We start from the raw sequence: 57671 nt of genomic DNA, 5'->3' as shown, positions 1-57671 counted from the left end.
GGATGATCTCGTCGTCCTGGCGCAGGCCGGAGACGACGGTCGGGGCGTAGAAGTAGCCCTGGTCGCCGACCTGGTGGCCACCGGCCTCGACCTTGGCGTGGGCGGGCAGCCGCTCGATGAAGCCGGCCACCTGCTTGAGCTGGTTGGCGTTGTTCAGCGGGCCGTACAGCACGTCCTCGTCGTCCACGCCGCCGGTCTTGGTCTCAGCCGCGGCCTTGGCCAGCGCCTCGACGAAGGCGTCGTGGATCGACTCGTGCACCAGCACGCGGGTGGCGGCGGTGCAGTCCTGGCCGGCGTTGAAGAAGCCCGCCACCGAGATGCCCTCGACGGCCTCGGCGATGTCGGCGTCCTCGAAGACCACGACCGGGGCCTTGCCGCCCAGCTCCAGGTGGACGCGCTTGACGTCCTTGGCGGCCGACTCGGCGACCTGGATGCCGGCCCGGACCGAACCGGTGATGGAGGCCATCGCCGGGGTCTCGTGCTCGACCATCAGCCGACCGGTCTCGCGGTCGCCGCAGATGACGTTGAAGACGCCGGCCGGCAGCTCCAGGTCCTTGAGGATGCCGCCGATGATCTCCGCGAGCAGCACGGTGGAGGCCGGGGTGGTGTCCGAGGGCTTCAGGACGACGGCGTTGCCCGCGGCGATGGCCGGGGCGAACTTCCAGACCGCCATCATCATCGGGTAGTTCCACGGCGCGACCTGGGCGCAGACACCGACCGGCTCACGGCGGATGATCGAGGTCATCCCGTCCATGTACTCACCGGCGGCCTTGCCCTCCAGCAGGCGGGCGGCGCCGGCGAAGAACCGGATCTGGTCCACCATCGGGCCGACCTCCTCGGAGAGAGTCAGCGCGCGGGGCTTGCCGGTGTTGCGGACCTCCGCGTCGACGATCTCGTCGGCCCGCGCCTCGATCGCGTCGGCGATCTTGAGCAGCAGCTTCTGGCGGGTGCTCGGGGTGGCGTCGCGCCAGATCGGGAACGCCGCGGCGGCCGAGGCCATGGCGGCGTCCACATCGGCGGCACCGGACAGCGGGGACGTCGCGTAGACCTCGCCGGTGGTGGGGTCGACGATGTCGAGGGTGCGGCCGTCCGCCGCGTCGACGAACTCACCGTTGATGTAGTTGCGCAGCGTGCGAAGGTCGCTCACGGGGTCTCTCCTCGGTCTGGGCCTGCGGCGTTGCAGATTCCGGCGCCATGGTACGTCGGCGGGCCCGGCGTACGAAGGGTGCCGAGTGACCGGGCCCTGGACGGCGCGGTCCACTGGTTTGGGGGAACGCGCGCTGCGCTGCGGGGCGGCGCGCGTACCGTGCCAGGGTAGCCGCACGACTGCCGGTATCGACAGACGTAGCACTCACCGACGATGAAATCCGTACACGTTTTCCAAGATCGCGACGAAATCAGCAGATTCCTCGCTTGCGAACAGGGGAACGATCGGGCACAGTGGCGGCGTGGCCAACCGCGACCGAACCGCGAGCGTTCCCCTCGACGCCGCCTCCAAGGCGATCATCGAGCAGCTCCAGGAGGACGGACGCCGCCCGTACGCCGCCATCGGCAAGGCCGTCGGCCTGTCCGAGGCGGCCGTGCGCCAGCGCGTCCAGAAGCTGCTCGACCAGGGCGTGATGCAGATCGTCGCCGTCACGGACCCGCTCACCGTCGGCTTCACCCGCCAGGCGATGGTCGGCATCCGGGTCGAGGGTGATATCGAGCCCGTCGCCGACGCGCTGGCCGCCCTCGACGAGGTCGACTACGTGGTCTGCACCGCAGGCTCGTTCGACCTCCTGGCCGAACTGGTCTGCGAGGACGACGAGCACCTGCTCGAAATGATCAACAAGCGCATCCGCGCGCTTCCCGGCGTGCGGAGCACCGAGAGCTTCGTCTACCTGAAGCTCCGGAAACAGACCTACACCTGGGGCACCCGATGACAGCCGACCCGGCGCAGAAGGACCTTTCCAAGACCGCCTACGACCACCTGTGGATGCACTTCACCCGCATGTCGTCGTACGAGAACTCCCCCGTGCCGACGATCGTCAGGGGCGAAGGCACCTACGTCTGGGACGACAAGGGGCGCAAGTACCTCGACGGCCTCGCCGGCCTGTTCGTCGTCCAGGCCGGCCACGGCCGCGAGGAGCTCGCCGAGGCCGCCGCCAAGCAGGCCAAGGAGCTCGCCTTCTTCCCGGTGTGGAGCTACGCCCACCCGAAGGCCGTCGAGCTGGCCGAGCGCCTGGCCAACTACGCCCCGGGCGACCTGAACAAGGTCTTCTTCTCCACCGGTGGCGGCGAGGCCGTCGAGACCGCCTGGAAGCTCGCCAAGCAGTACTTCAAGCTGACCGGCAAGCCGACCAAGTACAAGGTCATCTCGCGCGCCGTCGCCTACCACGGCACCCCGCAGGGTGCCCTGTCCATCACCGGCCTGCCGGGCCTGAAGGCCCCGTTCGAGCCGCTGGTGCCGGGCACCCACAAGGCCCCGAACACCAACATCTACCGCGCCCCGGCCTTCCTCGAAGGCCCGGACGGCACGGTCGACCCCGAGGCCTACGGCCGCTGGTGCGCCGACGAGATCGAGGTGGCCATCCTCAACGAGGGCGCCGAGACCGTCGCCGCCGTCTTCGTCGAGCCGGTGCAGAACGCCGGTGGCTGCTTCCCGCCGCCGCCCGGGTACTTCCAGCGCCTGCGCGAAATCTGCGACCGCCACGACGTGCTGCTGGTCTCGGACGAGGTCATCTGCGCCTTCGGCCGCCTGGGCACCATGTTCGGCGCCGACAAGTTCGGCTACCAGCCCGACATGATCACCTGCGCCAAGGGCATGACCTCGGGCTACTCCCCGATCGGCGCCACGATCATCTCGGACCGCCTCGCCGAGCCGTTCTACAAGGGTGACAACACCTTCCTGCACGGCTACACCTTCGGTGGCCACCCGGTCTCCTCCGCGGTGGCGCTGGCCAACCTCGACATCTTCGAGCGCGAGGGCCTGAACCAGAAGGTGCTGGACAACGAGGGCGCCTTCCTGAGCACCCTGAACAAGCTGCGCGACCTGCCGATCGTCGGCGACGTCCGCGGCAACGGGTACTTCTACGGCATCGAGCTCGTGAAGGACAAGGTCACCAAGGAGTCGTTCAACGACGACGAGGTCGAGCGCGTGCTCTACGGCTTCCTGTCGAAGGCCCTGTTCGACAACGGCCTGTACTGCCGCGCCGACGACCGTGGCGACCCGGTCATCCAGCTGGCCCCGCCGCTGATCTCCGACCAGTCGACCTTCGACGAGATCGAGCAGATCCTGCGGACCAGCCTCACCGACGCGTGGGCGAAGATCTGACCTCCTGATCCTCCTTCCCCACCCTCCGCCGAAGGGCGGTCCCACTTCCCCGGGACCGCCCTTCGGCGCTTTCCAGCACGCTCCACCCGACAAACATGCCTGATTGCGGGTGATTTGCCCGCGATGGACCTGAGCGCCGCAACCGCACCGGGTCCCAGTCGTTCTAATCTGACGACTGTCATATCCCTGCGGCCATCCAGGATGGAACCTCATGTCAGCGGCACCGCCTGACAACGACGTGCTGTGGGCCCGGGGGATCGTCAAGTCCCATCACGGCACCCCCGCTCTGCGCGGCATCTCGATCGGCGTCCGCGAGGGCGAGGTGCTCGCCGTCACCGGACCGCGCGGCTCCGGAAAGAGCACCCTGCTCGGATGCCTCTCCGCCCTCCTCCCGGTCGACAAGGGCGAGGTCTGGTTCAACAGCGCGCCCGTCCACACCCTCGGCCGGGCCGGCCGCGAACGGCTGCGCCGCGACCGCTTCGGCTTCGTCGGCTCCGAACCGCACCTGGTGCCCGAACTGACCGCCCGGGAGAACGTCGCGCTGCCGCTGCTGCTCGCCGGCGCCGGCAACAAGGCCGCGTACACCGCCGCCGACGAATGGCTGGAGCGCCTCGACGTCGGCGAGGTCGCCCGGCAGCGCCCCGAGCGGCTGGTCCGGAGCCAGTGCCAGCGGATCGCCGTCGCCCGCGCCCTCGCCCCGCTGCCGCCGGTGGTCTTCGCCGACGACCCCACCGCCCCGCTGCACCGCGAGGCCTCCGACCAGGTCCTGCGGATACTGACCAGCGCGGCCCGCTCGCACCAGCTCACCCTCGTCCTGGCCACTCACGACCCCGAGCTCGTCCGGTTCGCGGACCGCGCCGTCGCCCTCGTCGACGGACGGCTCACCGCCCCCGCCGCCCCCGTCCCGCGCGGCACCGCCGCCCCGGGGACGGCCAGTGCGTCCGCCGTCTCGGCAACCCGCCGCTGACGACGCCGAGCCGCTGAAAGAGTCGACGTGTTCTATCTCCGTCTGGCCCGGGGCTACCGGGTGCCCGACCTCGGCCGCTGGCTGCTCACCACGCTGGCCGCCGCCGTGGTCGCGGCCTTCCTGCTGCGCTCCCTCGGCCGGGCGATGAGCGACCCGCTCGGCGGCGAGGACGCGCTGGAGCGGCTGCTCTGGTGCCTCCCCCCGCTCGCCGCCGTCGCCTGGTTCGCGGCCGTCACCGCCCGCGCGGTGCCCGCCCAGCAGCCCGAACGGATCACCGGCCTGCGCGCCGCCGGAGCCGGCTCCGGCGGGGTCCGCACCCTGATCGCCGGCGAGGTCGCACTCGCCTGCGCCCTCGGCAGCGTGCTCACCCTGCTGGCCTTCCTGGTCCTGCGCAACGACATCGCCGGGCCCACGCTCGCCCCCGACCTCGGCATGGGTGTGCCGCTGCCGGCCGCCGCACCGGTCACCCTGCTCGCCCTGGTGCCGCTCACCGCCGGGATCGCCGCCGCCTGCGCGGTGCCGCTCGACGAGACCCTGCCCGGCGGCCGCACCCGTGCCCACGGCCCGACCGGCTTCGGCGCCTGGCGGATCGCCCTGCCGGTCGGGCTCTCCGTGATCGGCCTCGCCCTCGAACTCATCGCCCTGCGGCCCGGCGCCGCCGTCGACGACCGGCCGATCCACCTGCCCGCCGGGCTCGGCACCACCAGCACCGCCGCGTTCGGCGGCTGGGCCGCCAGCGCACTCGGGCTCGCCCTGCTCACCGGCCCGCTGCTGTCCTGGACCGGACGGCTGCTCGCCCTCGGCCGGCCCACCCCGCTGCGGCTGCTGGCCGGCCGCGGACTCACCGCCCAGGCCCGCCGCCTCGGCCCGCCGCTGGCCGTGCTCACCCTCGCCCTCGCGATGGTGCTCACCACCATCCGCTACTGGATCGGCACGCCCGACAGCGCCGACGCGCTGCCGGCCATCGAGGCCTGTCTGGTGCTCGGGTGCGCGGCGGCGGCCGTGGCCGTCCGGCTGACCGAGGTCCGCACCGACCGCCGGGGCGTCACCGACGCGCTGCTGCGCCTGGGCACCTCGCCCCGGCTGCTGTTCGGCGCGGTCGCGCTGCGCACCCTGGCGGTGGGCACCACGCTGCTGGTGACCGGCGGGGCGACCGCCGCGCTGGCGGCCGCCGGTCTGCGCTGAGGCGGGTCCGGCCACTCCCGCCGGGCGGGCGACGCGAAGGGTCGGACCCGCCTCAGGCCCGTCCTACCGGGTCAGCCCGCCGCGGCGAGCTGACCGCAGGCGCCGTCGATCTCCTGGCCGCGGGTGTCGCGGACGGTCGTCGGCACCCCGTGCGACTGGAGCCGGCGGACGAACTCGCGCTCGTCCTCGGGCCGGGAGGCGGTCCACTTGGAGCCCGGCGTCGGGTTCAGCGGGATCAGGTTGACGTGCACCCGGTGGTTCTTGATCAGCCGGCCGAGCAGGTCCGCCCGCCACGCCTGGTCGTTGATGTCCTTGATCAGCGCGTACTCGATGGAGATCCGCCGGCCGGACTTCTCCGCGTAGTTCCACGCGGCGTCCAGCACCTCGGCGACCTTCCAGCGGGTGTTCACCGGCACCAGCTCGTCGCGCAGCTCGTCGTCCGGGGCGTGCAGCGACAGCGCCAGGCGGCAGCTGAGGCCCTCGTCCGCGAGCCGGTTCATCGCCGGGACCAGGCCGACGGTGGACACCGTGATACCGCGCTGGGACAGGCCGAAGCCGTCCGGCGCCGGGTCGGTCAGGCGGCGGATCGCGGCCAGCACCCGGTTGTAGTTGGCCAGCGGCTCGCCCATGCCCATGAAGACCACATTGGACAGCCGCGCCTCGCCGCCGGGGATCTCGCCGTCCTTGAGCGCGCGCATCCCGGCGGCGATCTGCTCGACGATCTCGGCGGTGGAGAGGTTGCGGGTCAGCCCGGCCTGGCCGGTCGCGCAGAACGGGCAGTTCATGCCGCAGCCCGCCTGCGAGCTGATGCACATGGTGACCCGGTCCGGGTAGCGCATCAGCACCGACTCGACGAGCGTGCCGTCGAAGAGCTTCCACAGCGTCTTGCGCGTGGTGTCGTCGTCGCAGGAGACGTGTCGGACCACCGACATCAGCTCCGGCAGCAGGCTCCCGGTGAGCTTCTCCCGGCTGGCGGCGGGGATGTCCGTCCAGCCCGCCGGGTCGTTCGACATCCGGCCGAAGTAGTGATTGGAGAGCTGCTTCGCGCGGAACGGCTGCTCGCCCAGCTCGGCGACGGCCTCCTTGCGCTCGGCGGGGCTCAGGTCGGCGAGGTGTCGCGGGGGCTTGGCGCCACGCGGCGCGACAAAGGTCAGTTCTCCGGGCTTAGGCATGGTTCATCCAGTGTCGCAGACGCCGGACGCACGCCAGGACGCGCGAGGGCCCCGGACGCGCGGGCGTCCGGGGCCCTTCGACCGCTCGGCGCGTCAGCTGCCGACGAAGGCCGCCAGCAGCAGCCAGACCACCGGGGCGGTCGGCAGGAGCGAGTCCAGCCGGTCCATGATGCCGCCGTGGCCGGGCAGCAGCGTACCCATGTCCTTGATCCCGAGGTCGCGCTTGATCATCGACTCGCCCAGGTCGCCCAGGGTCGCGGTGACCGCCGCGCAACCGCCCAGGATCAGTCCCTGCCACCAGCTGCCGCCGTCGATGATCAGCTGCATCAGGACGGCGCCCGCCAGCATCGACAGGCCGATGCCGCCGGCCAGGCCCTCGCGGGTCTTGCCCGGGCTGATCGTCGGGGCGAGCTTGGTCCTGCCGAACTTGTAGCCCACCGCGTAGGCACCGGTGTCGCTGCAGATCGTGACGATCAGGAACAGCACGATCCGCTGGGGGCCGTCGTCCGCCGCCAGCATCAACGCCACGAAAGTGGCCAGGAACGGCACGTAGAAGGCGGTGAACACACCGGCCGTTATGTCCCGCAGGTAGTTCTCCGGCGGCTCGACCATCCGCCAGACCATCACCGCCAGTCCGGTCAGCACGAGCGAGGCCGCGGCCCACTGCACCCCGGCCCAGTAGCCGGTGGCGAGCATCGCGATGCCGCCCGCGACCAGCGGGACCAGCGGCGCCTTGATCTGCTTGCGCTCGGCGAGTCGGCTGGTCAGCTCCCAGACTCCGACCGACACCGCGGCCATCACGACGAACAGGAACAGCGCCTTCACCACGAACAGCGAGGCGATGATCACCACACCGAGACCGACCCCGACGCCTATGGCGGCCTGGAGGTTACGGCCACCGCGCTGCTTGCGCGGCTGCGGCTGCGGGGTGGACTGGGCGGCCACGGGTGTCTCCTGCCCTGGATGGGACGACGGCACGAAGCGGGGCTGCCCGGCCGCCGGGTGGCTCGGCGGCGGCACGGGAGGCACCGGGGCCCCCGGGTACGGCGGGGCGCCGCGGCCGGGGGCGGGGGTGACGTCATCGGATATCGCGCGCAGCACGACCGTCTCCGTCACGCCGGGCACCGCCGCCTCGGGCTGCTCGTCCCGGAACAGCGGGCCGCTCAGCCGGCCGGCCTCCCGGGACTGGCCGGCGGCGGGATCGGCCGACCGGCCGGGGACCGCCGGGGGTGCCTGGTCCGGCGCGCCGGGGAACGGACCGGGGTCGGCCGGTACGGGAGGCATGACCTGAGTCTCCTCCGCGTCGCCGCCCCAGTACACCGGAGGCTGCTGCGGGTGATCCGAACGGTGACCGGGGGCGGCCGGTGCACCTCCCGGCGCACCCGGGTAGGCGGCCTGGCCGCCCGGGTGGCCGGGGTAGCCCTGGGCCTGCGGCGGCGCCGGGTACTCGCCGTACCCCGGCGCCGGGTGCGCCTGCTGCGGCGGTGCCTGCGGCGCCGGCCGGTAGGGCTGGAACTGCTGGTCGGACGGGCCCCAGTAGCCAGGGGCGTCAGGGGCGTCGTTCATCAGACTTCGAGCAGCTCGGCTTCCTTGTGCTTCAGCAGCTCGTCGACGGCGGCCACGTACTTGGCCGTGGTGTCGTCGAGCTCCTTCTCGGCACGGCGGCCGTCGTCCTCGCCGACCTCGCCGTCCTTGACCAGCTTGTCGATGGCGTCCTTGGCCTTGCGGCGCACCGCGCGGATCGAGACCTTCGCGTCCTCGCCCTTGCCACGGGCGACCTTGATGAACTCCCGGCGGCGCTCCTCGGTCAGCTCGGGCAGCACCACCCGGATGATGGAGCCGTCGTTGGACGGGTTGACGCCCAGGTCGGAGTCCCGGATCGCCTGCTCGATCGCCTTCAGCGCGGTCTTGTCGAACGGCGAGACGACCGCCATCCGGGGCTCCGGCACCGAGAACGAGGCCAGCTGGTTGATCGGCGTCACGGCGCCGTAGTACTCGGCGACGATCTTGGCGAACATCGCCGGGTGGGCACGGCCGGTGCGGATGGCGGCGAAGTCGTCCTTGGCGACGGCAACGGCCTTCTCCATCTTCTCCTCGGCTTCGAGGAGGGTCTCTTCGATCACTGTGATCTCCCTGTCCGGTTCATCTGCGGTTGTCCCGACCGGTATCGGCGTCGAGGCCGGTCACGGCGACGGCGCCGCCCCGTACGGCTGGTTGCTGCTCAGGCCCGGACAGAATCCTGGCTGATGAGTGTGCCGATCTTCTCACTCTTCACCGCACGCGCGATATTGCCCTCCGCCAGCAGCTCGAAGACCAGCATCGGAAGGTTGTTGTCCTTGCACAGCGTGATCGCGGTGAGGTCGGCGACCTTGAGGTCGCGCGCGATGACCTCGGAGTACTCCAGCGCGTCGAACTTCACCGCGTCCGGGTTGGTCCGGGGGTCGGAGTCGTAGACGCCGTCCACGCCGTTCTTGCCCATCAGCAGGACGTCGGCGTGGATCTCCAGGGCCCGCTGGACGGCGGTGGTGTCGGTCGAGAAGTACGGCATGCCCATACCGGCGCCGAAGATCACCACACGGCCCTTCTCCAGGTGCCGGACGGCCCGCAGCGGCAGGTACGGCTCGGCGACCTGACCCATGGTGATGGCGGTCTGGACCCGGGTCTCGATGCCCTCCTTGACCAGGAAGTCCTGCAGTGCCAGGCAGTTCATCACGGTGCCGAGCATGCCCATGTAGTCGGAGCGCGCCCGGTCCATGCCGCGCACCTGCAGCTCGGCGCCCCGGAAGAAGTTGCCGCCGCCGATGACCACCGCGACCTCGGTACCGGCGCGGACGACGGTGGCGATCTCCCGGGCGATCGCGTGCACGACGTCCGGGTCGACGCCGAGTCCGCCACCACCGGCAAAGGCTTCACCGGACAGCTTGAGCAGCACCCGGCGGCGCGAGCCGGCCTTGGGGTCCTGCGCGGTCTCCTGCGTCTCCTGCATGGACTTCTCCTTTTTGCACCTACTGGCTCACAGGCGCGGGTGTGCGGATGCCCGGCCTGCGCGTACGCGAGAGGAGGCCACTGCCGCGGGAACCGGTTCGGTGTCCTGCACGGCAATGGCCTCCTCGTCGTTCATGGTGCCGACGCGGCCCGCCCGTGGACGGCTGGCACTGGGTGAGCCCGTTCGGCGTTCCGCCCGCCCTGGTCAGCGGGCGGGGGCGGTTCCCAGCGTAAGGCTGCCGGGGACCAGGTGGAACGTGGCTCAGGCGCCGACGCGGAAGCGGGCGAAGCGCTTGAGGGCGACGCCGTTCTCCTCGAGGACCTTGGCGACGGACTTCTTGTTGTCCTTCGCGAAGGCCTGCTCCAGAACGGAGTTCTCCTTGACGAAGCCGGTGACGCGACCCTCGACGATCTTCGGCAGGGCGGCCTCGGGCTTGCCCTCCTCGCGAGCGGTGGCCTCGGCGACGCGGCGCTCGTTCTCGATGTCCTCGGCCGGGATGTCCTCGCGGGACAGGTACTTCGGCGCGAAGGCGGCGATGTGCTGCGCGACGTCCTTGGCGACCTCGGCGTTCTCCTTGTCCAGCTCGACCAGGACGCCGACGGCCGGCGGCAGGTCGGGGCTGGTCTTGTGCAGGTAGACCGCGACGAAGCCGTCACCGTCGAACTGAGCGAAACGACGGAAGACGATCTTCTCGCCCAGGGTCGCGTTGGCCTCGTCGACGAACTGCTGGACGGTCTTGCCGGCCTCGATCTCGGACGCCAGGGCGGCGTCCAGGTCGGCCGGGGCGGTCTTGGCCACGTGGGCGGCGATCGCGTCGGCAACCTTGACGAAGTTGTCACCCTTGGCGACGAAGTCGGTCTCGCAGTTCAGCTCGACCAGAACGCCGGACTTCTTGTCCTCGGCGATCAGCGCGGCGACGGCGCCGTTGGAGGCGTCACGGCCCTCGCGCTTGGCAACGCCCTTCTGGCCCTTGATGCGCAGGAGCTCGACGGCCTTCTCGACGTTGCCCTCGGCCTCGTCCAGGGCCTTCTTGCAGTCCATCATGCCGGCGCCGGTGAGCTCACGGAGCTTCTTGACGTCCGCGGCGGTGAAGTTCGCCATGGTGTGAATCTCTTCTCGCGTCTCGCGTGTCTGCGTGGGGAGACGCCGGGACCGATGGTTCGGTCCCGGCGTGGGAGAGAGGGGCACCTACCGGTGTCGTACCGGCGGGTGCCCCTCACCCTTGGTGCGTCAGGCCTGCTCGGCCGGAGCCTCGGTGGCCGGAGCCTCGGTGGCCGGAGCCTCGGCGGCGGGGGCCTCGGCGGCGGGGGCCTCCTCGGCCGGAGCCTCAGCGGCGGCGGGGGCCTCCTCGGCCTTCTTCTCGCCCTCGATGAGGTCCTTCTCCCAGTCGGCCAGCGGCTGGTCGGCACCCGGCTCGGCCTTGACGTCGCCCTTGGCGACACCGGCACGGGCCTTCAGGCCCTCGGCGACGGCGTCGGCGATCACACGGGTCAGCAGGGTGACGGAGCGGATCGCGTCGTCGTTGCCCGGGATCTTGTAGTCGACCTCGTCGGGGTCACAGTTGGTGTCGAGGATGGCGACGACCGGGATGTTGAGCTTCCGGGCCTCGCCGACCGCGATGTGCTCCTTCTTGGTGTCCACGATCCAGACGGCGCTGGGAACGCGCTGCATGTCGCGGATACCGCCGAGGGTCTTCTCCAGCTTGTCGTGCTCGCGCTGGAGGACCAGGAGCTCCTTCTTGGTGAGGCCGGAACCGGCCACGTCCGCGAAGTCCAGCTCGCCGAGCTCCTTCAGGCGCTGCAGGCGCTTGTAGACGGTCGAGAAGTTGGTCAGCATGCCGCCGAGCCAGCGCTGGTTCACGTAGGGCATGCCCACGCGGGTGGCCTGCTCGGCGATGGCCTCCTGGGCCTGCTTCTTCGTGCCGACGAAGAGGACGCTGCCGCCGTGGGCAACGGTCTCCTTGATGAACTCGAAGGCGCGGTCGATGTAGTTCAGCGACTGCAGGAGGTCGATGATGTAGATGCCGTTGCGCTCCGTGATGATGAAGCGCTTCATCTTCGGGTTCCAACGGCGGGTCTGGTGACCGAAGTGGACGCCGCTCTCCAGCAGCTCCCGCATCGTGACGACGGCCATGGCCGTGCTCCTCAGGTGTTACGGCCCGGCGGTCGCGCAGCGGACGGCGGTTCGCGCGGTGGCGCTCCCCGCTCGTGCGGTGCGGTCGGCCGGGTCAGGCTCGGTTTGTCCGTGGCGGCCAGGTGACAGCCACGCCTGACGCCCCGAACGTGCCGAGCCGCTTCCACCCACTCGATCCGGGGACCGGGCGGGCTCGGCGGACCGAGCGGCACTCGCACCTGGCGGAGGCAGCGGCTGAGCCGCGTTCGTCCACCGGTGGCGGGGCGTGCGAAGTCGACCCGGCGGACCGGGTCGCGTGTGAAGTGTACGGGAAGCGCCGAGGGGCGGGCGACTCCGCGGCTGGCGGAGGGCCTGGGGCGGGTGGGTCCGCGGGGGCGGGAGAGGGGGCGGCGGGGCCGTCGGCGCGTCGGTGGTGGGTCGGTGGCCGGCCGGTGGCCGACCGGTGGTGCGTTGCTGGTAGGCCGCTGGTATGCAGCTTGTCCACCGGATGGCGGTGCCCGTACACCCCTTGGAGGGATGGGTGCAGGCCGTGAGGGCGGTTTGTCCACAGGTATCCGGAAGTGGGTGGTGTGGGGGCGGCGACGCAGTGAGCCTCGGGGCATGACTGTTCGCGCCGGGTGCCCGGCTCCGTCCGCCGTCGGGCCGGCCTGGTCAACGCCGGCCGGGTTCGTGCTGGGCCGGTTCACGCCGGGCCGGTTCGGTCAGGCCGGGGTAGGCGGGACGGGCAAGGGGAGGGAGAGGGGGAGGGAGAGGGGTGTGGTGCGAGGGTTGGTCGTCGTGCTGGCGGCGCTGATGCTGCTGGCTTCCGTTCCTGACTATGGCTATGGCTATGGCTATGGCTATGACGGTGCGGTGCGGAGCTCGGCTCTCGGTGGAGCTGCCGGCCCCGGCCCGGGCGGCGAACGGGCCTGGCCGGTGGGCGGGCCCGGCGGGGTGCTCGGTCGGTTCGAGCCGCCGGCCAAGCCCTGGGCCGCCGGGCACCGGGGAGTGGACCTCGCCGGCGCGCCCGGGGCGGAGGTACGAGCGGCGGCCGCGGGAGCGGTCACCTTCTCCGGGCTGGTGGCGGGACGCCCGGTAGTGACCGTCACCCACCAGGGCTCGGGATCCCCTCCGTTGCGGACCACCTACCTGCCCGTCGCCGGCACCGTCCCGGTCGGCACCGCGCTAACCGCCGGGCAGGTGATCGGGCGGCTCGCCCCCGACGGGCGGCACTGCCCCGCGCGGGACTGCCTGCACTGGGGGCTGCTGCGCGGCGGGCGCTATCTCGACCCGCTGGCCCTGTTCGGCGCGGGGGCGGCGCGACTGCTGCCGCTGGGCGGCGCCGGGCACACCAGGCCGGACGAGCCGGGTGGGCCGGGCGGGCTGGTTGGGCTGGTTGGTGGCTCAGGTCCGGTCGAGGCCGTGCAGGGCCATGGCCACGGCGGCGTCCGCAATCAGCTCGGGGCGCTCGGCAGCACACCCGCTGCATTCCCCGGAGGCCAGTTTCTCGGCCCGGCGGACGGCCGCCTCCACGATCCCCTGGAGCAGCGCCGCGGCGAGCCTGGGCTGCGCGTGACCGAGATCCTCCAGGGCCTGGACCACTAGGCCGACCAGCTTGCCGTGCGCCACCCGGATGCGCTCGCGCGCGGCATCGTCGAGTTCCAGCGCGGAGATCGCCACCACCGCCCGGTGGCGCGGATCGGCGGCCAGCGCCAGTTGGCCCCGGACATACGCCTCGATCCGGTCGGCCGCGCTGTCGCAGCTCTCCATCCCGGCCTCGATCTCGGCCGCCCAGAGCGGGAAGTCCACCTCGCAGAGCGCCTCGACCACGGCGGCCCGGGAGCGGAAGTACTCGTAGACCGAGGAGCGCGCCAGAGCGGTGCGCGCCGCGAGCGCGGGGAAGGTCAGCGCCTCCATGCCGCCCTCGGTGAGCAGGGTGCGGGCAGCGTCAAGGAGGGCTGCCCGCTGCAGCTGGCGATGCTCGGCCACCGTGGCCGCTCGGATCTTCGGCACGCTCCCACTGTACGGAGCCCTACGTGCGGCAGATACGGCGCCGCGCATTTGGGTGGGAAGCGCAGGCGCGCGACGCGGCGTACGAGCGGGCGTGCGGTGAGGCGTTCAGCCGGGCTGGAGCCCGTGGTTGAGGCCGGGCGCGCACCCCGGGGATACCTCCCGGGGTAGTGGACAGGCGTGCGACCCGGGGATGCCGCCGCGCCGGGCAGGCCCGGCGCGCGCTACCGAATGTCCGACAGCTTGGCGCGCAACTGGAGGACGGATTTGGTGTGGATCTGGCTCACCCGGCTCTCCGTCACCCCGAGCACCTGGCCGATCTCGGCGAGGGTGAGGCCCTCGTAGTAATAGAGCGTCACCACGGTCTTCTCCCGCTCGGGGAGGGTGTTGACCGCCTGGGCCAGCAGTCGGCGCAGCTCACGGTCCTCGGCAACCTCGACCGGGTTGTCGGCGCCGTGGTCCACCAGGGTGTCCATCAGGCTCAGCCGGTCGCCGCCCTCCCCCACCGGGTGCAGCAGCTCGTCCAGGGCCACCACGTTGGCCAGGGACAGCTGGCTGAAGATGGCGTGCAGATCCTCGATCGCGATGCCCATCTCGGCCGCGACCTCGGGATCGTGCGGCGTCCGGCGCAGCCGGGCCTCCAACGTCGCGTATGTCCGCTCGACGGCTTTCGCCTTCTGCCGCACCGAGCGCGGAATCCAGTCCAGGGCCCGCAGTTCGTCGATGATCGCGCCGCGGATGCGGCTGATCGCGTAGGTCTCGAACTTGATGGCGCGGTCGATGTCGAACTTCTCGATCGCGTCGATCAACCCGAAGACCCCCGAGGAGACGAAGTCGGCCTGCTCGACGTTGGAGGGCAGGCCGACCCCGACCCGCCCCGCCACGTACTTGACGAGCGGCGAGTAGTGCAGGATCAGCTGCTCGCGCAGTCGCTGGTCACCGGTCTCCTTGTACGAGCGCCAGAGCTCTTCGAGCGCGGTGCGTCCCTCGGCTCCAGACCCCTGGGCCCCGGGCCCCTGCCCGCCGAGCCCCTGACCGCCGAGCCTCTGACCGCTGGGCCGCTGACCGCTGGGCCCCTGCTCCGGGCCTGGCGGGGAGGTGCCGTCCGGCGCCAGGGGGCCGCCGGCGCTCGGGTGGGGTGCGCCGTCGATGGCGGCGGCGCCGACCGCGTCGGCGGTCTGGCCTGGCACCGCCGACGGCCGGCCGCCCTGGCGCGACAAGCCTCCCATGGTCCCCGTCGCCTTGGGCGGGAACTCGGTCACGGGGCGCCGCTCGGTCCGCGGCCCTCCCGAGGACCGGGCGCCACCGGTCACTCTGTGTCCGGGAATGTGTGTGGGCATGCGTTGGTCTGCGCCGTTCTGCCGAGTCATGTGCTGATAGGGAAGACATGTGGAGCGTAGCGTGACCGACTCGCTGCAATGCGCTACCGCCACTCGGTCGTCCCTCGATCCGGTGGCGTTCGTGTCACCGGATCCGGGCACTCGAGCGGAAGAACCGGATCAGCAGGTCAGCCGGGCGATTCCGGCGCGCCTCCCCTCGGCGCAGAGGTGCTCTTCGCTCGGGCCGTCACCTCCTCCGCACCAGGCGCCAGTGCGCACCATGCCGCTCGACGTAGCCGAGCGATCCCAACTCGTAGAGCCGCTGCAGTACTTCGTCCGGCGGAAGTCCGGACTGCCGGGCCAGCCGCTCGACCGGCGCACCCTCCGCCGTCGCCGGGACGGCCTCCAGCACCCGGGCCACCGCAGGCTCCAGCAGATCCCGGGGCAGCACCGGTCCACTGCGCTGCGGCGCCAGGTCGTCCCCGATCGCCCCGATCAGCTCGGTGATCTCGGCGGCGTCGGTGACCAGCGTGGCGCCGCCGCTGCGGATCAGGGCGTGCACCCCGGCCGAGAGTGCCGAGGTCACCGGGCCGGCGACGCCCATGGTGTGGCGGTTGAGGTCCCGCGCCCGTCTGGCAGTGCTCAGCGCACCGCTGCGCACCGCCGCCTCGACCACCACGGTGCCTCGGGTGAGCGCCGCGATGACCCGGTTGCGGAGCACGAAGCGGAAGCGGTTCGGGTGCTCCCCGGGCGGGAGTTCACTGACCAGCAACCCCTGGACGCCGATCCGCCGGATCAGTTCGGCGTTGCCCTTCGGGTAGGACACGTCGACCCCGCAGGCGAGCACCCCGACGGTCATCCCGCCGACGGCGAGCGCCCCTCGGTGGGCGGCCGCGTCGATTCCGTAGGCGGCTCCGGACACCACGACCCAGCCGCGCTCGGCCAGTTGGGCCGACAACTCCCCCGCGACGTGGGCGCCGTAGGCCGTGCACGCCCGGGAGCCGACCATCGCCACCGAGCGGAGTGCGAGCAGCCGCAGCGAGCCCGTGCCGGTCGTCCAGAGCCCGATCGGCCGCCCGTCACCCAGATCGTCGAGTTGGCTGGGCCATTCCGTGTCCCCCGGAATGATGAAGCGTCCACCAACGGCTCGTACCCGTTCCAGGTCCTCGGCCGGGTCCAGACCGGGGAGTCTCGCCTGGTAACCGGCGAGTCGGGGAGAGTCCAGCCCGGGATGCGCGGGCACCGTCCCGTCCCGGATCGCCTGGACGGTGTCGGCGGCGGAGAGCTGGCCGAGCCATCGGCCGACCACCGCGTCTCCGGGCTCGCTGAGCCGGCTGAGCACGACGCGGGCGAGGCGCTCCGGATCGCGCCCGGGCACGGCCGCCGATCCACCAGGCGGCTGGCTGTGCGTCATCATCGGGTTCATGCCTCACCCTCCTCGTTCGCCGCATGCTGGTCGCGTTTCCTGGACCGCCGGGCAGGGCTGGAGAGGGCGGACTGGTCAGGACCGGTGGGGCGGTCCTGGTGACCGGGGCTGCCTGGACGGTCGGGGCCGCCTGGACCACCGGAGTCGGCTGGAGGATCGGGGTGGTCGGCTTTCTCGAACGGGCCCACCCGGCCCTGCGCTTCGGACGGATCGTCGACCGGACCGCGCTGGGCCGGGATGCGCCCGAGTCGGCCGTAGAGCCGCTCGGTCAGCGGCAGCCCCTGCTCGACTCCGGTGCGCAGGACCAACGCGGTGCGTACGTCCCGCTGGTCCGGCCGGTCGCGACCGGCGAGGTCCGCGACCGTCCAGGCGACCCGGAGCACCCGGTCCAGGCCGCGGGCGGTCAGCAACCCCCGCTCCAACTGGCGCCCGACGTCGTTCAGTGCGCCGGGTTCGAGCTGCCAGCGGGTGCGCAGCTCATGGCCCGGGACTTCCGCGTTGGTCCGCCACGGGGTGCTCGCCAGGCGGGCCGCCGCCCGGTCCCGCGCGGCCAGCACCCGGGCCGCGACGGTCTCGGTACTCTCCGCCGTGGCGTCCCGCTCCATGAGTTCGATCCTCGTCACCGGGGCGACCTGGACCTGGAGGTCGACCCGGTCCAGCAGCGGTCCGGAGAGCCTCCCCTGGTAGCGGCTGACCATCGCGGGGCTGCACTCGCACCCCTCGCCCCGCCGTGAGTACCGGCCGCACGGGCAGGGGTTGGCGGCCAGGCAGAGCAGGAACCTGGCCGGGAGCCGGAGCGATCCGGCCGAACGGGCGATCACCACCTCGCCCGACTCCAGCGGCTGGCGCAGCGCGTCGAGCACCCGGACGGGGAACTCCGGTGCCTCGTCCAGGAACAGCACGCCCCGGTGGGCCAGTGAGACCGCCCCCGGTCTCGGCAGACCGCTGCCGCCACCGACGATCGCCGGCATCGTCGTGGAGTGGTGCGGGGCGCAGTACGGCGCCGTGTCGATGAGCGGGCGCCCGGCCGGAAGCAGCCCGGCGACCGAGTGCACGGCGGTGACCTCCAGCGCCTCCTTCTGGGTCAGCGGCGGGAGCAGCGAGGGCAGCCGCTCCGCCAGCATCGTCTTGCCCGCGCCCGGTGGGCCCTTGAGATACAGGTGGTGTCCGCCTGCGGCGGCGATCTCCAAGGCGCGCCGGGCCTCGTACTGGCCGGCCACATCGGCCAGGTCGAGGCGCGCCACCCGGTCGTCGGGCAGTCCCCGGACGCCGGCGCTGGGCAGCATCAGGCCGGCCATCAGCGGGTCCGGCCGGCCGCTGATCGGGTCGGGCGGCTCCTCCGGCGCGGGTGCGCCGGTCAGGACGGCGACCAGCTGCCGCAGGCTGCGGACTCCGATCACGCTTACCCCGGGGACGAGCGAGGCCTCGGGCGCGGTCTGCTCCGCGACCACGACCCGCTGGTATCCGGCGTCGGCCGCGGCCAGCACCGACGGCAGCACCCCGCGGACCGGCCGCACCCGGCCGTCCAGCCCCAGTTCGCCGATGATCAGCAGATCGGCGATGGACGACGGGTCGAGCCGCTCGGCCGCGGCCAGGACGGCACAGGCCACCGCGAGGTCGAAGCCGCTGCCGCTCTTGGGCACCGAGGCGGGGCTGAGCCCGACTGTCAGCTTGCGCTGCGGCCACGCCTCGCCGCTGTTGACCACGGCCGCGCGTACCCGGTCGCGGGCCTCGGACAGCGCTTTGTCGGGCAGGCCGACCAGGGTGAACGCGGCCACCCCGGGCTCCAGATCGGCCTGGACCTCGACGATCACTCCGTCGACGCCGACCAGCGCGACGGAACAGGTACGGGCGAAGGCCATCTCAGACCACCCCCCGCAGGTGGTCGACCACGGCCGCACCCCGGGCCCGGTTGACCACTGCCACCAGGTCGATCCGCACGCCCCCGGGTGGTGCGGGCGGCCAGTGCGGGTCCGTCGGCCCCGGGTCGTAGCCGGGACCGGCCAGTTTCGCGAAGTGGCCGGGCCAGCGCTCGGCCATCCAACGCTCGGCCAGACGTTGCAGCCGGGCGGCCTTGGCCTGGCCGATGGCCTCGCTGGGTTGCTGGAAGCCCCGCTCGGAGCGGGTCTTCACCTCGCAGACCGCCACGGTGTCGCCGTCGAGGGCGACGATGTCCAGCTCCCCCTCGACACAGCGCCAGTTGCGGTCGAGGATGCGGAGCCCGGCCTCCATGAGGCGCCGGGCGGCGACCCGCTCCCCGTAACGGCCGAGCCCGTTGTTGGTGCTGCGGCCGTTGGTGCTGCGGCGCGAGCCCGGCCCGGCGCCGCCCTGCGGGTCGTCCCGCGTGCCCTCCCGCACGCCGCCGCCCGCTCCGGTCGGGTCCGGTACGGCCGCACCCGGTACGGCCTGGTCCTGCACGATCGTGTTCTGCACGGTGACCACCTCCGCCGTGGAGGCTGCACCGTCGAGCACGGCGGGACCGGGAATTTCCCATTCCCTGTGGATAACTCAAGGCCTGTGGATAACTTTTGTCACCCGCAGGAGTGAGAGGCCCCGATCGCGCGAAATTCCGCTGGACAACGCGGGGCAGAGCAGTCCAACGTCAGTTCCCGAAGCCGGACTCGTCCGAGGGCAGCTCCAGATCGCTCTTCGCGAGTTCCTCGATGTTCACGTCCTTGAAGGTCAGCACCCGGACCTTGCGGACGAACCGGGCCGGCCGGTACATGTCCCAGACCCACGCATCCGCCATCGACACCTCGAAGAAGACCTCGCCCTGGACCGAGTGCACCTGCAACTCGTAGTCGTTGGTGAGGTAGAAACGTCGCTCGGTCTCGATCACGTACTTGAACAGGCCGACGACGTCCCGGTACTCCCGGTAGAGCTTGAGCTCCATCTCGGTCTCGTACTTCTCGAGATCTTCGGCACTCATCCAGGCGTCCCCTCAACTTGTCACGTCCACCCATTGTGGACCACCGCACCCACGCTCAGAGCCGTACCGGAGCGACCGGCGGGCCCTGGGCCAGCAGTCGCTCCAGGAAGTCCGCCAGTCCGACCGGATAGACCGTCTCGGCGGTCCCCCTCAACTCCTCGACCGTCCACCAGCGCGCCGCGAGCAGGTGGGCGTGTTCGTCCTCGCCCATCCCCGAGTGGTCGAGACCCGTCTCCGTGGTCCGGGCCAGGTGGAACCACTGGTCCTGCTCGTAACGCTGTCCCTGAAAGGAGAACGACACCGTGCCGTACGCCACCAAGGGCCCCAGGTCCACACCCCGCAGGCCGGTCTCCTCCGCGAGTTCCCGAGCGGCGGCCTCCCGCACGTCCTCCCCGGGCTCCAAGCCGCCCCCGGGCGTGAACCACCAGGCCTCCCCCGGCGTCGCCGGGTCGGAGCCCAGGAAGAGGAGGATGCGGTCCTGCCCGTCCAGCAGCAGGATCCGCGCCGCCCTACGCCGTTGTGCCGTCATGGCAGCGCTCCACGCTCCTTCCGTTCGCGTCGGTGGCGCTACCGATCCTGCCACCCGGCGCGGCCGTCCGGGGCGATGTTCGACAGAGCGGCCCGGGCCTCGACGGCCGCGGTCAGGAGCTGCGCCCCCGGCGGAGCCGACGGGCCAGGCCCGCCACCCCGCCCACCGCCGACACCACGAGGATCAGCGCCGCGCCCGCAACGGTCGCGTAGGCGGCCGGCTGCAGCGGCCCGGGCTCACTGCCCTTCGGGCCCGCGAGCCCGTCGAAGGCCGTGGTCCGACCCAGGTCACCCATCCGGCCGAACGGCAGCAGGGTGGCCTCGACCCGGGCCTCCACCGCGTCGGCCGGGACGGTCCCGCTGTCGACCTCCAGGTGGGTGCGGGAGTCGAGCGAGCCCAGCCGGTTGTCGCCGAGCAGGAACAGCCGCCCCGGCGGCACGGTGACGCTGAACGGGGTGCCCTGCGGGCCCTGCGCCGCGAGGTAGGGCTCCTCCACCGGCTTGCCGTCGACCGTCAGCCCGTGGTCGTTCCCGTTGGCCGCGACGGTGTCCCCGCCGACCGCGACCACCCGCTTGACCATGAGCTCGCCGCCCCAGGCCTGGTCCCGGAAGACGACCACGTCGCCCCGGCCGACGGCCCCGCCGCCGACCTTCCGGGCGAGCACGGTGTCCCCGATCCGAAGCGTGGGGGACATCGAGGCGGTCGGGATGTTGTACGGCCGGTAGTCGATCGCGATCAGGGCGAAGCCGCCGATCATCAGCACCAGCCCGAGCGCGATCGCCACGCCCTGCAGCACCGCGGCGGCCCGGCGGCCCGGACGGGCGGGCGCAGCCGGGCGGTCGGCGGTCTGGTCAACGACACTGCTCATCGAAACCGTCCACCTCTGGCCGACCGGAGAACTCCACTGGCACGCCGGAGGCCCCGGCGGAAAAGCCGACGGGCCGTGGCACGTCCGAGCAGATTACTCGTCGGTACCACGGCCCGCGCAAGGCCTGGGGTGAACCCGGTGGAGCTCAGGAATCCTTCCGGCGGTCCTTCCGGTCCCGCACCCGACGCACCAGCGGGAGCAGCGCGACCGCGCCCACCGCACCGGCCACGGGCGGCGCCATCGGCGCGGCCGCCGCCAGCCCCGTCTGGTTGAAGGTGTTCGGCACCGGAAGCGTCGACCAGTGGTTGATCGGCCAGGCCACCACGAAGGCGCGCCCGACCACGTTGCCCACCGGCACGGTGCCGCCGCCCGGCTGGTCCATGTGGAACCGGGAGTCCAGCGAGTCCGCCCGGTGGTCGCCCATCACCCAGATCCGACCGTCGGGCACCTTCAGTGGACCGAACGGGTGGTCACCGCAGGGAGTGTTGCCCGGGTAGACGTACGGCTCGTTGAGCGCGTCTCCGTTGACCTTGACCGGTCCCTCGCCATGGCACTCGACGGTGTCCCCGCCGACCGCGATGACCCGCTTGATCAGGTCCTTCTCGTTGGTCGAGGGCATCAGACCGACGAAGCTGAGCACGTCCTGGACACCCCGGACGAAGGAGTTGCTGCTCTGCTGGGTCGGCTCGTCGTTCAGCCAGCCACCCGGGTCGTGGAACACCACGACCTCGCCGCGCTCGGGCTCGGCCCCGAACCAGGGGGTCAGCTTGTCCACCAGGACGCGGTCGCCGACCTGCAGCGTGTTCTGCATCGACTCCGACGGAATGGAGAACGCCTGGACGAAGAAGGTCTTGATCACGAGCGCCAGGACCAGCGCGATGCCGATCAGGATCGGCAGTTCCTTCCAGAAGGAACGCTGCTTGTGCTGCTTGTCGGGGGCCTGCGATTCCGACTGGTCCGCCGACTCGCCATCGGGCCGCTGGAACTCCGAGGAGCCCCCGGTGGGGCCCTGCGCCCCATCGCCCTGGTCGTCGGCGGACTGGGCCGCCGTGTCCTCGGCCGAGGCCGAGGGGGCACCGGACTCGGCGGACCGGGCCGCCCGACGGCCGGAGCCCTCGGGCTCGCCCGCGCCTGAGCGGGCGCCGATCACCACATCCCCCACAACATCTCCTCCCTGCTGTGCGGACGCCCGTGCGCCCGCGCTCAGAGTGCCGCACAGCGGGCACCACGCTCACCGTGACCACGGCCGGTTCAGGAACTGCCCATCGCGGGCTCCCCTGACACCAGCACAGCCTCGGCACGCGACCGGGACCAATCCCGGCCGCACCTGCACTTCTCTATCACTCCAAGGCATCCGGCTCGCGGTCCAACGCGCGCGGCCCGGCCGCTCGACGGCCGGCCAGGCTCACACAGAAGGCCGCCCAGGCCGGCGAACGGCGACCGGAAGGATGCCCAACACACCCATAACGAGCGGAGGTTCCATCGGAACCGGCCCAACGCCCACGGGTTCCGGCACAGTTCCGCGCGCTTGCGGAGCCCGCGCCAACGAGGAGAGTGAACTCGGCACGTCAAGTTGATGGAAGCGGTCCAGGGGCCAGGCGATCACGAAGGCCCGGCCGACCACACCGCTCAGCGGGATCGTCCCCTGCCCCGGATTCCCCATGTGGAAGCGGGAGTCGGCGGACACGTCCCGGTGGTCGCCCATGACCCAGAGCCGCCCCTGCGGCACCTTCACCTTGAAGGGCTGCCGGGACGGCGGGTTGGCGGACGCGACGTACGACTGCTCGTCCACCGGCGTGCCGTTGACACTGAGCCGCCCCTGCGCGTCGCAGCACTCCACGGTGTCCCCGCCGACACCGATGACCCGCTTGATCAAGTCCTGCTCGCTGTCCGACGGCAGCAGCCCGACGAAGGTGAGGACCTGCTTGGCCGCCCCCAGTACCGGACCGTCGCCGGACAGCTTGCGGTCGCTCTCCAACCAGCCGCCCGGATCCTTGAACACCACCACGTCGCCGCGCTGCGGCTCGCTGCCGAACCAGGGGGTCAGCTTGTCCACCAACACCCGGTCCCCGACCTGGATGGTCTGCTCCATCGAACCCGAGGGGATCACGAACACCTGGATCAGGAAAGTCTTCATCACCAGCGCGACCAGCAGCGCCACCAGGATGATCAGCGGGAACTCGCGCAGCAGCGACCGGCTGCGCCGCCGGGCCGCCCGCCTGGCGCTGCGACGGCGCGCGGCCCGGCCCCGGACCGGCGCGGTCTCGGCCGGGCCGACGCCCCCGGGGACGGCACCTCCTGGCCGCACGCCGTCGGGTCCCACGCCGTCGGGTCCCACACCGTTCGACCCGGCGCCTTTCGATCCTCCATCGCCCGGCTGCGGAACCCGACGGTCGGCCAGTCGGCCCCTACCTCTGGTCCCCATGACCGCCCGTTCCCGCAGTCGCGGCGAAGGCCGCAGGCCTGTCCAGACCGGTCCAGCGCGAGAACGGGTAGACCACCCAGTCCGCCCGGCCGATCACCCTGCTCTCGGGCACGAAGCCGCCGCCGGGCTCGCCGAGGTGGTCGCGCGAGTCGCGGGAGGCGCTGCGGTGGTCCCCCATCACCCAGAGCTTGCCGGTCGGCACCAGCACGTCGAAGGCCACGCTCGACGGCTGGTCCCCGGGGGCCAGGTAGGAGGACTCGTCGATCGGCACCCCGTTGACGGTGATCCGCCCGCCCGGGCCGGTGCTGGTCACCCGGTCCCCGCCCACGCCGATCACCCGTTTGACGTAGACCGTGTTCCCGGCCGGAGCCAGCCCGAGGTCCCGGCCGAGCGAGCTCAGCCCGTCCCAGAAGCCGGCCGGCTCGTCCGACTCCGGCAGGAAGGAGCCCGTTCCGTCGAAGACCACGACGTCGCCCCGCTGGGGGTGACCGCCGAAGGCGTAGGCGAGCTTGTTCGCGATCAGCCGGTCGCCCGGGCGCAGGGTGTCCTCCATCGACCCGGACGGCACCGAGAACGGGCGCGCGACGAAGGCGTTCACCAACAGCAGGGCCAGCAGGCAGATCCCCACGAGCAGCAGCAGGTCCCGCGAGCGCGAGTGGCCCGGCTCCTCGTCCTCCGCCGCCTCCTCGTCCTCCGGTGTGCCCGCACGCCCCGGTTCGTCCTCGCGCTCCGGTGCGACCGCACGCTCCGGTACGCCCTTGGGCTCTGGAGCGTCCTCAGCCGCCGGGACGTCCTCGGCAGCATCCCGGGAGGTCGGCCCGGCGTCCGCCCCCGCACCCCCTCCGGGAGCGGCAGCGGGAACCGCCGCGGAAACGACCGCGGACCGCGACAGCGAGTCCGCACCGGTGGGTGCGGGACTGCCGTCGCGGTCCGCGGGTGGTTCGTGCGTGCTCATCGGGGGCTGAGCTTACCGTGCGGCAGCCCGGCCCCCAGAGCGATCCGATCCCCCGGCGAGGCCGGGGGCCGGTGGATCAGCGGTCGCGCTTCTCCTTGATCTTCGCGGCCTTGCCGCGGAGGTCACGCAGGTAGTACAGCTTGGCGCGGCGGACCGCACCACGGGTCACGACCTCGATCTTCTCGACGACCGGGGTGTGCACCGGGAAGGTGCGCTCCACGCCGACGTTGAAGCTGACCTTGCGAACGGTGAAGGTCTCACCGATGCCGGCGCCGTGGCGGCGGATGACGACGCCCTGGAAGACCTGGACACGGGAGCGGTTGCCCTCGATGACCCGGACGTGGACCTTCAGGGTGTCACCGGCGCGGAAGGCCGGGATGTCGCTACGCAGCGAGGCCGCGTCGACAGCAGCGAGCTTGTTGCTCATGTTGCTCTCCATCGCGAGCGCCACGGGCCGCCCACGGAAGTTCGTCACAATGGGGTTTGCTGCGGGCCGCATCGGCTGACGACGATCCCCCCGTGGCGGGGACGCCGGTCCACGTGACCCCTACGGAGGGGGCCCAGCAACAGACAGCAGCGGCCTATTCTTCCACACCACCGGCCACGGACCGAAATCGGCCGAGCCGCTCGTCCCAGGCCAGGCCGAGGATGCTGAGCGCCTCCCGGTCCTTCTTGTCGAAGGCTCCGTACTGCCAGCGCTCGACCAGGTCGGGCCGGTTCGCCAGGGTCCGGGCGAAGGCCTGCTCCCGGCGCCAGCGGGCGATCCGGCCGTGGTTGCCGCTGAGCAGCACGTCCGGCACGGTGCGGCCGCGCCACTCGGCGGGCTTGGTGTAGACCGAGCCCTCCAGCAGGTCGGCCATCGCGCCGGGCGCGAAGGAGTCGTCCCGGTGGGACTCGGCGTTGCCGAGCACCCCGGGCAGCAGCCGGGCGATCGCCTCGACCATCACCAGTACCGCGACCTCGCCGCCAGCCAGCACGTAGTCGCCGATCGAGGCCTCGACCACCGGCATCCGGGTGGCCGCCTCCTCGATGACGCGCCGGTCGATGCCCTCGTACCGGGCGGGGGTGAACGCCAGCCAGGGGCGGCCCGCCAGTTCCTGGGCGAGCTCCTGGGTGAACGGCCGCCCGCTCGGGGTGGGCACCACGAGCGTCGGCAGCCGGCCCTCGGGCCCGCCGGAGATCACCGCGTCCAGCGCCTCGCCCCACGGCTCGGGCTTCATCACCATGCCGGGGCCGCCGCCGTACGGGCTGTCGTCCACGGTTCGGTGCACGTCGTGGGTCCACCCGCGCAGGTCGTGGACGTGCACGTCCAGCTGGCCGCGGGCACGGGCCTTGCCGACCAGCGAGATGTTCAGCGGCTCCAGGTACTCGGGGAAGATCGAGACGACGTCGATCCGCATCCCGCTCTGCACCTGTGCGGCGCCCTCCATCTCGCTCACTTCGACTCCTCCGCGCCGTCGACGCCCTTCGCGCCGTCCTCGCCGTCCTCGCCGTCCTCGCCGTCGGCATCCACGCCCTCCGCGACCTCGGCGGAGGCGCCCTCCGCGACCTCGGCCTGCTCGGGGTCGATCAGCCCGGGCGGCGGAGTGATCACGGCGCGCTGGTTCTCCAGGTCGATGGTCGGCACGATCTGGCTGACGAAGGGCACCAGCACCTCCGTCCCGTCCGGCTTCTCGACGGTGAGCAGGTCCTGGTACGGCAGGTGGAGGACCTCGGTCAGCTCCCCGACCAGGGTGCCGTCGAGCAGCACCACGTCCAGGCCGATCAGCTGGTGGTCGTAGTACTCATCCGGGTCGTCGGGGCGCTCCTCCGGGTCGACCTCGGCGATGAGCACGGTGCCCCGCAGCGCCTCCGCGCCGTTGCGGTCATTGACGCCGGCGAAACGCAGCAGCAGCCGGCCGCTGTGCACCTTGCCGGACTCGACGGTCAGCGGGCCCGCCGACGCGGGGTCGGTGAGCAGGACGGCACCGGGGCCGAGCCGGAGCTCCGGCTCATCGGTGCGGACCTCGACGCTGACGTCCCCCCTGATGCCGTGGGCGCGGCCGATCTTGCCGACGACGAGCTGCACGGTGATCGTTCTCCTGGAGTTCCTGAGCGAGACGGAATGCGGAAAGTGCGAGAAACGCGAAAAGGCCGGCCGGGACGACATGCGTCCCGGCCGGCCTCACAAGCCCTGACGGCTGAACGAGCAGCTGTGTCAGCGAATGTTGTCCACGTCGACCAGGTCGACCCGGACGTTGCGACCGCCGAGGGCGCCGACCACGGTGCGCAGTGCGCGCGCCGTCCGGCCACCCCGGCCGATCACCTTGCCGAGGTCATCGGGGTGCACTCGCACCTCGATGGTGTTGCCCCGACGCAGGTTGCGCGAACGCACCTGCACCTCGTCGGGGTGCTCGACGATGCCCTTCACCAAATGGTCGAGGGCGTCCTCGATCACGCTCAGGCCTCGACGGCGGCGTCGGCCTCAGCCTCGACCTTGTCCGACTTCTTGGCCTTCGGGGTGATGGCGACACCGGTGGTGGCGTCCTCGAAGCCGGCGACGGCCTTCGCGAACAGGTGCGAGAAGTCCTCGACCTTCGGCTCGGCGACCTTCAGCGGCGCCGGGGCCGGCAGGCCCTTGAACTTCTGCCAGTCGCCAGTCAGCTTGAGGATGGCGAGCACCGGCTCGGTCGGCTGGGCGCCGACGGACAGCCAGTACTGGGCGCGGTCGCTGTCGACCTCGATCTTCGAGGGGTTGTAGGTCGGCTGGTAGATGCCGATCTCCTCGATCGCGCGACCGTCACGCTTGGTGCGCGAGTCGGCGATGACGATGCGGTAGTGCGGGGAGCGAATCTTGCCGAGACGCTTCAGCTTGATCTTGACTGCCACGGGAGTGGATTCTCCTGGTGTTGACGTGGGTGAGCAGCCTCGCCGTCGCGTGGGGTTGCGCCGTGGGCCGTTCAAGGGACACGCCAGCCGTAGGAGAGAGGGGTCCTGCTCGGCTGCCGAGTACTCAGCTGTCCATTCTGCCATACCGGCGCGAACCGCCTTCACCCGGCCATCCGAGCGGCCCGCAGGATCGTCCACAGGACCAACCGCAGGCCCGCTCACAAGGCTCGACCGGGAGCCCCCGCTCCCGGTCCGCCCACGAACCCATCTGTCCTGCTTGCTCCGGCCGGATCCGCTGCCCGCACAGCCGTCCGCCGGCTTCCCCGTCTTCTTGGCCTTCCGGTCCAACGATCTTGCGGTGACGCGATCTTTCGGTTACGCGATCTTTCGGTTACGCGATCTTGAACGGCTGCTGGCACGCGCCGCAGACGATGGACGCCTGCGCGAGCACCGACGGCACGACCCGGACGTTCCGTCCGCAGCCGCAGACCGCCTTGACCCGGACGCCGCCCCCGGAGGAGCCGTGCCGGGCCGCCGGGCCGCGGAAGGCTCGCGTCGCGCCGTCGCCGGCCACCGCCTCCTGGTGCGCGCCGAGGGCGCGGTCCAGTCGCTCGATGGTCTCCGCGTAGCGCTCCTGGGTCTCCTTGAGCATGGTCACCTGGGAGAAGCCGCTACTGGCGTGCGGTTCGACCGGGTGCGCCAGGCCCAGCTCGGAGGCGAGCATGAGGAAGCGCCGGTTGTGGTAGCGGCCGGCCCGCGAGGTGTCCCGGATGTCCCGGGCCGCGGCCAGACCGTGGGCAGCCTCGTGGAGGAGCCGCTCGAAACCGAGCCGCGTGCCACAGGCCGAAGAGGATTCGCCGATCAGGGCCTCGGGCGAGGCCAGGTCGGGGAGGTCCTGGTGGTGGGCCTGGATGTCACTCCAGGCGGCGGCCAGTTCGGCCGCGAGGACGAGGGGCTGTGTCGTGCTCACGCTAGACCAACGATGGAGTGCGAGCCGATGTTCCGCATGTTCCCGTTCTTCGGGAATTCCCAGGGAACTCCCAGGAATGCATGGTCGCGCGCGAATTGCGCGTTCCGGATCTGACGCAAGACCAACCCCCTGCCGGTTTCGGCCCACCGCAGCTCGACGGGCCTCGTGAATTCCGTCCGGGGGCGGGCTGTCGCCCCCTGGACGTACGGCCCGTGGACCCGCCAAGTTGACAGGGCCACGGGCCGTACACCGTACCGCTATTCCGTTAATACCGGCAGTTGACCGGCCAGTAGGGATGTCCGCGGTCGGGGTGCTCCTCGGACAGTTACCGGATTCTTACCCACCCGCATTCCGGGCAAATGTCGCCGGTAACGGTCATTACCTGCTGGTAACAGGTGTCAGTACGCGCGGGCGACGATCGCGATATTGCCGTCCTGGTCGTCCGCCAGCGGCACCGAGCCGTCGGCCGCGACGATGCAGCGTACCGAAACGCCCTGCTCGGCCAGCTTGGCCTCGCCCTCCGGGCCGAGGTCGGCCCAGGAGATCCGACCCCAGCCGGTCGCGGCGGCCTCGACGGCCTCGTCGATGGTCTTGACGTCGACGGTGCGGGCCTCGCGGCGCTCGCGGGACAGCCGCAGCAGCAGCGCCTGGTCCTCCTCCAGGATGCCCGGGACCAGCGCGGCCAGGCTGTCGATGGAGACCGGCTCCTTGCCGCCGGGGATCCGGCGGGCCAGCATCGCGGTGCCGTTCTCCAGGTCGCGCGGGCCGACCTCGATGCGCAGCGGCACGCCCTTGAGCTCCCAGTCCACCGCGCGGCGGCCGAACGGGGTGTCGGTGCGGTCGTCGACGACCACCCGGACACCGGCGGCCTCCAGCGTCGCGCCGATCTCGCGCACCTTGGCGATCACCGCGTCGTCGCCCTTGATGGCGAGCACGACGGCCTGGACGGCGGCCAGTCGCGGGGGCACCCGCAGGCCGTTGTCGTCGCCGTGGGACATGATCAGACCGCCGACCATGCGGGTCGAGACGCCCCAGGAGGTCTGCCAGACGTACTCGCGCTCGGCGCCCTGGAGCTGGTAGGTCGTGTTGAACGCCTTGGCGAAGTTCTGGCCCAGCTCGTGGCTGGTGCCCATCTGCAGCGCCTTGCCGTCGCCCATCATGCCCTCCAGGGTGAGGGTGTTGATGGCGCCGGCGAACCGCTCCTTGGCGGTCTTGCGGCCGAGCACGACGTCGATGCCGAGCACGTTGGTCATGAAGTCGCCGTAGACCTGGGTGTGGATCATCGACGCGTACGCGCGGGCGTCCTCGTAGGTGGCGTGGGCGGTGTGGCCCTCCTGCCAGAGGAACTCGGTGGTGCGCAGGAAGACGCGCGGGCGCAGCTCCCAACGGACCACGTTGGCCCACTGGTTGATCAGCAGGGGCAGGTCGCGGTGGCTCTGCACCCACTTCGAGAAGTACTCGTTGATGATCGTCTCGGAGGTGGGCCGGACGACGACCGGCTCGTCGAGCTGCTTGCCGCCGCCGTGGGTGACCACCGCGAGCTCGGGGGCGAAGCCCTCGACGTGCTCGGCCTCCTTGGTCAGGTAGGACTGCGGGATGAACATCGGGAAGTAGGCGTTCTGCGCGCCGGCCTTCTTGATCCGCGCGTCCATCTCCTGCTGCATCCGCTCCCACAGGCCGTAGCCGTACGGTCGGATGACCATGGTGCCGCGCACCGGACCGTTGTCGGCCAGCTCGGCCTTGTTGATGAGGTCCTGGTACCAGCGCGGGAAGTCTTCCGCCTGAGGGGTGAGAACGGGTGCCTTAGCCATGGCCCGAATGGTACGGGGAGCGGCCCCCTGACTTCGAATCGGTATCACACCACCGGCCGGTGGCCGAACGGCCCGCCCGCGCCCGGGGGACGGCACCCGCCGTCAGCAGGGGGCGCACGACCGCGACACGGGCGCACCACCCTGCACCCCTCTGGACGCCGGGCCCGACCCGCTGTTCGCTGGAGTGGGGCGGGACTTTGGGGGAGCCGTAGCAGCACACCGAAGGACCGGATGGGAGGCCGCGATGGCTTCAGCTCGGACGACCGGCACGACCGTACGACCAACAGGCGCACGACCGCACCACCCGCAGCCCGGATCGGCGTGGCCCGCGCGGGCGCGCGACTGGGCGGAGATCCAGGAGCGCATGCTGGTGCCGCTCTACGAGGCGGTCTACGACCGGCTGGAGGTCGGCCCGGCGAGCAGCGTGCTGGGCCTGGGCTGCCGGTCCGGACTGGCGCTGCTGCTCGCCGCCGGGCGGGGTGCCCAGGTCGCCGGCCAGGAGCCGCGGGCCGAGCTGCGCGAGCTGGCCCGCAGCCGCCGGCTGCGGGTGTGCGCGGGGGCCCGGCCGCCCGCCGCCGTCCCCCGCTCGGCCCATTCGCTGGTGACGGTCTTCGAGCAGTTGCCCGGCTGTGCCGAGCCGGGCCCGGTGGTCGCCGAGGCCGCCCGGCTGACCCTCCCGGGCGGGCACGTGGTGCTCGCCGCCTGGGGCCCGCCGGAGCGCTGCAAGAGCGCCCCGGTGCTGGACGTGGCGCGCCGCAGGGCGGGCCGGACCACCGCGCGCGACCCGTTCGAGCTGAGCACGCCCGGCACCTTGGAGGATCTACTCGCCCCGGCCGGCCTGCGTCCGGCCGGCAGCGGGCGGGTGAGCTGCCCGTTCGCCTACGCGGACCTGGACAGCGCGGTGCGCGGCCTGCTCTCCACCGGCCTGTTCGAGGCGGCCGAGGAGTTCTCCGGCGCCTCGCTGGTGGCCAAGGAGCTGGAGGAGGCACTGCAGCCGCACCTGCGCGCGGACGGCTCGGTCCGGATGGAGAACGTCTTCCGTTACCTGGTCGCCGAACGGCCCCGCTGACGGTCGCACGGCACCGCTGCCGGTCGCACAGCCCTGCTGCCGGTCGCACGGCGCCGCCGACGGTCCCACGCACCGCTGTCCCGACAGCGGTCACCCGCACCGGTCAGCCGCACCGGTCGGCGGCACCGGAAACCGGGGGCGCCCGCCATCACGGCGAGCGCCCCCGGCCGACCGGTTCACGCCTGGTCGAGCGACTTCCTCGGCACCCCGGCCGCGCGGTACGCCTGCTCCTCGTCCAGCGTCTCCGCCTCCAGCAGCGCCGCCGCCAACGCGTCCAGCCGGGCCCGCTGCTCGGTCAGCAGCCGCACCGCGTCGTCGTAGCACTCGGCGACGATGCGCCGGGCCTCCTCGTCCACCGCGTCCAGGGTGGTCGGCGCGGCGGAGAGCCCGTAGGCGCCCTGCGTGTCGGCGGGCACGGCGGTCAGCCGGCCGACCCGCTCACTCATCCCCCAGCGGCCGGCCATCCCCCGGGCGATGTTGGTGACCTGCTCCAGGTCGCTCTCCGCGCCGGTGGTGATCACCCCGTAGACCACCTGCTCGGCCGCCATCCCGCCGAGCGCGCCGATGATCCGGCCGCGCAGGTAGGGCTCGGTGTAGGAGTAGCGGTCGTTCTCCGGAGTGGAGAGGGTGACGCCGAGCGCCCGGCCGCGCGGCACGATGGTGATCTTGCGGACGGGGTCGGCGCCGGGCTGCAGCATGCCCAGCAGCGCGTGCCCGCTCTCGTGGTAGGCCGTCCGCTCGCGCTCCTCCGGCGGCATCACCAGCGGCCGGACGGCACCGAGCTGGACCTTCTCCAGGGCGTCCGAGAGGTCCCGCTCGTTCACCGCGTCCTGCTTGCGCTTGACGGCCAGCAGGGCGGCCTCGTTGACCAGGTTGGCGAGCTCGGCGCCGGTCATCCCGGGGGTGACCTTGGCCAGCTGGGTCAGGTCGGCGTCGCCGGCCAGCGGGACGGTCCGAGTGTGGATGCGCAGGATGGCGGCGCGACCGTCCCGGTCCGGCGGGCTGACGGTGATCCGCCGGTCGAACCGGCCCGGGCGCAGCAGGGCCGGGTCGAGGACGTCCGCGCGGTTGGTCGCGGCGATCACGATGACTCCCTCGGAGCCGGTGAAGCCGTCCATCTCGGTGAGGATCTGGTTGAGCGTCTGCTCGCGCTCGTCGTGCCCGCCCATGCCACCGCCGGCGCCGCGCTGGCGGCCGATGGTGTCGATCTCGTCGATGAAGATGATCGCCGGGGCGACCTTGCGGGCCTCGGCGAACAGTTCGCGGACCCGGCTGGCGCCGACGCCGACGATCATCTCGATGAACTCGGAGGCGGAGGCGGAGAAGAACGGCACGTCCGCCTCGCCGGCCACGGCCCGGGCGAGCAGTGTCTTACCCGTCCCGGGCGGGCCGCTCAGCAGGACGCCGCGCGGCATCTTGGCGCCGAGCCTGCGGTACTGCTGCGGGTTCTTCAGGAAGTCGACCACCTCGGTGAGTTCGGCCTCGACCTCGTCGATGCCCGCCACGTCGGCGAAGGTGGTCCGCTTGCCCTGCTCGGCGGTGACCGGCTTGGGCGGGGCCTTGCGGCCGAGCGCGCCGGCGCCCATGCCGCCGGCCATCCGGCGGGCGAGCAGCACCCAGATGAAGATCAGCAGCACCATCGGGGCCAGCGAGAGCAACAGGTTGGCGAGGAAGCTGCGCTGCTGGACCACCGGGGACGTGGCGGTGACCTCGACGCCCTGCTGCTGCAGGGTGGTCCACAGGTTGTCGTTGGCGAAGGACGGCCGCTGGGTGGCGAAGTCGGTGTAGTCGCCCTTGCCGCCGTCCGGTTTGGGCTGGGCGCTCTTGAGGGTGCCCTCGATCGCGTCGGCCTTGGCGTAGATCTTGGTGATGTTGCCCTTGTTGAGCTGGTTGTTGAACTCGGTGTAGGAGATCGTGGTGGCGCCGGCGTTGCCGAAGAAGGACAGCAGCAGGTCGGAGATCAGGAACACCACGAGCGCGGTGAGGGCGAGGCCCATCCAGCCGCCGGGCATCCGGCGGCGGGGCGGCGGCGGGGGCGGGGCGCCCTCGGACCGCCAGGGCTGGTCAGGGGTCTGGCGCGGCGGCACGGGTTCGGTCACCCATCGGACAATACGGACGCGGGCTCGGGCGAGCCACCCGCAACGCCGCGCCGCAGACGCCCCCGACCGGCCGCGATGACCCCCCGGACCAGCGGCTACGCCGCGGAGCCCGGCCACTCCTCGGCGGTCAGCGCGAAGCGCTCGTGGTCCCGCCAGTCACCCTGCAGGAACAGCATCCGCGGGGTGAAGCCCTCGTGCCGGAAGCCCAGCCGCTTGGCCAGCGCGATCGAACGCGTGTTGCCCGGCTGCACGTTGATCTCCAGCCGGTGCAGGCCCAGCCCGCCGGCCGACTGCGCGGCGAAGCAGTGGTCCAGGACGAGCCGCATGCCCTCGGTCATCCGCCCGGTGCCGGCGTACGGCACGTACGAGTCGTAGCCCAGCGCGCCGTTGCAGAACCGGCCCATCACGATGTTGGCGACGTTGACCTTGCCGACCAGCCCGCCGCTCTCCCCGTCGAGGATGAGGAAGGTGCACAGGCCCGGCCCCTGCCGCTCCAGCAGGTCGGCCAGCCCGTCCGGCTCGACCGGGTTCCACCGCCCGATGTGCTCGGCGGAGCGCTTGACCGCCTCGGCGTACATGGCCTTGTCCTCGGCCCGCGGGGCCCTGATCGTCACTCGCACGCCACCATCATCGGACATACGAGCGGCCCGCCGCCCGGAGGGGACCGGACGGCGGGCCGCTGAAGCACCGGACGAGCTCTACAGCAGGTCCTTGAACTCCTTGGGCAGCTCGAAGTCGGCCGGGCCCTTGCCCGCGCCGAGGCCGAACGCGCCGCCGTCGGCCGGGGCCTGGCCGGCGCCCGGGCCGAGCGCGCGGCGCTCGGCGGCCGCGGCCTCCTCCTGCGCGCGCTTCAGCGGGTTGCCGCTCTTGCGCTTGCCCTTGGCCTGCGGGGCCTTCTTGGCGGACTTCTTGGCGCCGCCGCCCATGCCCGGGATCCCCGGCATGCCGGGCACGCCCTTGCCGGAGGCCATCGCGGACATCATCTTGCGGGCGTCGAAGAACCGCTCGACCAGGTTCTTCACCTCGCCGACCTGGACACCCGAGCCCTTGGCGATACGGGCCCGGCGGGAGCCGTTGATCAGCTCCGGCTCGGCGCGCTCGGTCGGGGTCATCGACTTGATGATCGCGCCGACCCGGTTGACGTCCTTGTCGTCGATGTTGTTGATCTGCTCGCGGATCTGGCCCATCCCGGGCAGCATCCCCAGCAGCTTGGAGATCGAGCCCATCTTCTGGACCTGCTCCAGCTGCGACAGGAAGTCGTCCAGGGTGAACGCCTTCGGGCCGCCGCGCAGCTTGGCCGCGATCTTCTCGGCCTCCTCCTGCGAGAAGGTCTGCTCGGCCTTCTCGATCAGCGAGAGGACGTCACCCATGCCGAGGATGCGCGAGGCCATCCGGTCCGGGTGGAAGGCGTCGAAGTCGTCGACCTTCTCGCCGTTGGAGGCGAACATGATCTGCCGGCCGGTGACGTGCGCGACCGACAGGGCGGCACCGCCACGGGCGTCGCCGTCGAGCTTGGAGAGCACGACACCGGTGAAGTCGACGCCGTCGAGGAAGGCCTGCGCGGTGGTGACCGCGTCCTGGCCGATCATCGCGTCGACGACGAACAGGACCTCGTCCGGGTCGACCGCGGCGCGGATGTCCGCGGCCTGCTGCATCAGCTCGGCGTCGATGCCCAGGCGTCCGGCGGTGTCGACGATGACGACGTCGTACTGCTTCTGCTTGGCGTACTCGATCGAGTCCTTGGCCACCTGCACCGGGTCGCCGACGCCGTTGCCCGGCTGCGGGCCGTAGAAGGCCACGCCGGCGCGGTCGGCGACCACCTGGAGCTGGTTGACCGCGTTGGGGCGCTGGAGGTCGCAGGCGACCAGCAGCGGGGTGTGCTTCTGGCTCTTCAGCCAGAAGCCGAGCTTGCCCGCGAGGGTGGTCTTACCGGCGCCCTGCAAGCCGGCGAGCATGATCACCGTCGGGCCGTTCTTGGCGAACCGCACCCGGCGGGTCTCGCCACCGAGGATCGCGATGAGCTCCTCGTTGACGATCTTGATGATCTGCTGCGCCGGGTTGAGCGCGCCCGAGACCTCGACGCCGAGCGCCCGCTCCTTGACCTGCTTGATGAAGGCCCGCACGACCGGCAGCGCGACGTCCGCCTCCAGCAGCGCGATGCGGATCTCGCGGGCGGTGGCGTCGATGTCCGCCTCGCTCAGGCGGCCCTTGCCCCGGAGGTTCTTGAACGTCGCTGCGAGGCGATCGGAAAGGGTGTCGAACACGTCGTCGCGGGTCCTCTGCGGCATCGGTATCAGTACGGTCGTCGCCCCCCAGGGTATCCGGCCGCCCCGGGTACAGTCTCCACCCGGGTTGCCACGACCTCAGACCAGTGCCGCGCGCACCGCCTCCGCCACCTCCCCGGCCCGCCGGGCGGCGAGCGGTCGGCCCGCCTCGTCGGTCAGGTAGAAGGAGTCGACGGCCTCCGCGCCCAGCGTGGAGACGTGCGCGGTCCGCACCCGGACGCCCGCCCCGTCCAGGGCCCGGCCGATCCGGTGCAGCAGCCCGGGGGCGTCGTGCGCGCGGACCTCCAGGACGGTCGCGGTCGCCGAGGCCACCGCGGGCGCCACCACGACCAGCGGAGGCGGGGTGGGGATGCCCCGGCGGCGCGGGGCGGCGGCGTCCCGTTCGGCCAGCCGGCGCGAGACGTCCAGCGAGCCGTCCAGCGCCCGGCGCAGGTCGGCCCGGAGCCGGGCTGCCTCCGGCAGCTCGCCGAACTCGGCGGCCACCCGCCAGGACAGCAGCAGCACCGCGCCGGCGCCGATCGGGTCCAGCTCGCGCAGGCCGGCCGAGCGGACGGTCAGCCGGTGCAGCGCGAGCACCCCGGCGACGGTGCCGAGCAGCCCGGGCCGGTCCGGGACGGCCAGGGTCAGCTCGACGCCCATCGGTTCGGCGCCCGGTTCCGCCCCGTCGGACTGCGCCAGCAGCGACAGCGCGGGCCCGCCGGTCCGGGCGGCCTCCACCGCGAGCCGCTCCTGCTCGGCGGTCGGCGCGGCCTCCGCGGGCCCGGTGCCGACGCCGGCCAGCCGGGCGGCGACCCGGGCCGCCAGGCCGTCCACCAGCGAGGCCCGCCAGGCGCTCCACGCGGCCGGGCCGGTGGCCAGCGCGTCCGCCTCGGTGAGCGCGTGCAGCAGCTCCAGCTGGGTCGCGGTGCCGACCGCCTTGGTGATCGCCTCGACGGTGGCCGGGTCGTCCGGGTCCCGCCGGGTCGCGGTGTCGACCAGCGTCAGGTGGTGACGCACCAGCACCGCCAGGGTCTCGGTGTCCTCGGGGCCGAAGCCCATCCGGGCGGCGACGTCGCGGACGATCACCTCGCCGGCCTCGCTGTGGTCGCCGGGCCAGCCCTTGCCGATGTCGTGCAGCAGCGCGGCGACCAGCAGGAGGTCCGGCCGGGCCACCCGGCGGGTCATCGCCGCGGCCCGCACCGCCGTCTCCACCAGGTGGCGGTCCACCGTCCAACGGTGCACGGCGTTGCGCTGCGGACGGCAGCGCACCCGCTCCCAGTCCGGCAGCAGCCGGGTGACCAGGCCCTCCGCCTCCAGCGCCTCCCACACCGGGACGGCCGCCTCGCCCGCGCCCAGCAGGGTGACCAGCTGTTCGCGCGCCTCGTCCGGCCAGGGCACCGGCAGCGGGCGGCACTCGGCGGCCAGCCGGCGCACCGTCGCGTACGAGACGGCCAGCCCGTTCTGCGCGGCGGCGGCCGCGGCGCGCAGTGGCAGCACCGGGTCGGCGGCCGGGCGGGCGCCCTGGGCGAGCACCGCCTCGCCGTCCTGCTCGACCACGCCCTCGGCGAGCGGGCGGCGCTGGACCGCGCCCCGGGCCACCGCGCCCGCGCCGCGCCCGGCGCCGGTGAACGGGAAGGCCAGCCGGGGGCTCCGGCGGCCCCGGCCGGCCCGGGCGGCGAGCACCCGGTCCACCGCCCGCCAGGTGACGTCGCTCGCGTAGGCGATGGTGCGGGCGGCCTCGTAGACCTGGCGCAGCAGGGTGTCGGCGTCCAGCACGCCGAGCCGGTCGGCGACCTGGTCCTGGTCCTGGAGGCTGAGCCGCTCGGTGGCCCGGCCGGTGACCAGGTGCAGCGCGTCCCGGACGTCGGCGAGCCGCAGCGCGGCGGCGGCCAGGCCGTCCCGCGGGGCGTCGGCGAGCCAGGTGGCGGCGACGGCGTCGAGCGCGACGACGTCGCGCAGGCCGCCGCGGGCCTCCTTGAGGTCGGGCTCCAGCAGGAAGGACAGCTCGCCGTGCCGCTCGGCCCGCTCCCGGCCGAGTTCGCGCAGCTCCGGCAGGCGCGCGGGGGCGCCGGCGCGCCAGTCGGTGAGCACGGCGGAGCGCAGGGTCGCGGTGAGCGCCCGGTCCCCGGCGAGGTGGCGGACGTCCAGCAGGCCGAGCTGGGCCTTGAGGTCGGCGGCGGCGACGGCCCGGGCCTCGGCGACGGTGCGCACCGAGTGGTCGAGCGCGATGCCCGTGTCCCAGATCGGGTACCAGATCCGCTCGGGCAGGTCACGGGCGAGGCGGCCGTCGTGCAGCAGCAGGACGTCGAGGTCGCTGCGCGGGGACAGTTCGCCGCGCCCGTAGCCGCCGACCGCGACCAGCGCGACGCCGGGCGGGTCGCCGGCGGCCGCGAGCAGGCCCGCCAGCCAGTCGTCGGTGAGCCGGGCGAGCGCGGTGCGGCGGGGGCGTCCGGCCGGGCCGGGCTCGGCGAGCAGCGCGGCCCGGGCGGCGCCGTAGTCGGAAGGACTGGTGTCGGTGGTCATGCGTGGTCCCGTCCGTCGTGCGGTTGAGCGGGCGGCGCCGATCGACCTGCGGGCGGCCTGGCGCCGATACGCCGTCGGCGGGCCGGCGACCCCCCACCGGGGATCGCGGGCCCGCCTGTGGCGTGCGGGGGGGGCGGTGCCGGACGCCCTCAGAGGGCGTCCGGGCCGCGCTCGCCGGTGCGGACCCGGACGGCGGTGTCGACCGGGATGCTCCACACCTTGCCGTCGCCGATCTTGCCGGTCCGGGCGGCCTTCACCAGGACCTCGATCAGGGCGTCGGCGTCCTCGTCCTCGACCAGCACCTCGATCCTGACCTTGGGGACCAGGTCCACGGTGTACTCGGCGCCCCGGTAGACCTCGGTGTGGCCGCGCTGGCGGCCGTAGCCGCTGGCCTCGGTGACGGTCAGGCCGTGCACCCCGAAGGCCTGCAGGGCGGCCTTCACCTCGTCCAGGCGGTACGGCTTGATCACGGCGGTGATGAGCTTCATCGGGCGTCGACCTCGGTCTTCTCGGCGGGCGTGGTGGCGGTCTTCTCGGCGGGCTTCGCCCCGGCCTTGTCGCTGGCCTTGTCGCTGGCCTTCCCAGCGGGCCCGTCCGCGGCCTTCGCCACCGACGGAGCGGTCGCGGCGGCGCCGCCCAGGACCGGCAGGGCCCGGGCCAGACCCGCACCCACCGCGCTGAAATCGTAGGCGGACTCGGCGTGTTCGGCCTGGTCGATACCGGCCACCTCGACCTCCTCGGTGACCCGGAAGCCGACCGTCCGATCGATCGCCTTCGCCAGCAGCCAGGAGACGGCGAAGGAGTACGCCGCGACCACGGCCACGCCCATCGCCTGCTTGCCGAGCTGCGCCGGCCCGCCGCCGTAGAACAGGCCCTTGGCGGTCTGGCCGACCCCGCCGGTGGCGAACAGGCCGATCAGCAGCGAGCCGATCGCGCCACCCACCGCGTGCACGCCCACCACGTCGAGCGAGTCGTCGAAGCCGAGGCGGTACTTGAGGCTGACCGCGGCGGAGCAGACCGCGCCGGCGATCAGGCCGATCGCCACCGCGCCCAACGGGCTGACCGAGCCGCAGGCCGGGGTGATGGCGACCAGACCGGCCACCGCTCCGGAGGCGGCGCCCAGCGTGGTGAACGCGCCGTGCCTGAGCTTCTCGTAGACCAGCCAGCCGACCAGCGCCGCGCCGGTGGCGACCTGGGTGTTGACCATCGCCATCGCGGCGACGCCGTTGGCGGCCAGCGCCGAGCCCGCGTTGAAGCCGAACCAGCCGAACCACAGCAGCCCGGAGCCGAGCATCACCAGCGGCAGGCTGTGCGGGCGCATCGGGTCCTTCTTGAAGCCGACCCGCTTGCCCAGCACCAGGCAGAGCGCGAGGCCCGCGACGCCCGCGTTGATGTGCACGGCGGTGCCGCCGGCGAAGTCGATCACGCCGTTGCGGTCGCCCAGCCAGCCGCCGTTGCCGCCGTCGAAGAAGAACACCCAGTGCGCGACCGGGAAGTACACGACGCTCACCCAGAGCGCGATGAACAGGCCCCAGGCGGAGAACTTGGCCCGGTCCGCGACGGCACCGCTGATCAGCGCGGGGGTGATGATCGCGAACATCAGCTGGAAGGTGGCGAACGCGGTGACCGGGATGGTCCCGGTGAGGTCGTTCAGGCCGATGCCGCGCATCCCGAGGAAGTCCAGGTTGCCGATCAGGCCGGCGAAGGAGTCGGGCCCGAAGCTGAGCGAGTACCCGTAGAGGACCCAGAGCACGCTGACGATGCCGAGCGAGAGGAAGCTCATCGCCAGCATGTTCAGCGTGCTCTTGGCCCTGACCATGCCCCCGTAGAAGAAGGCCAGGCCCGGGGTCATCACCATGACCAGGGCCGCACTGATGAGCACGAAAGCGGTGTCGCCCGCGCTGAAGCCGTCCGGCATCGGCGTCTCCTCTGCGTGAAAGCCGATCCACACCCGGGTTACCTGTCCCGTGCCACCCGGGGTGTCGGCGATGAAGAGGAGAGTGCCGAAGGCTGGTTTCGGCCAGTGCGGCCGGTTGTTTCGCGGCCGTGACGCGTGCGACGCGCGGGTTACGGCCACGTGAACCACGGCCCTGCCGCAGGGCCGAACGGGTTACCGTGCCGCCGCACGGCACCGCCGGTGGCGCACGGACCGCCGACCGTGGCGGCGGCGGCCGTCACGGTCGGCGGGGTCCTCGGGGCGGGTCGGCGGACCGCCGGATCGGGGTCCTCAGACCACCGAGACGTACTCCGGAATGTCCTGAACCACGCGCTCCTTGAGCCGGCTGACCGCGTCCACGCCCTTGAACCGGGCGGCCGCGGCCTCCGTGGTCTTGCGGACCCGGGAGTTCAGCCGCTCCGAGCGCACCTTGGTGGCGATGTCCACCGCCTGCTCGGCCATCACCGCGGCCTGCTCGGCCTCCTTCTGCAGCAGATGGACGCTGGCCATGCCGATCAGGTTGAAGGCGTACGAGCGCACGTGGTCGCCGTCCTGGCGGAACAGGTCCACCGCGCGCTCCATCACCGGCGCGGACATCGAGGCGTACAGCTCGCCGTTGTCGGAGTGGTAGGCGAGGTCCCGGAAGGAGTGCGCGTTCTCGGCGTTCAGCTCGGCCGGCGAGAAGAACTTCAGCCAGTCCGGCTCCTCGTCCCCCTCGCGGATGTCGGTGAAGGTGTCCTCGGACAGCCGCACGGCCCGGGCGCAGCGGTTCACCTCGCCGATGGTGGCGTAGGCGCGCGCCTCCATCGCGTACAGCAGGGACTGCTGGCGCGCGGTGGCGGTGTCGCGGCTGCCGTACTGCGCGAGGTGGATCAGCTCCAGGGCGTCCTCGCCCCGGTTGAGGTGGATCATCTGGCGGCTCATGTCGGTGAGGATCAGTGCGCCGAACGGGCGGTCGCCCGCCTCCTTGGCCGCGTGCAGGGCCAGCACGTAGTACTTCTGCGCGCTCGGGTGCATCCCGACGTCGTACGACATCCATCCGGCCAGGTGGGCGAGTTCGGCGGTGAGCCGGAACAGCCGCCGGGTGGTGTGCTCGTTGTACGTCTCCTGGAGCAGGTCGGTGACCTCGTGGAGCTGGCCGACGACGGCCTTGCGGCGCAGCCCGCCGCCGTTCTGCGCGTCCCACTGGCGGAACATGACCGTGGTCTGCTCCAGCAGTTCGAGCTCGGGTTCGGACAGCCGGCCGGTGAACGGGTCGCCGCCGTTGGCCGCGGCGAGGATCGGGGTGGGCGTGCCGCCCGGGCCGGGGGTGAGCCAGCGCTGCATCGGCTCGATCAGCGCGGCGCCGGCGGTCAGCGCGAGCGAGGTGCCGAGGAAGCCCCGACGGTTGAGCATCAGGTCACTGCGGGAGTAGTCGCTGATCAGCTGGACGGTCTGCGGCGCGCTCCACGGCAGGTCGACGCCGCCACCCACGGTGGAGACCGGGATCGCGGCGCGCAGGCCGAGGTCCTCGATCGAGACCACCGAGCCGAAGCGCTCGGAGAAGAGCTCCGACATGATCTTGGGAATCGGTTCACGGGGCTGCTCGCCGTCGAGCCAGCGACGCACCCGCGAGGTGTCGGTGGACACGTGGTGGGCGCCGATCTGGCGGGCCCGGCGGTTGACCTGACGGGCCAGCTCGCCCTTGGACCAGCCGCTGCGGACGAACCACGTGGTCAGCTTCTCGTTGGGTTGCTTCTCTGCCATGGGAACGTCCCCATCCCGCCCGGCCCCTGCGGGGCCCCGATCGTGACGCCCGACGGTTGCGGGCCCTTGCCAGACGTGCCGTGCCTGAGGTGTTGCCGTACCGTACTGTCGCACTGGTGTGCCATCGTTACGGACGGCGCGTCAGATTCCCAACTCCCGTGCCCCGAGGGGCTGGAGTCGACTCCATGACGACGTCCGTGTGCTGAACGTAATGCCCCGCGCGGCACCCGCGGGAGCGGCCCTGGCGAAACGCCACCCTTCGCCACCCCCAGGAGTGAACCGAAGCAACGGCCCGCGCGCTTCACTAGGTAGTCCGACGGTCCGGCATATGCGGGCCGCCAAGTCCTCCGGCGAAACCCGGCGAGTCCCGGCAACCCGCCGCAGCCACAAGCGAGTTTGCCGCCCACCTGATCGGCGGCCACCTCGCGTACCCGACGATCCGGCATCGGTGCCGCCCGTCACAAGGCGGCGCCCGAGGCGCACCACCGCAACAGGCGCACACCGAGCGCCGCACGCCGCCACCGCACGACGCACCACGCACCACGCAACGGACCGGCAACACACAGTCACCGTCCCGTAACCATCGGCAACGAGAACCTGTTGGGGGAGGCATGGACAACCTGTTCGGCGAACTTCGACTGGGGCACCTGCGGTTGACACCGCTGGGCGCGCGCCGCCGCACCAAGGTCACCGCGTCCCAGGCCGCCGCGGAGTACACCGGCCGCTGGGGCTGGACGGTCGCCACCGGCGGCCCGGCCGCCTCCGCCACCGCCACCGCCCCGACCCGCTGTCCCTGCGGCACCGCCCGCTGCGCCGCGCCCGGTCTGCACCCCGTACCGGGCGGCGAGCGCCGGGCCCGGGCCGCGGACGCCGAGGGCTCGGTCCTGTTCCCGACCGGTCGTGCCTTCGACGTCCTGGACGTCCCTGAGCAGGCCGGCCTGCAGGCGCTGGTCCGGCTGGAGCGGATGGGCACCCAGGTCGGCCCGGTGCTCGCCGCACCCACCGGCCGGCTGCAGTTCCTGGTCGCCGCCGGCGCCGCCCGCCGCCTGCCCGACCTGCTCTACCGGATGGGCTGGGACGACGCCGCGCTCGACCTCGCCTGCCACGGCGAGGGCAGCTACGTGGCCGCCCCGCCCACCGTGCTCGGCGCGCTCGGCCCGGTCCGCTGGCTGCGCCGCCCCACCCGCGACAACGCCGGCTGCCCGCCCGAGGCCCGGCTGCTGCTCGGCACCCTCGCCTACGCCTGCCACCGCGGCCGCGAGCGCACCGCCGAACCCGCCTGGCTCGCGTCGTAACCCGCCCGCCGCCGTAACCCGCCCGCCGCCACGGCCCCGGACACCCGAAGGGGCCCGGGTGCGGAAGCGGGACCCGGGTAGGGCAACAGGGCCCGGGTACGCGAAAGGGCCCGCCCCTCGCGGAGCGGACCCTACGGACGGGAGGGGCCTCAGTCCCCGATCAGCGCGTCCACGAACGCGCCCGGCTCGAACGGCGCCAGGTCGTCCGCGCCCTCGCCCAGACCGATCAGCTTGACCGGCACGCCCAGCTCGCGCTGGACCGCGACCACGATGCCGCCCTTGGCGGTGCCGTCCAGCTTGGTCAGCACGATGCCGGTGATGTCGACCACCTCGGCGAACACCCGGGCCTGGATCAGGCCGTTCTGGCCGGTGGTGGCGTCCAGCACCAGCAGCACCTCGTCCACCGGGCCGTGCTTCTCGACGACCCGCTTGACCTTGCCCAGCTCGTCCATCAGGCCGGTCTTGGTGTGCAGCCGGCCGGCGGTGTCCACCAGCACGGTGTCGACGCCCTCGGCGATGCCCTCCTTGACCGCGTCGAAGGCGATCGACGCCGGGTCGCCGCCCTCCGGGCCGCGCACGGTGCGCGCACCGACCCGCTCGCCCCAGGTCTGCAGCTGGTCGGCGGCGGCGGCACGGAAGGTGTCGGCCGCGCCGAGCACCACCGTCCGGCCGTCGGCGACCAGGACGCGGGCGAGCTTGCCGGTCGTGGTGGTCTTGCCGACGCCGTTGACGCCGACCACCAGGACCACGGCCGGGCCCTCCGCGTGCTTGGTGGAGCGGACGGTGCGGTCGGCGTCCTTGCCGACCAGCTCGACCAGCTCCTCGCGCAGCAGCGCGCGCAGCTCGTCGGGCGTCCGGGTGCCGAGCACCTTCACCCGGGTGCGCAGCCGCTCGACCAGCTCCTGGGTGGGGGCCACGCCGACGTCGGCGATCAGCAGGGTCTCCTCGATCTCCTCCCAGGTGTCCTCGTCCAGGTGCTCGCGGGAGAGCAGCGAGAGCAGGCCCTTGCCGATCGAGTTCTGCGAGCGGGAGAGCCGGGAGCGCAGCCGGACCAGCCGGCCCGCGGTGGGCTCGGGGACCTCGACGGCGGGGGCCGCCTCGGCCTCGGAGACCTCGACCTCGGCCGGGGCCTCGACTTCGGCCTCAGGGAGCTGCACCTCCTCGACGGTGCGGCGGGGCTCCTCGGTCGGCGGCGCGGCCTCCTCGCCGACCTGGGGCTCCTGCGGGGTGGTCGGCGGCGCCGTGATGACCGGCGCCTGCGACTTCGGGGGCAGTTGCTGGCGTCGTCTGCCGGAAACGACGAGGCCGGCGATCGCGCCGACGGCGACCACGGCGATGACTACGGCAAGGATCACGTATTCCATAACGGCTCCAGTATCCGTGACCGGAGCCCGGATGGACCGCAGCCGCCCTACACGGATGCGCTGCGGGCGGCCCCGGACCGCTCCCGACGCCCTCCCCCGGCCTGCCGACCGGGAGGTACCGACTCGCGCAGCCGCTGGCTGATCACCTGCGAGATGCCGTCCCCCTTCATGGTCACGCCGTAGAGGGCGTCCGCGGACTCCATGGTCAGCTTCTGGTGGGTGATCACGATCAGCTGGGAGCTCTCCCGCAGCTCCTCCATGATCCCGACCAGTCGGCGCAGGTTGGTCTCGTCGAGCGCCGCCTCCACCTCGTCCATCACGTAGAACGGGCTGGGTCTGGCCTTGAAGATCGACACCAGCAGCGCCACCGCGGTCAGCGAGCGCTCGCCACCGGACAGCAGCGACAGCCGCTTGACCTTCTTGCCCGGCGGACGGGCCTCCACCTCGACGCCGGTGGTGAGCATGTTGGCCGGGTCGGTCAGCACCAGCCGCCCCTCCCCGCCCGGGAACAGCCGGGCGAAGACGCCCTCGAACTGGGCGGCGGTGTCGTGGTACGCCGCGGTGAACAGCTGCTCGACCCGCTCGTCCACCTCCCGGACGATGTCCAGCAGGTCGCGCCGGCTGCGCTTGAGGTCGTCCAGCTGCTCGCCGAGGAACCGGTGGCGCTCCTCCAGCGCCGCGAACTCCTCCAGCGCCAGCGGGTTGACCTTGCCCAGCTGCTGGTACGCCCGCTCCGCCGCCCTGAGGCGCTTCTCCTGCTCGGCCCGGTCGTACGGGCGCGGCTCGCCGGACTGCCGCCCCTCCGCTGCGGCGCCGTCGGCGGCCGGCTCCTCGGGGGACGGCGGGACGAGCTGGTCCGGCCCGTACGAGGCGAGCAGTTCACCGCCGTCGATGCCGAACTCCTCCAGCGCGCGGGCCTCCAACTGCTCGATCCGCAGCCGCTTCTCGGCCCGCAGCACCTCGTCCCGGTGGCCGGCGTCGACCAGCTTGTCCAGTTCCTCCTTGAGGCCGCGGCCCTGCTCGCGGTGCGCCCGCAGTTCGGTCTCGCGCTCGGCGCGCGCCTGCTCGACCGCCGCCCGCCCGGCGTCCGCGCGGGCCAGCGACACCTCCAGGCAGGCCAGCAGCTGCCGGGCGCCCGCCGCGACGGCGTTCGCGACCCGGGCGTCGTGCGCGGCGCGGCGACGGCGCTCGGCGGCCCGGGCGCGCGCCTCGCGCTCGGCGCGGGCGGCCCGGTCCAGCTGGTCCGCCCGGCCGGCGAGCGCGCGGACCCGCTCCTCGTGGGTGCGCACCGCGAGCCTGGCCTCCAGCTCGGCCTGCCGGGAGCCGGTGGCGGCCTCGGCCAGCCGCTGCTGCTCTGCGGTGTCCGGCTCGTCCTCCCCGGCATCCGCCGACTCCTCGACCGCGGCCAGCCGCTCGGCCAACTCCTCGGCGGCGGTGCGCAGTTCGTCCAGGCCCTGGTCGGCCCGCGCGGTGGCGGCGGACAGCCGTTCGGCCTCGCCGGCGGCGGCCCTGGCCTGCCCGCCGAGGCGGCCGAGCGCGCCTGCCACCTGGGCCCGTTCCCGCTCCGCCTGCCGCCGCCGGTCGGCGAGTTGATCCACCGCGTCGGCCGACTCCCGCCGCCGCTCGGCGAGTTCGGCCAGGCACTCGGCCGACTCGGCGCAGCGGGCGGTGAGTTCACCGATCGCCCGGGCGGTCTCGTCGACCGCCGCCTGGGTCTCCAGCAGGCTCGGTGCGCCGTCGGAGCCGCCGTGCGCGAAGCCGGCGCCGAGCCGGTCCCCGTCGGCGGTGACGGCGGTCAGCCCGGGGCGGTCCGCGATCAGCCGCAGTGCCTCGTCGAGGGTGCCGACGACCGCCACCCGAGCCAGCAGGCTCCGTGCGGCATCGGCCAACCCCGGCGGCCCGTCGAGGAGTTCGGCGGCCCAGCGGGCACCGGCGGGCAGCTCCCCCGCGTCGGCGGCCGGTTCACCCGCACCCGCGATCAGCAGCGCGGCCCGGCCGGCGTCCTGGGCGCGCAGCAGCCGCAGCGCCTCGGCGGCGGTGCCGGGCGAGTCGACGGCCACCGCGTCGGCCGCCGCACCGAGCGCCGCCGCCACCGGCGCCTCGTACCCGGGGACGATCCGCAGCAGGGCGGCCGCCGGACCGAGCAGCCCGCTCAGCCGCTCCCCCGCGGCGAGCAGGGCTCCGGTGCCGTCCTTGCGGCGCAGCCCGAGGGACAGCGCCTCGTGCCGCGCGGTGAGCCCGGCCCGCTCGCGCTCGGCGGCGCCGGCCACCTCCCGGGCGGCGGCGAGGTCGCGTTCGACGGCGGCGAGCCGCTCCCGGGCCTCCTGGTGCGCGGCCTCGGCCTGCCCGTCGTCCCCGGCCAGGCCGTCGACCTGCCGCTGGAGTTCGTCGTACTCGTCCTGCGCGGCCCCGGCCCGGAGCAGCGCGTCGTCCCTGGCCTCGGCGAGCCGGCCGGTCTCGGCCTCAGCGGAGGCCGCCCTGGAGCGGGCGGCGGCCGCCTGCCCCTGCAACCGGGCCAGGCCCTCCCGGCGGTCCGCGATGGCCCGGGCGGCGTCCCGGAGGCGGCGTTCCTCGGCGGCCAGCTCACGCTCCAGCCCGCCCTTGCGTTCGACCGCCTCGGCCAGCGCGTACTGGGCCTCCTCCAGCGCCTCGGTGAGCGCGGCCTCCTCCTCCCGGACCCGCGCGGCCTCCTCCTCCAGTTCCTCGGGGTCACGGCCGCGCCGCTCCTCGGCCTGTCCCCCGGCGGCGGCGTGTCGGGCACGGGCCTCGGCCAGCCCGATGGTGCCGCGGCTGCGCTCGGCGAGTGCGGAGAGCCGGTACCAGGTCTGCCGGGCGGCCTCCAGGCTGGGGCCGAGCTGCTGGACCTGCGCCTCCAGCACCGCCTCGCGCTGCACCGCGTGGGCCAGCTCCTGTTCGACGGTGGTCCGGCGCAGCCGCAGTGCCAGTTCGTCGGCGATCTCGGCCTCGACGGCCTGGCGGAGGGCGAGCAGGTCGTCGGCGAGCAGCCGCAGCCGGGCGTCGCGCAGCGCGGCCTGGATGCCGGCGGCGCGGCGGGCGATCCTGGCCTGCCGGCCGAGCGGTCCGAGTTGGCGGCGCAGTTCGGCCACCAGGTCCTGGACGCGGTTGAGGTTGGCCTGCATCGCGTCCAGTTTCCGCAGCGCCTTCTCCTTGCGCTTGCGGTGCTTGAGGACGCCGGCCGCCTCCTCGATGAAGGCGCGGCGGCCCATCGGGTCGGCGTGCAGGACGGAGTCCAGCTGGCCCTGGCCGACGATGACGTGCATCTCGCGGCCGATGCCGGAGTCGGAGAGGAGTTCCTGGATGTCCAGCAGGCGGCAGGTCTCGCCGTTGAGCGCGTACTCGCTGCCGCCGTTGCGGAACATGGTCCGGGTGATGGTCACCTCGGCGTAGTCGATCGGCAAGGCGCCGTCGGCGTTGTCGATGGTGAGGCTGACCTCCGCGCGGCCGAGCGGGGGGCGCCCGCTGGTCCCGGCGAAGATGACGTCCTCCATCTTTCCGCCGCGCAGCGACTTGGCGCCCTGCTCCCCCATCACCCAGGACAGCGCGTCGACGACGTTCGACTTGCCGGAGCCGTTCGGGCCGACCACGCAGGTGATGCCGGGCTCGAAACGCAGGGTGGTGCTGGAGGCGAAGGACTTGAACCCGCGCAGCGTCAGACTCTTCAGGTGCACGCTGCCGGTCTCCTCATCGCTCGCCAGGGGCCCAGGGCTCAACGGCGACTGTATCCCCGGCGGGCCGCGCGTCCCGGACACGACCCGGACACGACGAAGGGACGCCACAACCGGGCGTCCCTTGCAAAGCTGCGTCCCTTTCGGGGCGGCTCAGTGCACAGCGGCGTCGATCTGCGAGGACCGGGCGGGACTCAGGTGAGAGCCGGCTCCCGCTGATCCAGATCGATGCTGTTGAGCAGCGAGTGCTCGTCAGCGACAGCGGTGAGCGCGTCGTTCTCAGCCTGCATCCGAAGGAGCTCGGATTCAAGATCCTGGACGCGCTGCTGAAGCCGTCGCATCTCGGAGAGCATTCGCGGGTCGGGGCCGCCGACGTACCCGAGAAGCGCCTTTGCCATGATGAATGGTCCTCCACGCTGAGTGACCGAACCGGAACGGTACAGGTCTAGGGGGAAGGGGCACGCACGCGCGGCGCGTCACCGGCAGTGCTGGCTGGGCACTGACGGCACAACCACCGTGAGCTGGGCTCACGAGGGCATGCACCTACCGGGAAAACGCGGTCGTGTGCGCGGGTTTCCAGCGTCTCACCAAAGACGGTACGGGTCAACACGATCACCGCACGCTACCGCGCCCCTGTCACCTGCCTGGCGGTGTCGTCACGCCTGGGGGTCTCGGGCCGGGTCCGGCCACGTGCTCGTGGATCATCGTTCGATGCGGAGTCAACCACGAGTCTGCCCGGATGGCAACCGCATGACACCGGCAGTTGCGGAGCAGTTCCGGCCCGCGCCGGGTACGGGCCGGGCTCAGCGGATCTCGAAGCCCTCGTAGCCGGGGCCGACGGCCGTCCAGATCTCGGTGACGCCACTGACGCCGCCTGGCGTGTCCGGGCCGCGCAGCAGCTCCAGCAGCTGTTCGCAGTCGGCGGCCAGGCCCTCGGCGACCACCTGCACCCGGCCGTCGCCGAGATTGCTCGCGTAGCCGGTCAGGCCGATCTCCAGCGCCCGCGCCCTGGTCCACCAGCGGAACCCGACCTGCTGGACCTTCCCCCGGACCCAGGCGGTCACCCGGACCGGTTCCTCACTGTGGGCGTCGCGACCGTGCATGCCCCGACCCTAGCCGCCGCACCGCCCGGTCACAGCTCCACGGGGCCGTCGACCGTCCAGCCCGGGGTGTGGACCCGCGCGCGCAGTTCGCCCCGGCGGGCCTCCCGGCCGCAGCAGCGGCAGACCCAGGTCGGGTCGAAGGGGTGCGGCTCGTGCCCCTCGGGCGCGTGGTCGAAGGTCACCGGCGACTCCGGCAGCACCCAGCGGTCGCCCCAGGTGCGCAGCGCGTGGGCGAGCGGCGCGAGGTCCCGCCCGGCCTCGGTGAGGTGGTACTCGTAGCGGGGCGGCCGCTCGCTGTACGGGCGCCGCTCGACCACCCCCGCCTCCTCCAGCGCCCGCAGCCGCGCGGTCAGCCGGTCCCGGGGCGCGCCGGTGTTGCGGGCGATCCGGTCGAAGCGGTGGTTGCCGTAGAACAGCTCGCGGACGGCCAGCAGCGCCCACTTCTCGCCGACCACCTGCAACGCGGCCGCCATCGAGCACGGTCGGCCGGGGACGGTGCCCGGAGCGCGGACGGACTCGGTGTCGGGGGTCACAGCGCCAGCCTGCCACACCGGGTTGCCTTCTCAAACCCGATGCGCCCGCGCACAACGACCGGCCCGCGAACGCGACGCGGCCCCGCCGGACGAACCGGCGGGGCCGCGGAGGTGGGCGATCGGGTCAGCGGGTCACCAGTCGCCGCCGCCGCCGAAGTCCCCGCCACCGCCGAAGTCGCCGCCACCGAAGCCGCCACCGTCGCTGAAGCCGCCGCTGAAGTCGGAGGAGTTGAAGTCGGCGCCGGTGAAGTCGCCGCCCTCGTACTGGTCCTGGTAGCCGTGGTCCATCATCGGCGCCGCGGCGTAGGCCGGGCTGCTGATCATCGAGCCGAGCATGGTGCCGACCAGCAGGCCCGGCAGCAGGCCGCCGCCGCCGAACCCGCCGAAGTAGCCGCCCGCCCAGGGGGCGTAGGCCGGTCCGGCGTTCCAGTACGGCTGCGGGCCGTGCTCGGTCTCGACGGTGCGGATGGCCGGGTCGAGGCCGGTGGCCAGCCGGTCCGCGTCGGACTGGCAGACCGGGACGGTACGGGCGGCGCCGCCGGCCGGGGCCCAGTCGGCGTCCTTGACGGACGGGCCGTGGCGCGGGTCGAAGAAGCACGGGGGACGGCGCTCGGGCACCGGGCGCTTCTCCCGCCGGGCCGCCAGGGTGGCCAGCGCGAACCGGCCGTCCTCCAGCGCCTCGGTGACCGGCTTGACGTCGTCCGGCCGCTTGGCCTCGTCCATCAGCCGCTTGGCCTTCTCGTAGGAGTCCAGGGCGTGGGTGTAGTCGGTGCGCTGGGTGTCGTCGGCGTCGGCCGCCGCCGGGTTGAAGTCGAGCCGGTCCAGCTCCTCGCCGAAGGCGGTGATGTCCTCGTCGACCACGCGGCGCAGCTGCTCCAGCTCAGCCCGGGCCTGCTCCTCCTTGCGCTTCTTGGCGCGGCGGAAGAGGAGGAAGACGCCGGCACCGGCCAGCGCGAGCAGCACGACCGGGATGACCACCCAGGCGATCGAGGTGGTGTGGTTCACCCCGGTGCCCTTGGTCTGCGGGGCGGCGCTGTCGACGAAGTCGTTCACGGTGGCGGCGATGTCGCCGTTGTGGGAGCGGAAGGCGGCGCCGGCGATGCGCTCGGCGCTGCCCTGCGACATCGCGCCGCGGTCGGCCTTGGCCGCGAACTGGTCCCCGCGCCAGATCGCGTAGGCACCGTCGATGCCGACCTTGGTGCGCAGGTCGTTGAAGACGGTCTGGGCGCCGTAGGCGGAGTCGGCCGGGACGATCGCGACGAAGATCGGCTTGTCGGCCTTGTTGATCTTCTCGGTCAGGGCGTCGGCCTGGCTCTGGCTGAATCGACTCGTCATCGCCGGGTCGACGTAGACCCGGCCCTGCTTCAGGGTGGAGGCCGCGTCGTCCAGCCCGCCGGCGGCCGAGGCCGCCGGCGCCAGCAGGAGCAGCAGCCCGAGCAGCGTCGCCACCAGGGCAAACGGCCCGGCGCCCCGGGAACGTCGTGCAAGGGTTCTCATGCCCACGACGCTACCGCGACTGGCGTCGGAGCACGGCATACCCTTCGCATACTGGTAATGACAGGATTCCCCGCCGTCCGCCGGGGCTTCGCCCCTCCTCCGGGATGATGTTTCCCCCAGTCGTCCCCGATGCGGGCGGTGTGCGGGAACTGCGGCAGGCGCCCGGTCGTACGTCCCGGCGGGCCCAGGGCGTTCCGGGCGGCGTTCCGGGCGGCGTCCCGACCGTATCGCGCGGGCGGGCATAGTGGTCCCGGACCACTGGTCCCATTGCCTTTTCTTGACCAAGCCCGTTCCTGACCTACCTCCCGATCGGAGCACCCGGTGATCATCGGCCTCGTCACCGCCGTAGCGGCATCCGCCTGCTACGGCACCGGCTCAGTCCTCCAGGCCGTCGGATCCCGCCGCTCCGCACGTGAGGAGGCCGCCAAGGGCGCCACCACCGGCACCACCGAGCACGGCGGGCCGAGCCTGTCCTCGACCGCGAAGGCCGCCGTCACCTGGGAGTTCATCCTCGGTACGGTGCTCGACCTGATCGGTTTCGGGCTGGGCGCGCTGGCCGCGCGACTGCTGCCGCTGTTCCTCTCCCAGACCATCATCAGCGCCAACCTGGTGATCACCGCGGTGCTGAGCATCAAGCTGCTCGGCATCCGGCTCAAGCAGTTGGAGTGGGCCTCGATCGGCGTGCTCTGCTCGGCGCTGGTGCTGCTGGCCGTCTCGGCCGGGCCCGAGGGCGGCCACCACGCCGAGATGGCCTTCCACTGGTGGCTGCTGGTGGTCACCACCGTGCTGCTGGTCGGCGGCAGCCTGCTGGTGCGGCGGATGGGTTCCAAGGGCGCGATCGTCGCCGGTCTGCTCTCCGGTCTCGGCTTCGGCGCGCTGGGCGTCGGCGTGCGCATCCTGAACGGCATCGACCCGTTCGACCTCGCCAAGCTGCTCTCCGACCCGGCCCTGTACGCGATCCTGGTCGGCGGCCTCGGCGGCATGTACGTGCACACGGTGGCGCTGCAGATCGGCTCGGTGAACGGCGCGACGGCCGCGCTGGTGGTCGGCGAGACGGTGCTGCCCGGCGCGATCGGCGTGCTCTGGCTCGGCGACTCCTCCAAGTCCGGCCTGGGCTGGCTCGGCGTGGTCGGCTTCCTGCTCGCGGTGGTGTCCGCGGTCGGGGTCGCCTACTTCGGCCAGGACACCCACGGCGCCCCCGGCGAGGCGGCCGCCGACCAACCGGAACTCGCCAAGCACTGAGCCGCCTCAGTCCCCGCTGCGGGCCCGTGGCACGCGCTGGCAGCGGGGGCAGAAGTAGCTGGAACGGTTCATCCAGGCGGCCCGCCGGATCGGGGTCCCGCAGCGGCGGCAGGGCTCGTGCTCGCGGCCGTACGCGTCGAGGTCCCGGGAGAAGTACCCGCTCTCGCCGTTCACGTTGACGTACAGGCTGTCGAAGCTGGTGCCGCCGACGGCGAGCGCGGCCGTCATCACCTCGCGGGCGTTGGCCAGCAGTTCGGCGCTCTGCGGGCGGGTGAGCGTCGCGGTCGGGCGGTCGTAGTGCAGCCGGGAGCGCCAGAGCGCCTCGTCGGCGTAGATGTTGCCGACCCCGCTGATCAGCGTCTGGTCGAGCAGCGCCCGCTTCACGGTGGTGCGCTTGGCCCGCAGCGCGACCGTGAAGGCGGCGTCGTCGAAGCGCGGGTCGAGCGGGTCGCGGGCGATGTGCGCGATGGAGAGCGGGGTACCCTCCGGGTCGCCGTCCTCGGCCTCCTCGACCGCGAGGCCGCCGAAGGTCCGCTGGTCGACGAAGCGCAGCTCGCGCCCGCCGTCGGTGAACCGCAGCCGTACCCGCAGGTGCGTCTCGTCGGGAACCGACGGGTCCTGGACGAGGAGTTGGCCGCTCATCCCGAGGTGGCCGATCAGCGAGAAGCCTGTGCCGGTCCCCGCCAGCGGCACCCACAGGTACTTGCCGCGCCGCTGCGCGGTGCCCAGGGTGGTGCCGGTCAGCCGGGCGGTGAAGTCGGCCGCGCCGGCGGGCTGGCGGCGCACCGCACGCGGGTGCAGCACCTGGACGTCGGCGACGGTCCGCCCGGCGACCCAGTCCGCCAGACCACGGCGGACGACCTCGACCTCGGGAAGTTCGGGCACGGGAACAGGCCTCCTGCGAAAGTGATCGGCAGGAGGAAGACTACTGCGCCCCGGCGGGCAGCCGGTCGGCGTACTTCTCCTTGATCGCCCGCCAAGCGCTCTCGGCGGCCTTCTGCTCGGCCTCCTTCTTCGAGCGGCCGACGCCGCTGCCGAAGTCCTCGCCGGCCACCCGGGCCGCCGCGGTGAAGGTCTTCTCGTGGTCCGGACCGGACTCCATGACCACGTACTCGGGCACCCCGATGCCCACCGAGGCGGTGAGCTCCTGCAGGCTGGTCTTCCAGTCCAGGCCGGCGCCCAGCTGAGAGGACTCCTCGATCAGCGGGTCGAACAGCCGGTGGACGAACTCGGTGGCCGCGTCCAGACCCTGGTCCAGGTAGACGGCCCCGATCACGGCCTCGACGGTGTCGGCGAGGATCGACGACTTGTCGCGGCCGCCGGTGCCCTCCTCGCCCTTGCCGAGCCGGATGAACTCGCCGAGGTCCAGGCCCCGGCCGACGTCCGCGAGCGCGCGGGAGTTGACCACTGCGGCGCGCAGCTTGGCGAGCGTGCCCTCCGGGACGTCCGGGTGGACGCGGTAGAGGGTGTCGGTCACCACCAGGCCCAGCACCGAGTCGCCGAGGAACTCCAGGCGCTCGTTGGTGGGCAGACCCCCGTTCTCGTACGCGTACGAGCGGTGGGTCAGGGCACGCACCAGAAGGGCGCGCTCGAGCGTGTACCCGAGGCGCCCTTCCAGGACGTCGTATTCGGTCGAAGCCGGCCCACCGGCCCTGCCACCGCCCGAAGAGGAACCCTTCGGGGCGGCGGACGCCTTGCGGGTGGAGCTACCGTCCGACATCGATCCGTGCACCCCGCCGATCAGACCGAGAGGACCTGGCGACGGTTGTACGTGCCGCAGCTCGGGCACGCGATGTGGCCCAGCTTCGGCTCGTGGCAGCGGTCGCACGCCACGAGGGCCGGAACGACGGCCTTCCAGTTGGAACGGCGGTGGCGCGTGTTGCTGCGCGACATCTTCCGCTTCGGAACAGCCACGGCTACTTCTCCTGGTTCTCGGCGAGACCCTCACGGGTGTCGCTGTTCTTGATCCCGTCACCCTCGTCGCCGGGGGCGGCGGAGAGTCCCTGCAGAGCCGCCCACCTGGGGTCGGCGGCGTCGTGGTGGTGCGTCGGGTCGTCGCTCAGGCGCGCTCCGCACTCGGAGCACAGGCCCAGGCAGTCTTCCTGGCACACCGGCTGCAGCGGCAGTGCGAGCACCACCGCGTCACGCAGCACCGGCTGGAGGTCGAAGAAGTCGCCCTCCAGGCGGTAAGTCTCTTCTTCCGAGTCCTCGTCGAGGTCCTCGGTCCCGGTGGTCCGGGCGCGGTGACGCTCGTCGGACTCCGGGTAGTAGTACAGCTCCTGGAAGTCGACGTCGATGTCGTCCTCGACGGGCTCCAGGCACCGGACGCACTCGCCCTCGATCCGGGCCTCGGCGGTGCCGGTCACCAGCACGCCCTCGACCACGGACTCCAGGCGGAGCTCCAGATGGAGTTCGCTCTTCTCCGGCACACCGATCACGTCGATGATCCCCAGGCCCTCGGGGGCCTCCAGAGTGCGGGACACCTTGCGCAGCGAGCCCGGGCGACGTCCCAGCTCGTGCGTGTCGAACACGAGGGGGTCGCGGTGGTCGAGGCGGTTCAAGGTGTCCTGACTTCCATGGGAAACATCGATGTGCGGCGCCTTCACGCCGGTGGCGCGCGGGCAAGCCGACAGTCCGACACGAAAAGGCCGGAGTGGTCAGCCTACCGGAGTCTCCCCCCAGGCCCAACTTCGGCCCCGTCAGGGACGCCCGACGGGGCCGCGCGGGCCCGGCTCAGCGGCCGCCCAGCTCCCGGAGCTTGGTCATGTCGATCATGCTGGTGTCGAAGAAGCTGGTCTCGTCCAGGCCCTGCTGCTGCGCCACGGCCGGCGGGGCCGCGGGCTGCTGCGGGTAGGTGTAGGCGTCGTACTGCTGCGCGCCGTAGCCCGGTTGTTGCTGCTGTTGCTGCTGCTGCTGGTAGTCGTAGCCCCCGTGCTGCTGCTGGCCCGCGTAGTCCGGCTGCTGCGGGTAGCCGTCCGCGGCACCCTGCTGCTGGTACCCCCACTGGGCCCCGTACGGGTCGCCCTGGCCGGCCGGGTCGTAGCCGCCGCCGTACACCTCGGCGTACTGCCCGCCCTGCTGCTGGGCCGCCGCGTACTGGTCGGTGCCGGGGGCCTGCCAGCCCGCCGCGGCCGGGGTCTGCTCCGGCCAGGTCTGCTGCTGCGGGACGTCCTCGCGGTACCAGGCGATGTCGTCGCCGTCGGCGTCGTGGGCGAAGCCCGCGGCCACCGCCTCGGCCCGCTCCTTGGCCTGCTGCGCCTCGTCGGCGGCGGCCAGGTAGGCGCCCAGCTCGTCGATCGACCGCTTGCCGAGCAGCTTGTCCCGGCCCTTGCCGACCGCTTCCAGGGTTGCGCCGAGGACGTTCTCCAGCGTGGCGAGCTTCACATCGACGTACTCGTCGACCTCGGGGCTGGGGCTGATCCGCTGCGGCTGGAACTCCTCGCCGTCCGGCTCGCCCTCGTGCTCGGTCTCGAAGACGCTGGAGTCGCCGCGCAGCTTGGTCCGGCCGCGGCCGACCGAGCCCAGCGTCTTGGTCAGCACGACCTCGAAGTTGGCGAGCTTGCTGTCCACGTAGTCGTCGGCCTCGGCGCGCTTGGTCTCGACCTCGGCGCGGGCCTCGGCGAGGATCCGGTCGGCCTCGGCCTGGGCCCGGCGGACCACCTCGGTGTCGGAGATCAGCGAGCCCCGCTCGGCGTGCGCGCCCTGGATGATCCGGTCCGCCTCGGCCTGGGCGCCGGCCACCACCTGCTCGTGGTCGGCCATCACCGACTGCGCCTGGGCGAGTTCGGCGGGCAGCGCCGCCTTGAGGTCGTTGAGCAGGCCGATGAGCTCGGCCCGGTTCACCACGCAGGAGGCCGACATCGGCATCGAACGGGCGTTCTCGACCGCCGCGACGATCTCGTCGACCTTGTTCTGCACGTCCACGGGGCTTCGTCTTTCCGTGTGCCGCCGACGGTCCGGCGGAGGCAGGCCCGACGCGGCGAACCTCACCGCAGGGCAGGAATACAGACTGTACGGCCACCGCGCGGCGAGGTCACAACGCCCGAGCCCGACCGGCTGACCGGACACCGGACAAGCCATGACGAACCGGCAGAAACGGACGGCTGCCCGGCGCCGGCCGGCGCCCCTCGCGCTCCGGTTACTGCTGGGCCCTGCGCTCCGCGATCCGCTCGACCAGCCGCCGGTGCACCGTCTCCGGCAGCAGGTGGGAGACGTCCCCGCCGTACGAGGCGACCTCCTTGACCAGCGTCGAGGAGAGGAAGCTGTAGGTCGGGGAGGTCGGCACGAACAGCGTCTCCACGCCGGTCAGGCCGTGGTTCATCTGGGCCATCTGCAGCTCGTAGTCGAAGTCGCTGACCGCGCGCAGGCCCTTGATGATCGCGGGGATCCCGCGCTCCCGGCAGAAGTCCACCAGCAGGCCGTGGTACGACTCGACCACCACGTTCCCGAAGTCCGCGGTGACCTCCTCGATCAGGCCGATCCGCTCCTCGACGGTGAACATGCCCTGCTTGTTCCGGTTGATCAGGATCGCGACATGGACCACGTCGTACAGCTTCGAGGCCCGCCCGATGATGTCGAGGTGACCGTTGGTGATCGGGTCGAACGAACCGGGACAGACGGCGCGGCGCATGGCGTGTGTGCTCCCTCGTGGGGTGATGGCTGCTGCGGGCCTCGGCCCGCTACTCGTGCTGGCTGGCCTCGGCGGCGGCGCGACCGTACCAGAGCGTGCCCTCGCCGTAGCGGCGCGAGCGCAGCACCTCGAAGCCCTCGGGCCAGCCGAACTCGCCGCCACGGGTGCTGCGCTCCACGGTGACGAGTGCGTCCGCCGCGAGCCAGCCCCCGGCCAGGAGTGTGATCAGCATCTCGCGCAGCTCCTCGTCCGTCACGGCGTACGGCGGATCGAGGAAGACCAGGTCGTACGGGGTCTGCGGGGGCGGGCCCGCGATCACCTTCTCCGCCTTGGCGGCCCGCACCTCCACGCCCGGCAGGCCGATCGTGCGGACGTTCTCCCGGATCACCCGCGCCGCCTGGCCGTCCGCCTCGACCAGCAGGACGTGTCCGGCACCGCGCGACAGCGCCTCCAGACCGACCGCGCCCGATCCGCCGAACAGGTCGAGCATCCGGGCCCCGTGCAGGGTGCCGCGCAGCGCCTCCAGGGTGGAGAACATCGCCTCGCGGGCCTTGTCGGAGGTCGGACGGGTGCCCCGGCCTGGCGGTACGGCCAGCCGGCGGCCGCCGGCCAGCCCGGCGATCACGCGGGTCATGGTGGTGGAAGGTCCTTTCGTCGCTGCCGCACCACGCTATCCCGCCCCGAGGTCCGGGGGCGCCCCGGAGGCGGGCGGAGGAGCAGCGGCCGTGGGCCCCCCCCGCCCGGGGGGGGGGGCCCCGCCCCGACCCCCGCAGCGGGGCGCGGCGCCCCCCCCCAGGGGCGGGGCGGCCCCCCCCCCCACCGCCGGGGGGGCGGATCGG

At 72.6% G+C, this 57671-nt stretch carries 51 protein-coding genes and 2 pseudogenes (1 of these 53 running past the window's edge); 8 read left to right on the top strand and 45 right to left on the bottom strand.

The window, feature by feature from the left end:
- Positions 1-1147, bottom strand: partial view of a gamma-aminobutyraldehyde dehydrogenase gene (locus P3T27_RS35100; protein WP_280685346.1) — the 5' portion only. It extends 299 nt beyond the left edge of the window; only the first 1147 of its 1446 coding nucleotides appear in the window; it begins with the start codon at positions 1145-1147; the stop codon falls past the left edge of the window.
- Positions 1148-1448: 301 nt separating this feature from the next.
- On the opposite strand from P3T27_RS35100, the gene P3T27_RS35095 reads away from it, so the two are divergent.
- The 4 genes from P3T27_RS35095 to P3T27_RS35080 all read left to right on the top strand — a co-directional run bounded on the left by P3T27_RS35095 (position 1449) and on the right by P3T27_RS35080 (position 5465).
- The gene (locus P3T27_RS35095) at positions 1449-1922 is read left to right on the top strand and encodes an Lrp/AsnC family transcriptional regulator (RefSeq protein ID WP_280685345.1); all 474 of its coding nucleotides are present in this window, start codon (positions 1449-1451) and stop codon (positions 1920-1922) included.
- A complete protein-coding gene (locus tag P3T27_RS35090) occupies positions 1919-3313 on the top strand; it encodes an aspartate aminotransferase family protein (RefSeq protein WP_280685344.1) in 1395 nt (464 codons plus the stop codon). Before P3T27_RS35095 ends, P3T27_RS35090 begins: the two co-directional genes overlap by 4 nt.
- A gap of 211 nt (positions 3314-3524) precedes the next feature.
- A complete protein-coding gene (locus P3T27_RS35085; RefSeq protein WP_280685343.1) occupies positions 3525-4280 on the top strand; it encodes an ATP-binding cassette domain-containing protein in 756 nt (251 codons plus the stop codon).
- 27 nt (positions 4281-4307) lie between these two features.
- Entirely contained in the window at positions 4308-5465 is a 1158-nt protein-coding gene (locus P3T27_RS35080) for a hypothetical protein (protein ID WP_280685342.1), read from the top strand.
- A gap of 71 nt (positions 5466-5536) precedes the next feature.
- Here the strand turns inward: P3T27_RS35080 and rlmN are convergent, their stop codons facing one another.
- The 6 genes from rlmN to rpsB all read right to left on the bottom strand — a co-directional run bounded on the left by rlmN (position 5537) and on the right by rpsB (position 11756).
- Complete coding sequence (gene rlmN, locus P3T27_RS35075) at positions 5537-6637, bottom strand: 23S rRNA (adenine(2503)-C(2))-methyltransferase RlmN (protein WP_280685341.1); 1101 nt, start codon at positions 6635-6637, stop codon at positions 5537-5539.
- Positions 6638-6730: 93 nt separating this feature from the next.
- A complete protein-coding gene (locus P3T27_RS35070; protein WP_280685340.1) occupies positions 6731-8203 on the bottom strand; it encodes a phosphatidate cytidylyltransferase in 1473 nt (490 codons plus the stop codon).
- Positions 8203-8760: a ribosome recycling factor gene (gene frr, locus P3T27_RS35065; protein WP_280685339.1), complete on the bottom strand. Its 558-nt coding sequence runs from the start codon at positions 8758-8760 to the stop codon at positions 8203-8205. The genes P3T27_RS35070 and frr overlap by 1 nt, the downstream gene beginning before the upstream one ends.
- Before the next feature lie 98 nt (positions 8761-8858).
- Positions 8859-9623 (bottom strand): UMP kinase, encoded by a 765-nt coding sequence (pyrH, locus tag P3T27_RS35060; RefSeq protein WP_030056790.1) that lies wholly within the window; start codon positions 9621-9623, stop codon positions 8859-8861.
- A gap of 261 nt (positions 9624-9884) precedes the next feature.
- A complete protein-coding gene (tsf, locus tag P3T27_RS35055) occupies positions 9885-10724 on the bottom strand; it encodes a translation elongation factor Ts (RefSeq protein WP_280685338.1) in 840 nt (279 codons plus the stop codon).
- Between the two features lie 129 nt (positions 10725-10853).
- Positions 10854-11756, bottom strand: a complete 903-nt coding sequence (gene rpsB, locus P3T27_RS35050) for a 30S ribosomal protein S2 (protein ID WP_280685337.1) — start codon at positions 11754-11756, stop codon at positions 10854-10856.
- Between the two features lie 516 nt (positions 11757-12272).
- On the opposite strand from rpsB, the pseudogene P3T27_RS41100 reads away from it, so the two are divergent.
- A pseudogene (locus P3T27_RS41100) lies at positions 12273-13016 on the top strand (peptidoglycan DD-metalloendopeptidase family protein); the annotation flags it as partial.
- 123 nt (positions 13017-13139) lie between these two features.
- Here the strand turns inward: P3T27_RS41100 and P3T27_RS35040 are convergent.
- The 18 genes and pseudogenes from P3T27_RS35040 to proS all read right to left on the bottom strand — a co-directional run bounded on the left by P3T27_RS35040 (position 13140) and on the right by proS (position 29845).
- Positions 13140-13724, bottom strand: a complete 585-nt coding sequence (locus tag P3T27_RS35040) for a TetR family transcriptional regulator (protein WP_280685364.1) — start codon at positions 13722-13724, stop codon at positions 13140-13142.
- A 245-nt stretch (positions 13725-13969) separates the two neighbouring features.
- Complete coding sequence (gene whiG / locus P3T27_RS35035) at positions 13970-14974, bottom strand: RNA polymerase sigma factor WhiG (RefSeq protein ID WP_348534186.1); 1005 nt, start codon at positions 14972-14974, stop codon at positions 13970-13972.
- Between the two features lie 337 nt (positions 14975-15311).
- On the bottom strand, positions 15312-16481 hold the full coding sequence (gene dprA / locus P3T27_RS35030) for a DNA-processing protein DprA (protein WP_280685363.1): 1170 nt from the start codon (positions 16479-16481) through the stop codon (positions 15312-15314).
- 281 nt (positions 16482-16762) lie between these two features.
- Positions 16763-18352, bottom strand: a pseudogene (locus P3T27_RS35025) (YifB family Mg chelatase-like AAA ATPase); the annotation flags it as partial.
- Position 18353: 1 nt separating this feature from the next.
- Positions 18354-18848 (bottom strand): YraN family protein, encoded by a 495-nt coding sequence (locus P3T27_RS35020; protein ID WP_280685362.1) that lies wholly within the window; start codon positions 18846-18848, stop codon positions 18354-18356.
- 244 nt (positions 18849-19092) lie between these two features.
- Positions 19093-19419, bottom strand: a complete 327-nt coding sequence (locus tag P3T27_RS35015) for a DUF2469 domain-containing protein (RefSeq protein ID WP_030056781.1) — start codon at positions 19417-19419, stop codon at positions 19093-19095.
- A gap of 55 nt (positions 19420-19474) precedes the next feature.
- A complete protein-coding gene (locus P3T27_RS35010; protein ID WP_280685336.1) occupies positions 19475-19948 on the bottom strand; it encodes an NUDIX domain-containing protein in 474 nt (157 codons plus the stop codon).
- Between the two features lie 112 nt (positions 19949-20060).
- Entirely contained in the window at positions 20061-20816 is a 756-nt protein-coding gene (gene lepB, locus P3T27_RS35005) for a signal peptidase I (RefSeq protein WP_280685335.1), read from the bottom strand.
- A 145-nt stretch (positions 20817-20961) separates the two neighbouring features.
- The gene (gene lepB / locus P3T27_RS35000; protein ID WP_280685334.1) at positions 20962-21978 is read right to left on the bottom strand and encodes a signal peptidase I; all 1017 of its coding nucleotides are present in this window, start codon (positions 21976-21978) and stop codon (positions 20962-20964) included.
- Positions 21979-22221: 243 nt separating this feature from the next.
- Positions 22222-22977: a signal peptidase I gene (gene lepB / locus P3T27_RS34995; RefSeq protein WP_348534185.1), complete on the bottom strand. Its 756-nt coding sequence runs from the start codon at positions 22975-22977 to the stop codon at positions 22222-22224.
- A 247-nt stretch (positions 22978-23224) separates the two neighbouring features.
- Positions 23225-24196, bottom strand: a complete 972-nt coding sequence (gene lepB / locus P3T27_RS34990; RefSeq protein ID WP_280685333.1) for a signal peptidase I — start codon at positions 24194-24196, stop codon at positions 23225-23227.
- A gap of 76 nt (positions 24197-24272) precedes the next feature.
- Positions 24273-24623: a 50S ribosomal protein L19 gene (rplS, locus tag P3T27_RS34985; RefSeq protein WP_030306736.1), complete on the bottom strand. Its 351-nt coding sequence runs from the start codon at positions 24621-24623 to the stop codon at positions 24273-24275.
- Positions 24624-24777: 154 nt separating this feature from the next.
- On the bottom strand, positions 24778-25596 hold the full coding sequence (gene trmD / locus P3T27_RS34980; protein WP_280685361.1) for a tRNA (guanosine(37)-N1)-methyltransferase TrmD: 819 nt from the start codon (positions 25594-25596) through the stop codon (positions 24778-24780).
- A gap of 35 nt (positions 25597-25631) precedes the next feature.
- Positions 25632-26264, bottom strand: coding sequence for a ribosome maturation factor RimM (rimM, locus tag P3T27_RS34975; RefSeq protein WP_280685332.1), 633 nt, complete (start codon positions 26262-26264; stop codon positions 25632-25634).
- Positions 26265-26393: 129 nt separating this feature from the next.
- A complete protein-coding gene (locus P3T27_RS34970; RefSeq protein WP_030056773.1) occupies positions 26394-26633 on the bottom strand; it encodes an RNA-binding protein in 240 nt (79 codons plus the stop codon).
- Between the two features lie 2 nt (positions 26634-26635).
- Positions 26636-27064, bottom strand: a complete 429-nt coding sequence (gene rpsP, locus P3T27_RS34965; protein WP_280685331.1) for a 30S ribosomal protein S16 — start codon at positions 27062-27064, stop codon at positions 26636-26638.
- 391 nt (positions 27065-27455) lie between these two features.
- The gene (locus tag P3T27_RS34960) at positions 27456-28034 is read right to left on the bottom strand and encodes a hypothetical protein (protein ID WP_280685330.1); all 579 of its coding nucleotides are present in this window, start codon (positions 28032-28034) and stop codon (positions 27456-27458) included.
- A 398-nt stretch (positions 28035-28432) separates the two neighbouring features.
- A complete protein-coding gene (proS, locus tag P3T27_RS34955) occupies positions 28433-29845 on the bottom strand; it encodes a proline--tRNA ligase (RefSeq protein WP_280685329.1) in 1413 nt (470 codons plus the stop codon).
- A gap of 364 nt (positions 29846-30209) precedes the next feature.
- Between proS and P3T27_RS34950 the strand changes: the two genes are divergently transcribed.
- Complete coding sequence (locus P3T27_RS34950) at positions 30210-30914, top strand: methyltransferase domain-containing protein (protein ID WP_280685328.1); 705 nt, start codon at positions 30210-30212, stop codon at positions 30912-30914.
- Between the two features lie 176 nt (positions 30915-31090).
- On the opposite strand, the gene ftsH is transcribed toward P3T27_RS34950, so the two are convergent.
- From ftsH to P3T27_RS34915, 7 genes are all read right to left on the bottom strand, one after another.
- A complete protein-coding gene (ftsH, locus tag P3T27_RS34945; protein WP_280685327.1) occupies positions 31091-33013 on the bottom strand; it encodes an ATP-dependent zinc metalloprotease FtsH in 1923 nt (640 codons plus the stop codon).
- A gap of 95 nt (positions 33014-33108) precedes the next feature.
- Positions 33109-33651 (bottom strand): GNAT family protein, encoded by a 543-nt coding sequence (locus tag P3T27_RS34940; protein WP_280685326.1) that lies wholly within the window; start codon positions 33649-33651, stop codon positions 33109-33111.
- Positions 33652-33711: 60 nt separating this feature from the next.
- Positions 33712-35277 (bottom strand): signal recognition particle protein, encoded by a 1566-nt coding sequence (gene ffh / locus P3T27_RS34935; RefSeq protein ID WP_280685360.1) that lies wholly within the window; start codon positions 35275-35277, stop codon positions 33712-33714.
- A 99-nt stretch (positions 35278-35376) separates the two neighbouring features.
- Positions 35377-37800: a [protein-PII] uridylyltransferase gene (locus P3T27_RS34930; RefSeq protein WP_280685325.1), complete on the bottom strand. Its 2424-nt coding sequence runs from the start codon at positions 37798-37800 to the stop codon at positions 35377-35379.
- Between the two features lie 149 nt (positions 37801-37949).
- Positions 37950-38288 carry a P-II family nitrogen regulator gene (locus P3T27_RS34925; RefSeq protein ID WP_280685324.1) on the bottom strand — a complete coding sequence of 113 codons (339 nt, stop codon included), beginning with the start codon at positions 38286-38288 and terminating at the stop codon, positions 37950-37952.
- Positions 38285-39718, bottom strand: coding sequence for an ammonium transporter (locus P3T27_RS34920; protein ID WP_280685323.1), 1434 nt, complete (start codon positions 39716-39718; stop codon positions 38285-38287). The genes P3T27_RS34925 and P3T27_RS34920 overlap by 4 nt, the downstream gene beginning before the upstream one ends.
- 309 nt (positions 39719-40027) lie before the next feature.
- Positions 40028-41482, bottom strand: coding sequence for a hypothetical protein (locus tag P3T27_RS34915; protein WP_280685322.1), 1455 nt, complete (start codon positions 41480-41482; stop codon positions 40028-40030).
- A gap of 611 nt (positions 41483-42093) precedes the next feature.
- Here P3T27_RS34915 and P3T27_RS34910 point away from each other — a divergent pair.
- Positions 42094-42777, top strand: a complete 684-nt coding sequence (locus P3T27_RS34910) for a bifunctional DNA primase/polymerase (RefSeq protein ID WP_280685321.1) — start codon at positions 42094-42096, stop codon at positions 42775-42777.
- Positions 42778-42926: 149 nt separating this feature from the next.
- Here P3T27_RS34910 and ftsY read toward each other — a convergent pair whose 3' ends face one another.
- From ftsY to P3T27_RS34880, 6 genes are all read right to left on the bottom strand, one after another.
- Positions 42927-44141 (bottom strand): signal recognition particle-docking protein FtsY, encoded by a 1215-nt coding sequence (gene ftsY, locus P3T27_RS34905; RefSeq protein ID WP_280685320.1) that lies wholly within the window; start codon positions 44139-44141, stop codon positions 42927-42929.
- A gap of 47 nt (positions 44142-44188) precedes the next feature.
- Complete coding sequence (gene smc, locus P3T27_RS34900; RefSeq protein WP_280685319.1) at positions 44189-47830, bottom strand: chromosome segregation protein SMC; 3642 nt, start codon at positions 47828-47830, stop codon at positions 44189-44191.
- A 191-nt stretch (positions 47831-48021) separates the two neighbouring features.
- On the bottom strand, positions 48022-48225 hold the full coding sequence (locus tag P3T27_RS34895; protein ID WP_030243474.1) for a hypothetical protein: 204 nt from the start codon (positions 48223-48225) through the stop codon (positions 48022-48024).
- Positions 48226-48630: 405 nt separating this feature from the next.
- Positions 48631-48930 (bottom strand): acylphosphatase, encoded by a 300-nt coding sequence (locus P3T27_RS34890; protein ID WP_280685318.1) that lies wholly within the window; start codon positions 48928-48930, stop codon positions 48631-48633.
- Between the two features lie 29 nt (positions 48931-48959).
- Positions 48960-49463 (bottom strand): helix-turn-helix domain-containing protein, encoded by a 504-nt coding sequence (locus P3T27_RS34885; RefSeq protein WP_348534184.1) that lies wholly within the window; start codon positions 49461-49463, stop codon positions 48960-48962.
- 132 nt (positions 49464-49595) lie between these two features.
- Positions 49596-50960 (bottom strand): hypothetical protein, encoded by a 1365-nt coding sequence (locus P3T27_RS34880; protein ID WP_280685317.1) that lies wholly within the window; start codon positions 50958-50960, stop codon positions 49596-49598.
- A 321-nt stretch (positions 50961-51281) separates the two neighbouring features.
- Between P3T27_RS34880 and P3T27_RS34875 the strand changes: the two genes are divergently transcribed.
- The gene (locus P3T27_RS34875) at positions 51282-52202 is read left to right on the top strand and encodes a hypothetical protein (RefSeq protein ID WP_280685316.1); all 921 of its coding nucleotides are present in this window, start codon (positions 51282-51284) and stop codon (positions 52200-52202) included.
- A gap of 6 nt (positions 52203-52208) precedes the next feature.
- Here the strand turns inward: P3T27_RS34875 and mutM are convergent, their stop codons facing one another.
- From mutM to rsmD, 7 genes are all read right to left on the bottom strand, one after another.
- Positions 52209-53087: a bifunctional DNA-formamidopyrimidine glycosylase/DNA-(apurinic or apyrimidinic site) lyase gene (gene mutM / locus P3T27_RS34870; protein ID WP_280685315.1), complete on the bottom strand. Its 879-nt coding sequence runs from the start codon at positions 53085-53087 to the stop codon at positions 52209-52211.
- A 40-nt stretch (positions 53088-53127) separates the two neighbouring features.
- The gene (rnc, locus tag P3T27_RS34865) at positions 53128-53922 is read right to left on the bottom strand and encodes a ribonuclease III (RefSeq protein ID WP_280685314.1); all 795 of its coding nucleotides are present in this window, start codon (positions 53920-53922) and stop codon (positions 53128-53130) included.
- A gap of 20 nt (positions 53923-53942) precedes the next feature.
- Positions 53943-54116 (bottom strand): 50S ribosomal protein L32, encoded by a 174-nt coding sequence (gene rpmF, locus P3T27_RS34860; RefSeq protein WP_030056747.1) that lies wholly within the window; start codon positions 54114-54116, stop codon positions 53943-53945.
- A 2-nt stretch (positions 54117-54118) separates the two neighbouring features.
- Positions 54119-54763 (bottom strand): DUF177 domain-containing protein, encoded by a 645-nt coding sequence (locus P3T27_RS34855; RefSeq protein ID WP_280685313.1) that lies wholly within the window; start codon positions 54761-54763, stop codon positions 54119-54121.
- Between the two features lie 172 nt (positions 54764-54935).
- Positions 54936-56126, bottom strand: a complete 1191-nt coding sequence (locus tag P3T27_RS34850; protein WP_280685312.1) for an ATP synthase F0 subunit B — start codon at positions 56124-56126, stop codon at positions 54936-54938.
- A 214-nt stretch (positions 56127-56340) separates the two neighbouring features.
- Positions 56341-56832: a pantetheine-phosphate adenylyltransferase gene (gene coaD, locus P3T27_RS34845; protein ID WP_280685311.1), complete on the bottom strand. Its 492-nt coding sequence runs from the start codon at positions 56830-56832 to the stop codon at positions 56341-56343.
- A gap of 49 nt (positions 56833-56881) precedes the next feature.
- Positions 56882-57466 carry a 16S rRNA (guanine(966)-N(2))-methyltransferase RsmD gene (gene rsmD, locus P3T27_RS34840; RefSeq protein ID WP_280685310.1) on the bottom strand — a complete coding sequence of 195 codons (585 nt, stop codon included), beginning with the start codon at positions 57464-57466 and terminating at the stop codon, positions 56882-56884.
- Positions 57467-57671 lie beyond the last annotated feature (205 nt).

Source organism: Kitasatospora sp. MAA19 (assembly GCF_029894125.1).
In the GTDB taxonomy this organism is placed as follows: Bacteria; Actinomycetota; Actinomycetes; order Streptomycetales; family Streptomycetaceae; genus Kitasatospora.
This window is presented reverse-complemented; position numbering and strand designations above follow the sequence as displayed.

What these genes read in the sequence shown, in the direction of transcription:
- P3T27_RS35090 (WP_280685344.1), top strand. Translation starts at nt 1,919, where the DNA reads ATGACAGCCGACCCGGCGCAGAAGGACCTTTCCAAGACCGCCTACGAC.
- P3T27_RS35085 (WP_280685343.1), top strand. Translation starts at nt 3,525, where the DNA reads ATGTCAGCGGCACCGCCTGACAACGACGTGCTGTGGGCCCGGGGGATC.
- rlmN (WP_280685341.1), bottom strand. Translation starts at nt 6,637, where the DNA reads ATGCCTAAGCCCGGAGAACTGACCTTTGTCGCGCCGCGTGGCGCCAAG.
- P3T27_RS35070 (WP_280685340.1), bottom strand. Translation starts at nt 8,203, where the DNA reads ATGAACGACGCCCCTGACGCCCCTGGCTACTGGGGCCCGTCCGACCAG.
- pyrH (WP_030056790.1), bottom strand. Translation starts at nt 9,623, where the DNA reads ATGCAGGAGACGCAGGAGACCGCGCAGGACCCCAAGGCCGGCTCGCGC.
- tsf (WP_280685338.1), bottom strand. Translation starts at nt 10,724, where the DNA reads ATGGCGAACTTCACCGCCGCGGACGTCAAGAAGCTCCGTGAGCTCACC.
- rpsB (WP_280685337.1), bottom strand. Translation starts at nt 11,756, where the DNA reads ATGGCCGTCGTCACGATGCGGGAGCTGCTGGAGAGCGGCGTCCACTTC.
- whiG (WP_348534186.1), bottom strand. Translation starts at nt 14,974, where the DNA reads ATGGGAGGCTTGTCGCGCCAGGGCGGCCGGCCGTCGGCGGTGCCAGGC.
- dprA (WP_280685363.1), bottom strand. Translation starts at nt 16,481, where the DNA reads ATGATGACGCACAGCCAGCCGCCTGGTGGATCGGCGGCCGTGCCCGGG.
- P3T27_RS35015 (WP_030056781.1), bottom strand. Translation starts at nt 19,419, where the DNA reads ATGAGTGCCGAAGATCTCGAGAAGTACGAGACCGAGATGGAGCTCAAG.
- P3T27_RS35010 (WP_280685336.1), bottom strand. Translation starts at nt 19,948, where the DNA reads ATGACGGCACAACGGCGTAGGGCGGCGCGGATCCTGCTGCTGGACGGG.
- lepB (WP_280685335.1), bottom strand. Translation starts at nt 20,816, where the DNA reads ATGAGCAGTGTCGTTGACCAGACCGCCGACCGCCCGGCTGCGCCCGCC.
- lepB (WP_280685333.1), bottom strand. Translation starts at nt 24,196, where the DNA reads ATGAGCACGCACGAACCACCCGCGGACCGCGACGGCAGTCCCGCACCC.
- rplS (WP_030306736.1), bottom strand. Translation starts at nt 24,623, where the DNA reads ATGAGCAACAAGCTCGCTGCTGTCGACGCGGCCTCGCTGCGTAGCGAC.
- trmD (WP_280685361.1), bottom strand. Translation starts at nt 25,596, where the DNA reads ATGCGGATCGACGTCGTCTCGATCTTCCCCGAGTACCTGGAGCCGCTG.
- proS (WP_280685329.1), bottom strand. Translation starts at nt 29,845, where the DNA reads ATGGCTAAGGCACCCGTTCTCACCCCTCAGGCGGAAGACTTCCCGCGC.
- P3T27_RS34950 (WP_280685328.1), top strand. Translation starts at nt 30,210, where the DNA reads ATGCTGGTGCCGCTCTACGAGGCGGTCTACGACCGGCTGGAGGTCGGC.
- P3T27_RS34940 (WP_280685326.1), bottom strand. Translation starts at nt 33,651, where the DNA reads ATGTCCGATGATGGTGGCGTGCGAGTGACGATCAGGGCCCCGCGGGCC.
- P3T27_RS34930 (WP_280685325.1), bottom strand. Translation starts at nt 37,800, where the DNA reads ATGACCACCGACACCAGTCCTTCCGACTACGGCGCCGCCCGGGCCGCG.
- P3T27_RS34925 (WP_280685324.1), bottom strand. Translation starts at nt 38,288, where the DNA reads ATGAAGCTCATCACCGCCGTGATCAAGCCGTACCGCCTGGACGAGGTG.
- P3T27_RS34920 (WP_280685323.1), bottom strand. Translation starts at nt 39,718, where the DNA reads ATGCCGGACGGCTTCAGCGCGGGCGACACCGCTTTCGTGCTCATCAGT.
- P3T27_RS34915 (WP_280685322.1), bottom strand. Translation starts at nt 41,482, where the DNA reads ATGGCAGAGAAGCAACCCAACGAGAAGCTGACCACGTGGTTCGTCCGC.
- P3T27_RS34910 (WP_280685321.1), top strand. Translation starts at nt 42,094, where the DNA reads ATGGACAACCTGTTCGGCGAACTTCGACTGGGGCACCTGCGGTTGACA.
- ftsY (WP_280685320.1), bottom strand. Translation starts at nt 44,141, where the DNA reads ATGGAATACGTGATCCTTGCCGTAGTCATCGCCGTGGTCGCCGTCGGC.
- P3T27_RS34895 (WP_030243474.1), bottom strand. Translation starts at nt 48,225, where the DNA reads ATGGCAAAGGCGCTTCTCGGGTACGTCGGCGGCCCCGACCCGCGAATG.
- P3T27_RS34890 (WP_280685318.1), bottom strand. Translation starts at nt 48,930, where the DNA reads ATGCACGGTCGCGACGCCCACAGTGAGGAACCGGTCCGGGTGACCGCC.
- P3T27_RS34880 (WP_280685317.1), bottom strand. Translation starts at nt 50,960, where the DNA reads ATGAGAACCCTTGCACGACGTTCCCGGGGCGCCGGGCCGTTTGCCCTG.
- rnc (WP_280685314.1), bottom strand. Translation starts at nt 53,922, where the DNA reads ATGTCGGACGGTAGCTCCACCCGCAAGGCGTCCGCCGCCCCGAAGGGT.
- coaD (WP_280685311.1), bottom strand. Translation starts at nt 56,832, where the DNA reads ATGCGCCGCGCCGTCTGTCCCGGTTCGTTCGACCCGATCACCAACGGT.
- rsmD (WP_280685310.1), bottom strand. Translation starts at nt 57,466, where the DNA reads ATGACCCGCGTGATCGCCGGGCTGGCCGGCGGCCGCCGGCTGGCCGTA.